This window comes from Azospirillum cavernae (genome assembly GCF_003590795.1).
In the GTDB taxonomy this organism is placed as follows: Bacteria; Pseudomonadota; Alphaproteobacteria; order Azospirillales; family Azospirillaceae; genus Azospirillum; species Azospirillum cavernae.
Map to the genome: position 1 here is coordinate 2,369,256 of NZ_QYUL01000001.1, position 55,284 is coordinate 2,424,539.

Annotated in this window: 59 protein-coding genes (2 of these 59 running past the window's edge); 30 read left to right on the forward strand and 29 right to left on the reverse strand. The window is 65.6% G+C overall.

Going from position 1 to position 55,284, the window contains the following annotated elements:
- Together D3877_RS10990 and D3877_RS10995 are read left to right on the forward strand one after the other, a co-directional pair.
- A protein-coding gene (locus D3877_RS10990; protein WP_119830609.1) for a nucleotidyltransferase domain-containing protein crosses the window boundary here: on the forward strand, positions 1-127 show its 3' end. The gene continues 203 nt to the left of window position 1, outside the view; only the last 127 of its 330 coding nucleotides appear in the window; its start codon lies beyond the left edge, outside the window; it ends in the stop codon at positions 125-127.
- Positions 124-510: a HEPN domain-containing protein gene (locus D3877_RS10995; RefSeq protein ID WP_119830610.1), complete on the forward strand. Its 387-nt coding sequence runs from the start codon at positions 124-126 to the stop codon at positions 508-510. The genes D3877_RS10990 and D3877_RS10995 overlap by 4 nt, the downstream gene beginning before the upstream one ends.
- Here D3877_RS10995 and D3877_RS11000 read toward each other — a convergent pair.
- A complete protein-coding gene (locus D3877_RS11000; RefSeq protein ID WP_119830926.1) occupies positions 494-928 on the reverse strand; it encodes a nucleoside deaminase in 435 nt (144 codons plus the stop codon). The two genes, D3877_RS10995 and D3877_RS11000, sit on opposite strands and share 17 nt — an antisense overlap.
- A gap of 154 nt (positions 929-1,082) precedes the next feature.
- Here D3877_RS11000 and D3877_RS30940 point away from each other — a divergent pair, with 154 nt between their 5' ends.
- The 4 genes from D3877_RS30940 to D3877_RS11020 are packed head-to-tail and all read left to right on the forward strand — an operon-like array spanning position 1,083 to position 5,276.
- Positions 1,083-3,050, forward strand: a complete 1,968-nt coding sequence (locus D3877_RS30940; protein ID WP_338014590.1) for a pseudouridine synthase — start codon at positions 1,083-1,085, stop codon at positions 3,048-3,050.
- A complete protein-coding gene (gene rsmD, locus D3877_RS11010) occupies positions 3,031-3,588 on the forward strand; it encodes a 16S rRNA (guanine(966)-N(2))-methyltransferase RsmD (RefSeq protein WP_238474827.1) in 558 nt (185 codons plus the stop codon). The genes D3877_RS30940 and rsmD overlap by 20 nt, the downstream gene beginning before the upstream one ends.
- A gap of 46 nt (positions 3,589-3,634) precedes the next feature.
- Complete coding sequence (locus D3877_RS11015) at positions 3,635-4,801, forward strand: DNA cytosine methyltransferase (RefSeq protein ID WP_119830613.1); 1,167 nt, start codon at positions 3,635-3,637, stop codon at positions 4,799-4,801.
- A 46-nt stretch (positions 4,802-4,847) separates the two neighbouring features.
- On the forward strand, positions 4,848-5,276 hold the full coding sequence (locus D3877_RS11020; RefSeq protein ID WP_238474828.1) for a very short patch repair endonuclease: 429 nt from the start codon (positions 4,848-4,850) through the stop codon (positions 5,274-5,276).
- 19 nt (positions 5,277-5,295) lie between these two features.
- Here D3877_RS11020 and pyrC read toward each other — a convergent pair whose 3' ends face one another.
- The 3 genes from pyrC to D3877_RS11035 form a co-directional block, all read right to left on the reverse strand.
- Positions 5,296-6,351: a dihydroorotase gene (gene pyrC, locus D3877_RS11025; protein WP_119830614.1), complete on the reverse strand. Its 1,056-nt coding sequence runs from the start codon at positions 6,349-6,351 to the stop codon at positions 5,296-5,298.
- A gap of 210 nt (positions 6,352-6,561) precedes the next feature.
- The gene (locus D3877_RS11030) at positions 6,562-7,008 is read right to left on the reverse strand and encodes a hypothetical protein (protein ID WP_119830615.1); all 447 of its coding nucleotides are present in this window, start codon (positions 7,006-7,008) and stop codon (positions 6,562-6,564) included.
- A gap of 69 nt (positions 7,009-7,077) precedes the next feature.
- A complete protein-coding gene (locus tag D3877_RS11035) occupies positions 7,078-7,596 on the reverse strand; it encodes a hypothetical protein (RefSeq protein ID WP_119830616.1) in 519 nt (172 codons plus the stop codon).
- Between the two features lie 203 nt (positions 7,597-7,799).
- On the opposite strand from D3877_RS11035, the gene hisS reads away from it, so the two are divergent.
- The 4 genes from hisS (at position 7,800) to D3877_RS11055 (ending at position 14,986) form a co-directional block, all read left to right on the forward strand.
- On the forward strand, positions 7,800-9,149 hold the full coding sequence (gene hisS / locus D3877_RS11040; protein ID WP_119830928.1) for a histidine--tRNA ligase: 1,350 nt from the start codon (positions 7,800-7,802) through the stop codon (positions 9,147-9,149).
- A 45-nt stretch (positions 9,150-9,194) separates the two neighbouring features.
- A complete protein-coding gene (locus tag D3877_RS11045) occupies positions 9,195-10,907 on the forward strand; it encodes a DUF262 domain-containing protein (RefSeq protein WP_119830617.1) in 1,713 nt (570 codons plus the stop codon).
- 89 nt (positions 10,908-10,996) lie between these two features.
- Positions 10,997-14,074 carry a transglycosylase domain-containing protein gene (locus tag D3877_RS11050; protein WP_119830618.1) on the forward strand — a complete coding sequence of 1,026 codons (3,078 nt, stop codon included), beginning with the start codon at positions 10,997-10,999 and terminating at the stop codon, positions 14,072-14,074.
- Positions 14,075-14,119: 45 nt separating this feature from the next.
- A complete protein-coding gene (locus D3877_RS11055; RefSeq protein WP_119830619.1) occupies positions 14,120-14,986 on the forward strand; it encodes a dienelactone hydrolase family protein in 867 nt (288 codons plus the stop codon).
- A 40-nt stretch (positions 14,987-15,026) separates the two neighbouring features.
- Here the strand turns inward: D3877_RS11055 and D3877_RS11060 are convergent, their stop codons facing one another.
- A complete protein-coding gene (locus D3877_RS11060; RefSeq protein WP_119830620.1) occupies positions 15,027-15,941 on the reverse strand; it encodes a GGDEF domain-containing response regulator in 915 nt (304 codons plus the stop codon).
- A gap of 159 nt (positions 15,942-16,100) precedes the next feature.
- Positions 16,101-16,982, reverse strand: coding sequence for a branched-chain amino acid aminotransferase (locus D3877_RS11065; protein WP_119830621.1), 882 nt, complete (start codon positions 16,980-16,982; stop codon positions 16,101-16,103).
- Positions 16,983-17,145: 163 nt separating this feature from the next.
- Here D3877_RS11065 and D3877_RS11070 point away from each other — a divergent pair, with 163 nt between their 5' ends.
- Entirely contained in the window at positions 17,146-17,655 is a 510-nt protein-coding gene (locus D3877_RS11070; RefSeq protein ID WP_119830622.1) for a MarR family winged helix-turn-helix transcriptional regulator, read from the forward strand.
- Between the two features lie 42 nt (positions 17,656-17,697).
- Here the strand turns inward: D3877_RS11070 and D3877_RS11075 are convergent, their stop codons facing one another.
- Entirely contained in the window at positions 17,698-17,913 is a 216-nt protein-coding gene (locus D3877_RS11075; protein ID WP_199720743.1) for a hypothetical protein, read from the reverse strand.
- A 165-nt stretch (positions 17,914-18,078) separates the two neighbouring features.
- Between D3877_RS11075 and D3877_RS11080 the strand changes: the two genes are divergently transcribed.
- A complete protein-coding gene (locus D3877_RS11080) occupies positions 18,079-18,780 on the forward strand; it encodes a response regulator (protein ID WP_119830624.1) in 702 nt (233 codons plus the stop codon).
- Positions 18,777-20,168 (forward strand): ATP-binding protein, encoded by a 1,392-nt coding sequence (locus D3877_RS11085; RefSeq protein WP_119830625.1) that lies wholly within the window; start codon positions 18,777-18,779, stop codon positions 20,166-20,168. Before D3877_RS11080 ends, D3877_RS11085 begins: the two co-directional genes overlap by 4 nt.
- A gap of 12 nt (positions 20,169-20,180) precedes the next feature.
- On the opposite strand, the gene D3877_RS11090 is transcribed toward D3877_RS11085, so the two are convergent.
- The 7 genes from D3877_RS11090 to D3877_RS11120 form a co-directional block, all read right to left on the reverse strand.
- Positions 20,181-20,516, reverse strand: coding sequence for a tRNA-binding protein (locus D3877_RS11090; RefSeq protein ID WP_119830626.1), 336 nt, complete (start codon positions 20,514-20,516; stop codon positions 20,181-20,183).
- 125 nt (positions 20,517-20,641) lie between these two features.
- Positions 20,642-21,076, reverse strand: coding sequence for a phasin family protein (locus tag D3877_RS11095; protein WP_119830627.1), 435 nt, complete (start codon positions 21,074-21,076; stop codon positions 20,642-20,644).
- 233 nt (positions 21,077-21,309) lie between these two features.
- On the reverse strand, positions 21,310-21,795 hold the full coding sequence (locus tag D3877_RS11100; protein WP_119830929.1) for a YbaK/EbsC family protein: 486 nt from the start codon (positions 21,793-21,795) through the stop codon (positions 21,310-21,312).
- 41 nt (positions 21,796-21,836) lie between these two features.
- Entirely contained in the window at positions 21,837-22,661 is an 825-nt protein-coding gene (gene proC, locus D3877_RS11105; protein WP_119830930.1) for a pyrroline-5-carboxylate reductase, read from the reverse strand.
- A gap of 5 nt (positions 22,662-22,666) precedes the next feature.
- Positions 22,667-23,170, reverse strand: coding sequence for a type III secretion system chaperone family protein (locus D3877_RS11110; RefSeq protein WP_119830628.1), 504 nt, complete (start codon positions 23,168-23,170; stop codon positions 22,667-22,669).
- Positions 23,171-23,365: 195 nt separating this feature from the next.
- Positions 23,366-23,677 carry an accessory factor UbiK family protein gene (locus D3877_RS11115; protein WP_119830629.1) on the reverse strand — a complete coding sequence of 104 codons (312 nt, stop codon included), beginning with the start codon at positions 23,675-23,677 and terminating at the stop codon, positions 23,366-23,368.
- A gap of 119 nt (positions 23,678-23,796) precedes the next feature.
- On the reverse strand, positions 23,797-27,057 hold the full coding sequence (locus D3877_RS11120) for an AsmA family protein (protein ID WP_119830630.1): 3,261 nt from the start codon (positions 27,055-27,057) through the stop codon (positions 23,797-23,799).
- Between the two features lie 239 nt (positions 27,058-27,296).
- On the opposite strand from D3877_RS11120, the gene D3877_RS11125 reads away from it, so the two are divergent.
- Positions 27,297-27,479 carry a DUF4169 family protein gene (locus tag D3877_RS11125; protein WP_119830631.1) on the forward strand — a complete coding sequence of 61 codons (183 nt, stop codon included), beginning with the start codon at positions 27,297-27,299 and terminating at the stop codon, positions 27,477-27,479.
- Positions 27,480-27,811: 332 nt separating this feature from the next.
- Positions 27,812-28,495, forward strand: a complete 684-nt coding sequence (locus D3877_RS11130) for a DUF2189 domain-containing protein (protein WP_238474829.1) — start codon at positions 27,812-27,814, stop codon at positions 28,493-28,495.
- Positions 28,496-28,575: 80 nt separating this feature from the next.
- On the opposite strand, the gene D3877_RS11135 is transcribed toward D3877_RS11130, so the two are convergent.
- The gene (locus D3877_RS11135) at positions 28,576-28,773 is read right to left on the reverse strand and encodes a DUF1192 domain-containing protein (RefSeq protein WP_119830632.1); all 198 of its coding nucleotides are present in this window, start codon (positions 28,771-28,773) and stop codon (positions 28,576-28,578) included.
- Positions 28,774-28,867: 94 nt separating this feature from the next.
- On the opposite strand from D3877_RS11135, the gene D3877_RS11140 reads away from it, so the two are divergent.
- The 5 genes from D3877_RS11140 to D3877_RS11160 all read left to right on the forward strand — a co-directional run bounded on the left by D3877_RS11140 (position 28,868) and on the right by D3877_RS11160 (position 32,867).
- On the forward strand, positions 28,868-29,875 hold the full coding sequence (locus D3877_RS11140; RefSeq protein WP_119830633.1) for an NAD(P)H-quinone oxidoreductase: 1,008 nt from the start codon (positions 28,868-28,870) through the stop codon (positions 29,873-29,875).
- A 244-nt stretch (positions 29,876-30,119) separates the two neighbouring features.
- Positions 30,120-30,728, forward strand: a complete 609-nt coding sequence (locus tag D3877_RS11145) for a DUF1013 domain-containing protein (protein WP_119830932.1) — start codon at positions 30,120-30,122, stop codon at positions 30,726-30,728.
- A gap of 80 nt (positions 30,729-30,808) precedes the next feature.
- A complete protein-coding gene (locus D3877_RS11150; protein ID WP_119830634.1) occupies positions 30,809-31,399 on the forward strand; it encodes a UbiX family flavin prenyltransferase in 591 nt (196 codons plus the stop codon).
- 166 nt (positions 31,400-31,565) lie between these two features.
- On the forward strand, positions 31,566-32,198 hold the full coding sequence (locus tag D3877_RS11155) for a carbonic anhydrase (protein ID WP_338014592.1): 633 nt from the start codon (positions 31,566-31,568) through the stop codon (positions 32,196-32,198).
- Between the two features lie 126 nt (positions 32,199-32,324).
- Positions 32,325-32,867 (forward strand): hypothetical protein, encoded by a 543-nt coding sequence (locus D3877_RS11160; RefSeq protein ID WP_238474830.1) that lies wholly within the window; start codon positions 32,325-32,327, stop codon positions 32,865-32,867.
- 2 nt (positions 32,868-32,869) lie between these two features.
- On the opposite strand, the gene D3877_RS11165 is transcribed toward D3877_RS11160, so the two are convergent.
- Together D3877_RS11165 and D3877_RS11170 are read right to left on the reverse strand one after the other, a co-directional pair.
- On the reverse strand, positions 32,870-33,316 hold the full coding sequence (locus D3877_RS11165; protein ID WP_119830637.1) for a TIGR02444 family protein: 447 nt from the start codon (positions 33,314-33,316) through the stop codon (positions 32,870-32,872).
- The gene (locus D3877_RS11170; protein ID WP_119830638.1) at positions 33,316-34,410 is read right to left on the reverse strand and encodes an ATP-dependent 6-phosphofructokinase; all 1,095 of its coding nucleotides are present in this window, start codon (positions 34,408-34,410) and stop codon (positions 33,316-33,318) included. Before D3877_RS11170 ends, D3877_RS11165 begins: the two co-directional genes overlap by 1 nt.
- A 248-nt stretch (positions 34,411-34,658) precedes the next feature.
- Here D3877_RS11170 and D3877_RS11175 point away from each other — a divergent pair, with 248 nt between their 5' ends.
- Positions 34,659-34,859: a YdcH family protein gene (locus D3877_RS11175; RefSeq protein WP_119830639.1), complete on the forward strand. Its 201-nt coding sequence runs from the start codon at positions 34,659-34,661 to the stop codon at positions 34,857-34,859.
- 37 nt (positions 34,860-34,896) lie between these two features.
- Here the strand turns inward: D3877_RS11175 and D3877_RS11180 are convergent, their stop codons facing one another.
- Positions 34,897-35,382 (reverse strand): group III truncated hemoglobin, encoded by a 486-nt coding sequence (locus D3877_RS11180; RefSeq protein WP_238474831.1) that lies wholly within the window; start codon positions 35,380-35,382, stop codon positions 34,897-34,899.
- A gap of 274 nt (positions 35,383-35,656) precedes the next feature.
- Here D3877_RS11180 and purE point away from each other — a divergent pair, with 274 nt between their 5' ends.
- From purE to D3877_RS11200, 4 genes are all read left to right on the forward strand, one after another.
- Positions 35,657-36,124 carry a 5-(carboxyamino)imidazole ribonucleotide mutase gene (purE, locus tag D3877_RS11185; RefSeq protein WP_119830934.1) on the forward strand — a complete coding sequence of 156 codons (468 nt, stop codon included), beginning with the start codon at positions 35,657-35,659 and terminating at the stop codon, positions 36,122-36,124.
- Positions 36,125-36,166: 42 nt separating this feature from the next.
- On the forward strand, positions 36,167-37,255 hold the full coding sequence (locus tag D3877_RS11190; protein WP_119830640.1) for a 5-(carboxyamino)imidazole ribonucleotide synthase: 1,089 nt from the start codon (positions 36,167-36,169) through the stop codon (positions 37,253-37,255).
- Positions 37,252-37,893: a VOC family protein gene (locus D3877_RS11195; protein WP_199720744.1), complete on the forward strand. Its 642-nt coding sequence runs from the start codon at positions 37,252-37,254 to the stop codon at positions 37,891-37,893. Before D3877_RS11190 ends, D3877_RS11195 begins: the two co-directional genes overlap by 4 nt.
- Before the next feature lie 168 nt (positions 37,894-38,061).
- Complete coding sequence (locus tag D3877_RS11200; RefSeq protein ID WP_119830641.1) at positions 38,062-39,774, forward strand: EAL domain-containing protein; 1,713 nt, start codon at positions 38,062-38,064, stop codon at positions 39,772-39,774.
- A 10-nt stretch (positions 39,775-39,784) separates the two neighbouring features.
- Here the strand turns inward: D3877_RS11200 and D3877_RS29815 are convergent, their stop codons facing one another.
- The 4 genes from D3877_RS29815 to fumC all read right to left on the reverse strand — a co-directional run bounded on the left by D3877_RS29815 (position 39,785) and on the right by fumC (position 42,559).
- Positions 39,785-39,961, reverse strand: a complete 177-nt coding sequence (locus D3877_RS29815; protein WP_158599869.1) for a hypothetical protein — start codon at positions 39,959-39,961, stop codon at positions 39,785-39,787.
- A gap of 136 nt (positions 39,962-40,097) precedes the next feature.
- Complete coding sequence (locus tag D3877_RS11205; RefSeq protein WP_119830642.1) at positions 40,098-40,817, reverse strand: DUF599 domain-containing protein; 720 nt, start codon at positions 40,815-40,817, stop codon at positions 40,098-40,100.
- A 90-nt stretch (positions 40,818-40,907) separates the two neighbouring features.
- Entirely contained in the window at positions 40,908-41,111 is a 204-nt protein-coding gene (locus D3877_RS11210; protein WP_119830936.1) for a ribbon-helix-helix domain-containing protein, read from the reverse strand.
- Between the two features lie 56 nt (positions 41,112-41,167).
- Positions 41,168-42,559 carry a class II fumarate hydratase gene (gene fumC, locus D3877_RS11215; RefSeq protein ID WP_119830643.1) on the reverse strand — a complete coding sequence of 464 codons (1,392 nt, stop codon included), beginning with the start codon at positions 42,557-42,559 and terminating at the stop codon, positions 41,168-41,170.
- Positions 42,560-42,779: 220 nt separating this feature from the next.
- Between fumC and D3877_RS11220 the strand changes: the two genes are divergently transcribed.
- The gene (locus D3877_RS11220; protein WP_119830644.1) at positions 42,780-43,094 is read left to right on the forward strand and encodes a hypothetical protein; all 315 of its coding nucleotides are present in this window, start codon (positions 42,780-42,782) and stop codon (positions 43,092-43,094) included.
- Positions 43,095-43,137: 43 nt separating this feature from the next.
- Here the strand turns inward: D3877_RS11220 and D3877_RS11225 are convergent, their stop codons facing one another.
- From D3877_RS11225 to D3877_RS11240, 3 genes are all read right to left on the reverse strand, one after another.
- Positions 43,138-43,623: a GNAT family N-acetyltransferase gene (locus D3877_RS11225; RefSeq protein WP_119830645.1), complete on the reverse strand. Its 486-nt coding sequence runs from the start codon at positions 43,621-43,623 to the stop codon at positions 43,138-43,140.
- A 273-nt stretch (positions 43,624-43,896) separates the two neighbouring features.
- Positions 43,897-46,707 carry a TrlF family AAA-like ATPase gene (locus D3877_RS11230; RefSeq protein ID WP_119830646.1) on the reverse strand — a complete coding sequence of 937 codons (2,811 nt, stop codon included), beginning with the start codon at positions 46,705-46,707 and terminating at the stop codon, positions 43,897-43,899.
- Positions 46,708-47,003: 296 nt separating this feature from the next.
- Entirely contained in the window at positions 47,004-48,077 is a 1,074-nt protein-coding gene (locus D3877_RS11240; RefSeq protein ID WP_119830647.1) for a glycosyltransferase family protein, read from the reverse strand.
- 208 nt (positions 48,078-48,285) lie between these two features.
- Here D3877_RS11240 and D3877_RS11245 point away from each other — a divergent pair, with 208 nt between their 5' ends.
- The gene (locus D3877_RS11245) at positions 48,286-49,554 is read left to right on the forward strand and encodes a lytic murein transglycosylase (RefSeq protein WP_119830937.1); all 1,269 of its coding nucleotides are present in this window, start codon (positions 48,286-48,288) and stop codon (positions 49,552-49,554) included.
- Positions 49,555-49,580: 26 nt separating this feature from the next.
- On the opposite strand, the gene D3877_RS11250 is transcribed toward D3877_RS11245, so the two are convergent.
- Positions 49,581-50,231, reverse strand: a complete 651-nt coding sequence (locus D3877_RS11250; protein ID WP_119830648.1) for a CatB-related O-acetyltransferase — start codon at positions 50,229-50,231, stop codon at positions 49,581-49,583.
- 28 nt (positions 50,232-50,259) lie between these two features.
- A complete protein-coding gene (phoU, locus tag D3877_RS11255; RefSeq protein ID WP_119830649.1) occupies positions 50,260-50,982 on the reverse strand; it encodes a phosphate signaling complex protein PhoU in 723 nt (240 codons plus the stop codon).
- A 240-nt stretch (positions 50,983-51,222) separates the two neighbouring features.
- On the opposite strand from phoU, the gene D3877_RS11260 reads away from it, so the two are divergent.
- Positions 51,223-52,530, forward strand: coding sequence for a pentapeptide repeat-containing protein (locus D3877_RS11260; RefSeq protein WP_119830650.1), 1,308 nt, complete (start codon positions 51,223-51,225; stop codon positions 52,528-52,530).
- Between the two features lie 5 nt (positions 52,531-52,535).
- Positions 52,536-52,799 carry a TfoX/Sxy family DNA transformation protein gene (locus tag D3877_RS11265; protein WP_147395156.1) on the forward strand — a complete coding sequence of 88 codons (264 nt, stop codon included), beginning with the start codon at positions 52,536-52,538 and terminating at the stop codon, positions 52,797-52,799.
- Positions 52,800-52,833: 34 nt separating this feature from the next.
- Here D3877_RS11265 and D3877_RS11270 read toward each other — a convergent pair whose 3' ends face one another.
- Entirely contained in the window at positions 52,834-53,349 is a 516-nt protein-coding gene (locus tag D3877_RS11270; RefSeq protein WP_119830652.1) for a MarR family winged helix-turn-helix transcriptional regulator, read from the reverse strand.
- 473 nt (positions 53,350-53,822) lie between these two features.
- On the opposite strand from D3877_RS11270, the gene aguB reads away from it, so the two are divergent.
- Positions 53,823-54,725, forward strand: coding sequence for an N-carbamoylputrescine amidase (gene aguB, locus D3877_RS11275; RefSeq protein ID WP_119830653.1), 903 nt, complete (start codon positions 53,823-53,825; stop codon positions 54,723-54,725).
- 26 nt (positions 54,726-54,751) lie between these two features.
- Here aguB and D3877_RS11280 read toward each other — a convergent pair whose 3' ends face one another.
- Positions 54,752-55,284 carry the 3' portion of a putative metalloprotease CJM1_0395 family protein gene (locus D3877_RS11280; RefSeq protein WP_238474832.1) on the reverse strand. Its footprint extends 142 nt past the window's final position, so 533 of the gene's 675 nt are visible here — the last part of the coding sequence; its start codon lies off the right edge, out of view; its stop codon occupies positions 54,752-54,754.

Genomic DNA, 55,284 nt, shown 5'->3' on the forward strand with positions numbered 1-55,284 from the left:
CGCCGTGTTCGTGCCGACCATGGAGGCCGGACGGGTCGTCCAACCGCTGGTCCTGTCGGTCGAGGATCTGCGCCATTCGCAGCACCCCCTGATCCGCGACCTGCGCGCCCACGGGATCCCGGTGTGACGACGACGCCCGTGCAGCGCCTGGAGCGGGCGGAGGAAGCCTTGCGGGCGGCCCGCCATCTGCTGGACGGCGGCTTTGAGCGGGATTGCGTGAACCGTGCGCATCTGGCGATGGAGTTGGGCGCGCTCGCCATGCTCGCCACCAAGGGGCTGATGTCGAAATCGCACACCGGCGTGCAAACGCTGTTTTACGACCACATCGCCAAACCCGGCCTGCTGCCGATGGAGCACGCCCAAGCTCTGGCGGCGGCGTTGCGCGACCGGCTGGTGACGGATTACGAGCAACCGGCGGCGGACATCACGAGGCAGCGCGCCGAAAGGCATCTGGCCAGCGCCGCGCGTTTTTTGGACGCGGCGCGCGTGGCCCTCACCGCCGCTCTTTGAAAAAATCCCGCAGCAGCGCGCCCGCGCGCGTCTCGTCAATGCCGCCATACACGTCCGGCGCGTGGTGGCAGGTGGGTTGCCCGAAGAAGCGGGGGCCGTGGTCCACCGCGCCCCCCTTGGGGTCGTAGGCGCCGAAATACACCCGGCGGATGCGGGCGAAGCTGATGGCGGCGGCGCAGAGCGCGCAGGGTTCCAGCGTCACATACAGGTCGCAGCCGGGCAGGCGCGGCTGACCAACGGCGGCGCAGGCGGCGCGGATCGCCAGGACTTCGGCGTGGGCGGTGGGGTCGAAGAGTTCTTCGGTTCGGTTGCCCGCGCGGGCCAGCACGGCGTTGGTCGCCGGATCGACGATCACCGCGCCGACCGGCACCTCGCCCCGGCGGGCGGCGGCCTCGGCGTCGGCGAAGGCAAGCTCCATGAAGGACGGGCGGTTGGGGATCAGCGGCATGGCGCGGGCAGCCTGCCCAGCGGATTCCCCGCCCGTCAACCCGATTCCGGCGCAAAAGCGGGGGAAAGGGCCGGGACTCGTGTTGCGGGCCGGACAATCTGGCCCTATGGTCCGGCTTATGGATATGTCCGATACTGACCTGAACGCCGCCTCCTCCGCTGAGGGCGGCGAACGAATCGCCAAACGTCTGGCGCGCGCCGGCCTGTGCTCGCGCCGCGACGCCGAACGCTGGATCGCCGAAGGGCGCGTGGCCGTCAACAACCAGACGCTGGCCACCCCCGCTTGCGTGGTCCGCCCCGGCGACATCGTGCAGGTCGACGGCAAGGTGATCCCCGAACCGGAACCCGCCCGGCTCTGGCGCTATTACAAGCCCTCGGGCCTTGTGACCTCGGCCCGCGACGAGAAGGGCCGGGAAACCGTCTTCGACCGTCTGCCGCCGGAATTGCCGCGCGTGGTCTCCATCGGTCGGCTCGACCTGACCACCGAAGGGCTGCTGCTGCTGACCAACGATGGCGAGCTGGCCCGCTTTCTGGAGCTGCCCGCCACCGGCTGGACCCGCCGTTACCGCGTGCGCGTGTTCGGCGAGGTGGACGAGATCAAGCTGGCCGCTCTGGCCAAGGGTCCGACCATCGACGGCGTCAAATACGGCCCGATTGAGGCCGTGCTCGACCGCATCCAGGGCCGCAACGCCTGGCTGACCGTCGCCCTGAAGGAAGGCAAGAACCGCGAGATCCGCAAGGTGATGGAGGCAATGGGGCTGGTCGTCAACCGGCTGATTCGCGTCGCCTACGGCCCCTTCCAACTCGGCAAGCTGGAGGAAAGCGGCGTCGAGGAGGTGCCGAAGCGCATCGTCCGCGAACAGATCGCCAATTACTTCACCGGCGATTCGGTGGTGGGCGAAGGCGAGTCGAACACCAAGCTGCGCGCCAAGGCCCGCGCTGAGGCCAGCGCCACCGTCAAGGCCGCCCCGCCGCCAATCACCGAAACCCGCAGCCGCAGCGGCGCCCGCGTCGAGGTCGCCCGCAAGTCGGACACTCCGCAGGCCGCCCCGCTGCGCGCGCCCCGTTCGGCGACCAAGCGGTTGGAAGCGCAAGCCGCCTGGACCGGCGACGACGCCAAGCCCGCCGCCCGCCGCGCCGATGGCAAGCCGAGCCTGGGCAAGCCGAGCTTCAAACCGACCTTCAAGCGCGGCGAGGACGCGGGCGACCGCCCCGAACGCCCGGCGCGGGGCCGCACCCTGTCGTTGGACGACGCCAATTCGGGGGCCAATCCTGGGGCGAAGCCGACCCGCAGCGGCGGCAAGCCCGAACACCGCGCCGATCATCACCATGGCGCCGAAACCCGCGACTCAGCGGACGCCCGTCCGCGCAAGCCCTATGGCCCGAAGGCCGAAAGCGGCAAGCCGGAGGGTGGCAAACCGGCCCGCCCGCGTTTTGACGGCGCGAAGCCCGACGCCCGCGCCGATCATCGGGGCAGCGAATCCCGCGACACGACAGACGCCCGTCCGCGCAAGCCCTATGGCCCGAAGACCGACGGCGGCAAGCCGGAGGGTGGCAAACCGGCCCGTACGCGTTTTGACGGCGCGAAGCCTGACGCCCGCGCCGATCATCGGGGCAGCGAATCGCGCGACGCGACGGGCGCCCGCCCGCGCAAGCCCTATGGCCCGAAAGCCGACGGCGGCAAGCCGGAGGGCGGCAAACCAGCCCGTCCGCGTTTTGACGGCGCGAAGCCCGACGCCCGCGCTGATCGCCCGAAATCGGATCGTCCAAAATCGGCTGGCCCGAAAGCGGAACGTTCGCAGTCGGAGCGCCCCAAATCAGACCGTTCCCAATCGGACCGTCCTAAGTCCGGCGGCCCGAGGCCGGAGCGCAAGGAGGGCGGCAAGCCCTTCGCCGCCAAATCCGCCGCGCCCCATTCGGGGGCCAAGCCGTCTCCGAAGCCGACGGCCAAGCCCGCCGAGGCTGGCGCGCCCGCCGGTGTGAAGAAGCGCGATGGCCGCACTGACCGCCAGCGCGTGGAACGCCCGCGCAAGGACGCCGCCAACAAGGCTGGCCCACGCAAGGAAGGCCCCGGTGCGGATCGTCGGCGGTAAGCATCGCGGTCGCCGACTGGCCGCGCCCGAAGGCCGGGACACCCGCCCCACCACCGACCGCACGCGCGAGGCGATCTTCAACATCCTCGCCCACTCCGATTGGGCGCCGGAGATTGAGGGCGTGGTCGCCGCCGACGTGTTTTGCGGCACCGGCGCGCTGGGGCTGGAAGCCCTGTCGCGCGGCGCCGCACGGTGCAGCTTCCTCGACAGCGGCAAAGCGGCGCTGACCACCCTGCGGTCCAACATCGCCACGCTGGGCGAGGAGGACGCCGCCACCGTCCTGCGCGCCGACGCCACCCGCCCGCCCCCGGCCAGCGCCCCTTGCGGCCTGCTGTTCCTCGACCCGCCCTACGCCCAGGGCTTGGCCCCGCTGGCGCTGGCGGGACTGACCCGCAACGGCTGGCTGGCCGACGGCGCCGTGGCCGTCGTCGAGGTCGGCGACCGCGACCCCCTGCCCCCGCCCCCCGGCTTCACCGCGCTGGACGAACGCCGCTACGGCGACACGCGGGTCGCGTTCCTGCGCTTCGCGGCGGGGTGAGGAGCGGTTTCGCCAAAGGCCGTTGAAGAACCAATGAGGATGCGGAATGCCGACCTTTTATGAGTTCTTTGCGGGCGGCGGCATGGCGCGCGCGGGGCTGAGCGACGGGTGGCGTTGCGCCTTCGCCAACGACTTTGATGAGACGAAGGCCGCCGCCTATCGGCGGAACTGGGGCGACGGCGACCTTCTGGTGAGGGACGTCAATCGGTTGAGCGCCGCCGACCTGCCCGGCTGCGCCGATTTGTCCTGGGCCTCCTTCCCCTGCCAGGATCTGTCTTTGGCGGGGAATTACGAAGGAATCGGTCATTGGGCGTCGAAGGAACAGACCCGCTCGGGAACCTTCTGGCCGTTCTGGCGGCTGATGCGGCGGTTGGGCGATGAGGGCCGGGCGCCGCGTTTGATCGCGCTTGAAAATGTGTATGGCGCGCTGACGTCCAATGGCGGGCGCGATTTCGCCGCGATTGCGGCGGCTTTTTCAGGCGCGGGCTATCAGTTTGGCGCGATGGTGATTGACGCCAGCCTTTTCCTGCCACATTCCCGCCCACGTCTGTTCGTGTTGGGAGTGCGCAGTGATCTGACCGTGCCAGCCGCTTTGCAATCGGATGGCGCTCTGCCCGCATGGCATCCCAAGGCGTTGTTGTCCGCGATTGAACCACTGTCCTCCGAGGCCAAGCGAAAATGGATTTGGTGGAAACTGCGGGAACCGCCCCAACGCACAAGCCAACTTGCCGACCTCATCGAGGATCATCCGACTGGCGTCGCGTGGCATTCCCCAGCGGAGACGGCGACCCTTTTGACCCTGATGAACGAACGGCACCGCGCCAAACTTGACGAGGCGCGAACGGTCGGACGGCGGGTCGTGGGAAGCGTCTACAAGAGAACGCGCGTCGAAAATGGGGTGAAAGCGCAGCGGGCGGAGGTGCGGTTTGACGGCGTCGCCGGGTGCTTGCGGACCCCGGCCGGGGGATCGTCGCGCCAGACCATCATCGTCGTCGATGGCCCGCTGGTGCGCTCCCGCTTGCTGTCGCCGCGCGAGGCCGCCCGGTTGATGGGCCTGCCGGACGGCTATCAACTGCCCTCCGGCTACAACGACGCCTATCATCTGGCGGGGGACGGCGTCGCGGTTCCGGTGGTTCGTTATCTTGCCGAGACCCTGTTCGAGCCGATCCTCGCCGCCAACGCGCCGTCCGCCTCCCGTCAGGCGGCGGAATGACCCAATCGCCCGCGATGGCGCGGCAACGCTGACGGCAGGGGCGCCGATGATGGAGACGACGCCGAACATTGACCCGGAGCGATCCCGCGTCATGCGGGCGGTGAAGAGCGCCAACACCACGCCGGAAAAAATCATCCGGCGCGCCTTGTGGGCCGCCGGTTTGCGGTATCGCCTGCATGACAAGCGGCTTCCCGGCACGCCCGACGTCCTGTTCCCCAGCCGGAAGATCGCCCTGTTCGTTCATGGTTGCTTCTGGCACGGCCATGACGGATGCCCGCGCTACCGCGTTCCCAAAACCCGGCGGGAGTATTGGGAGGCCAAAATCGCCCGCAACCGCCAGCGCGACGCGAACGCCCGCGCCGCGTTGGAGGCGATGGGCTGGACGGTTCTGGTGGTGTGGGAATGCGAAACAAAGAACGCCGACCAGCGGGCTGCGCTGGTGGCGACGGTCCAAAACACGGCGCGGCGGCGCTGAGACGCCGCCGCGCCTGCCCTCACGCCGCCCCGGCAAAGCTCCAGCGCAGGGTTTCGCCGCTGCGGAAGGGCAGCACGGCGTCGCCCTCGCTGACCAGGATCACGTCGGGAACCACGGTCGGGCGGCGTTCCAGAACCACGCGCTCCTCGTTCGGCGGCAGGCCGTAGAAACGCGGGCCGTTCAGGCTGGCGAAGGCTTCCAACCTGTCGAGCGCACCCGCGTCCTCGAACGCTTCGGCGTAGAGTTCCAGCGCGTTGGCGGCTGTGAAGCAACCGGCGCAGCCGCAAGCGGCTTCCTTGGCCGTCACCGTGTGGGGGGCGGTGTCGGTGCCCAGGAAGAAGGGCGCTTCGCCGGAGGTCGCGGCCCCGACCAGCGCGAGGCGGTGGGATTCGCGCTTGGCGATGGGCAGGCAATAGAGGTGTGGGCGGATGCCGCCCTGGAAGATATGGCTGCGGTTGATGAGCAAATGATGCGCCGTGATGGTCGCGCCGATCCGCCCGCTGGCGGCGTGGGCGCGGACGAAGGCCACGGCGTCGGCGGTGGTCACATGCTCCAGCACCACGCGCAGGCTGGGGTGACGGTCGAGCAGCGGGGCCAGGGTGGAGTCGATGAACACCGCCTCGCGGTCGAAGATGTCCACGCTCTGGTCGGTGACTTCGCCATGGATCAACAGCGGCATGCCGATGTCGGCCATCCGCTCCAGCACCGGGGTGATGCGGTCGATGCTGGTGACGCCATGGGCGCTGTTGGTGGTGGCGTTGGCCGGGTAGAGCTTGGCGGCGGCGAACACTCCCTCCTCAAACCCGCGCGCCAGATCCTCGGCGTCGGTTCCGTCGGTCAGATAGGCGGTCATCAGCGGCGTGAAGGCCACGCCGTCGGGCAGCGCCGCGCGGATGCGGTCGCGGTAGGCGGCGGCGTCCGCCGCGTGGGTGGCGGGCGGCTTCAGGTTCGGCATGACGATGGCGCGACCGAACTGGCGGGCGGTGAAGGGCAGAACCGCCTTCAGCATCGCCCCGTCACGCAGATGGACATGCCAGTCGTCGGGACGGCGGATCACAAGTCGGTCGAGGGTCATGGCGGTTCCCGGCGCTGGCGTTGGGGCGAAAACAGGGCGTTGGATGACGTTCTATCGCCATCGCGGCCCCGGCTCAACGCTTGCGGGGAAAAAGGATCGGGTCTCTGGGTTCCCCTCTGGGGATCGGCGCGGTCCTGGCCCTCCTGCCGGCGTGGGAGGGTCGGAACGGGGGCCGCCCGTCAGGCAGGCCGCTTTACGGCTGGCGAGCGGTCACTTGACGCCGAGGATGGCGTCGATCTTGGCGGCCTGTTCGGGCGTCACCGGCTTGCCGCCGATGGCGGCGAGTTGCTGGCGGGCCTCGGTCACGGCCTTGGTCTTGGCGGCGGGGTCGGTCAGGGCGGTCGCCGCTTGGATGTCGCTGTGATATTTGGTCAATTGGCTGGTCAGCGCGTCCGACGGCTTGGCCCCCAACTCCTTGGCGACAGCCTCGATTTGGGTCTTGCTGATCTCGACGGCTTTGGCGGTCGAAGCGATCTGGACGGCGGTTGATTTGGCCGGGGCGGACGCCGAGGTCTGGGCCGCACCCTGGGGCGCCGGGGCCGGATCGACCGTGGCCGCCGAGGCAGACCCAACCGCCAAACCCGCCGTCAACAAACCGGCGACGGCCAGGGTCGAGATCGAGGAACGAACACGCGCGCCAAAAACGGTAACGGACATTTGGTTGTCTCCGTGTGAAACGCTGAACGGCGTTGAATGGTCAGGATTGCGGTGTTGCAAGCGGAGCGGTCACTTGACGCCGAGGATGGCGTCGATCTTGGCGGCCTGTTCGGGCGTCACCGGCTTGCCGCCGATGGCGGCGAGTTGCTGGCGGGCCTCGGTCACGGCCTTGGTCTTGGCGGCGGGGTCGGTCAGGGCGGTCGCCGCCTGAATGTCGCTGTGATATTTGGTCAACTGGCCGGTCAGCGCGTCCGACGGCTTGGCGCCCAACTCCTTGGCGACGGCCTCGATTTGGGTCTTGCTGATCTCGACAGCCTTGGCGGTCGAGGCGATCTGGACGGCGGCGGGCTTGGCCGGGGCCTGGATTGAGGTCTGGGTCGCGCCCGGCGCGGCCTGGATCGGGGTCGATTTCAGAACCGGCGCGGCGGTCGGGTTGATGGCGGTCGGCGCGGCGCTGGGGGCGGTCGCCGTCGGCTCAACCAGAGCCGCCGAGGCCGACCCGGCGGCCAGACCCGCCGCCAACACACCAGCGAACGCCAAGGTGGAAACAGACGAACGAACAAACGCGCCAAAGACGGTGCCAGACATGTGTGTTCTCCTGTTGGAAGAGCGATCCGCGCTGTTGGGATCGTGCTTAGGTGAACGTCGGCGCCACGATTTTCCTTCCACGCTTTTTCCAAAAAAATCGGGCCGCTCGAAAAATTTCCCCGCGCAGGTGACGGCGCGGGCGAAAGGGTCTAGAAAATGCCCAGTTTTCGCCTGTGACCTTTCAGCCAGCCCGGATGCCGTCGATGAGCCTGATTACGCCCCGCACCCCGCCCGGAACGATGGAACTGTTGCCGCGCCATCAGGTGGCGTTCCAGCGCCTGCTGGACACCATCCGCCGTGGTTACGAGCGGTTCGGCTTCCTCCCCGTCGAAACCCCGGTGTTCGAAACGGTGGAGACCCTGCTGACCAAATCGGGCGGCGAAACGGAAAAGCAGGTCTATTTCGTCCAGTCCACCGGCGCGATCCAGCAGGGCAACAAGCCGGAAATGGCGCTGCGCTTCGACCTGACGGTGCCGCTGGCCCGTTACGTGGCGGAGCATGAGCGCGATCTGGCCTTTCCCTTCCGCCGCTATCAGATCCAGCGGGTCTATCGCGGCGAGCGGGCGCAGCGCGGGCGTTTCCGCGAATTCTACCAATGCGACATTGACGTGATCGGCAAGGACAGCCTGTCGCCGCAATATGACGCGGAGATCCCGGCGGTCATCCACCATGTCTTCACCGAGCTGAATTTCGGCGGCTTCACCATCAACGTGAACAACCGCAAGGTTCTGCTGGGCCTGCTCGACGGGTTGGGCGTGAGCGAGGCCGACGCCCGCGTGCTGGTGCTGCGCGAAATCGACAAGCTCGACAAGATCGGTCGCGACAAGGTGCGCGACAGCCTGATCGGGCTGGGCATGGCCGACACGGCGGCGGACACCATCCTGTCGCTGATCGACGCCAAGGGGAGCAACGCCGACACGCTGGCCGCGCTGAACGCGCTGGGCATCGACAACGACACCTTCCGCCAGGGCGTGGCCGAACTGACCACCGTCATCGACGGCTTGCGCGCCTTCCAGGTGCCGGACGACGCGGTGCGCATCAACCTCGCCATCGCGCGGGGCCTGGATTACTACACCGGCACGGTCTACGAGACCTTTCTGAACGACCATCCCGGCATCGGTTCGGTCTGTTCCGGCGGGCGTTACGACAATCTGGCCAGCCACTACACCAAGTCGAAGCTGCCCGGCGTCGGCATCTCCATCGGCGCCACCCGCCTCTTCTATCAGTTGATGGAAGCTGGCCTCATCAAGGACGGCGCGCCGACGGCGCAAGTTCTGGTGACGCAGATGGATCCCAGCCTGTCGGCGGATTATTTCCGCATCGCGTCCGATCTGCGGGCGGCGGGGATCAACACGGAAATCCAACTGGACGGCGGCAAGCTGGCCAAACAGATGAAATACGCCGACCGCACCGGCATCCCGGTCGCCGTCCTGATGGGATCGGACGAAAAAGCGCGGGGCACGGCGACGCTGAAGCATCTGATCCGGGGCGAACAGATCGAAGTGCCGCTGGAAGAACTGGCGACGCGGGCCAAGGCGTTGCTGGAGGGGTAAAACGCCCCTCCACCTCTCAACCGTTTGATTCTTGCGGGGTCGGTCATGTCGGCAACCAATTTCAACACGAAGAACGACACGTTCCGCAAGTTGATGGGCAACGGCCTGACCTACCGCGTTCCCCGTTTCCAACGCGACTACAGTTGGAGCGAGGAGGAGTGGGACGATCTTTGGCAGGACATTGTTGGAACCGTCAAAGACGGCGGCGAACCAGCGCATTACATGGGCTACCTCGTCCTTCAGTCCACGGACGACAAGCTGTTCGACGTGATCGACGGCCAGCAACGGTTGACGACGCTGAACGTCATCGTTCTGGCCGCGCTGCGGCAACTCAAGCGGTTGATCGAACAGGGACGCGACGTTGACGCGACCAAACAGCGTCTTGAAGGATTGCGGCAGACCTACATCGGCTATCTGGATCCGGTGACGCTGGTCGCGCGCTCCAAGCTGTCCCTGAACCGCAACAACGACACCTATTTTCAAACCTATCTGGTTCCGCTGGTCGAAAACCCTCCGCAGCGCGGGATCAAGGCGTCGGAAAGCGCGCTGCGCAAAGCCTATGAATGGTTCAGCAAGGCGCTCCAGGACCATGTGCGCGGCGCGGCGGATCCCGGCATGGAAATCGCCCGCCTGATCGACACCATGAGCGACCGCCTGTTCTTCACCGTCATCACCGTGACCGATGAACTGAACGCCTACAAAGTGTTCGAGACGTTGAACGCGCGCGGAGTGCGTCTGTCGGCGACCGATCTGCTGAAAAATTATCTGTTTTCCGTCCTGCACCGCGAAGGCCAGCACGAGCATGAACTGCGCGCCCTCGACGACCGATGGGAGCGCATCGTCGGACAACTGCAAACGGAAAGCTTTCCCGATTTTCTCCGCTTTCACTGGATCAGCCGACGCAACTTTGTCCGACAAACCGACCTGTTCAAGACCATCCGCAGCCACATCCGGGGACGCGCCGAAGTGTTCGCCCTGCTCGCCGCCATGGACGAGGACATGGACACCTATTTGGCCCTAACCAGCCCGGATCACTCCAACTGGCCGCAAGGGTCGAAGGAGCAGGCCAAAATCCTCAAAATGTTCAGCGTCCGGCAACCCTATCCACTGCTGATGGCGGCAAAGCGTCAGTTGGGTGATGGGGATTTTGAGAGGTTGTTGAAGAGCATCGTCGTCATCTCCTTCCGCTACAACATCATCGGCGGTCTTCAAGCGGCAGAGCAGGAACGGACCTACCACGCCGAAGCGCAGCGCGTCACCAGCGGCGAACACACGTCGCTTCAGCACATATTGGAGGGGATACGCGGCGTTTACCCCACCGACGCGGCCTTCATCGCCACATTCGCTGAAAAATCCATCGGCGTGAGTCAATCGCGCAACCGCAAAATCGTCTGCTACATCCTGTGCGAGTTGGAACGGCAAAAGTCCGGAATTGATCCCGATCTGGAAAGCCCCACCCTCAGTCTTGAGCATATTTGCCCAACCCATCCAAACGGCGGATGGACGGCCTTCACCGACGAAGAGGTCGAAACCCTCACGTCGCGCCTGGGAAACATGGCTTTGCTGCAAACCAGCGCGAACAAGCAGCTTGGCAACGCCGATTTCGACGTGAAACGGCCAATTTACGCCAACAGCATCTACGCGCTCACCCGCGACGTCGCCGCAATCGACGATTGGACACCGAACGCCGTCGTTCGTCGCCAGAAAGATTTGGCGCGCATGGCCTCGGCGGTCTGGCGCATCCAACAACTGTCGTAACCCATCATTAAAGCTTTTATTAACCAAAACATCCCTACCCTCCGGCGCTATAGTCGGGCGGTCAACCATGCACAGGGTGTGAAGCCGGAATGGCGCAGAGGGGCGCTTTGGCGTGGACGCGGCGGGTCGCGTTGGGGGTGGCCCTGCTGGGGGCCGCCGCCGCCGCCGGATTCGCCGCGCGGGAGGAAATGCGGACCTCCCGGCTTCAGGCCCGGCTGTTGACCCCGCTGGCGCAATCCATGGGCTTTTCCCTGCGCGAGGGGCCGAATCCCGCCGCGCGCTATCCCACGCAAGGGCCGTACAACGAGCGGTTTGGCTACAGCGCCCTGCCCGGCCAGTTGCGGGCGCTGACCGGCGACCCGTCCGGCCCGCTTTACACCATCGAGGCGCAGGCAGCGCTCTCCCCGGCGCTGGACCGTTTCATGGCGGGCGGCGGCTTTCCGATCTACCACGAGAAAACCCAGGCCGGGCTGACCCTGCTGGACCGCAACGGCCATGTCATGCACAGCGCCCGCTACCCCGAACGGGTCTTCGCCGGGTTTGACGAGGTGCCGCCGCTGGTCGCCGACACCCTGCTGTTCATCGAAAACCGCGAGCTTCTGCGCGCCGACGAGCCGCGCCGCAACCCGGCGGTGGAGTGGGACCGTTTCGCCGGGGCGGTCGCCATGCTGCCGGTCCAGGCATTCCGGCCCGGCCAGCGCTCCCCCGGCGGCTCCACCCTGGCGACGCAGATCGAGAAATACCGCCATTCGCCCGACGGCCAGACCAGCGGCGGGGTGGAAAAGCTGCGGCAAATGGCGTCGGCCAGCGTCCGCGCCTATCAGGACGGTGAGGACACGAGCGAGGCGCGGCGGCGCATTCTGGTGGATTACCTGAACTCCACCCCGCTGACCGCGCGGGCCGGATTCGGCGAGGTGAACGGGCTGGGCGACGGGCTGTGGGCGTGGTTCGGCACCGATCTGGCCATCGCCCAGCGGGTGCTGAGCGAGCCGACGCCCGCCAACGCCGCCACCAACGACCCAATGGATCCCCGTCCGCTGCAACTGAAGGCGCTGGCCTACAAACAGGTGCTGGCCCTGCTGCTGGCCCAGCGCCGCCCGTCCTATTATCTGATCCAGGACCGCGCCGCGCTCGACCGGCTGGCCGACAGCCATTTGCGCGTGCTGGCCCAGGCCGGGGTGATCGACGAGGCGCTGCGCGACGCCGCGCTCGCCCTGCCGCTGGCCTTCCGCGAGGAGCCGCCCGCCCCGCCCTATTCCTCCTTCGTCGAGCAGAAGGCGACCAACGCCATCCGCGCCAAGCTGTTGAGCATGCTGGGGGTTCCGGGCCTCTATCAGCTCGACCGGCTCGACCTGACCGCGCGATCGACGCTGGACGCCCCCACCCAACAGCGGGTGGTGGAGGTGCTGGGCAAGCTGAACGATCCCGCCTACGCCCAAACGCTGGGGTTGACCGGCGAGCGGCTGCTCGACGCCAAAAACAACGACCTGTCGAAGATCATCTATTCGGTCACGCTGTACGAACGCGGACCGGAGGCCAATTACCTGCGGGTGCAGGCCGACAATTTCGACCAGCCGCTGGACATCAACGAGGGGGCGAAGCTCGATCTCGGCTCCACCGCCAAGCTGCGCACGCTGCTCACCTATCTGGAGATCATCGCCGAACTGCACGACCGCTACGCCCATCTGCCCAAAGACGCGCTGGACGACGTGGCGGAGGAGGCGTCCGACCCGCTGACCCAATGGGCGGTGGAATGGCTGGCGGCGGCGTCCGACCGGGGGTTGCCCGGCCTGCTGGCGGCGGCGATGGAGCGGCGCTATTCCGCCAACCCCGGCGAGGTGTTTTTCACCGGCGGCGGCCAGCACGCCTTCGTGAATTTCAACAAGGACGACAACCACCGGATCATGACGATCCAGGAGGCCTTGCGGAACAGCGTGAACCTGCCCTTCATCCGGCTGATGCGCGACGTCGTGCAGTTTTACATGGCGGAGGGCGGCGACGACAGCGACGACATCCTGCACGACCCCAACCATCCGGCCCGGCAAGCCTATCTGGCCCGCTTCGCCGACAAGGAAGGGACGGATTTCCTCAACCGCTTCTACAACGAATACCGCAAGCGCAGCCCGGACGAGGCGTTGAGCCTGCTGGCCAGCCGCGTCCGCCCGGCCCCGCACCGGCTGGCGGTGATCTTCCGAACCTCGCGGCCCTCGGCGGGGTTGGGCGAGTTCGCCGCCTTCCTGCGCGCCCGCCTGCCCGGCGCGGCGTTGAGCGACCGCGATCTCGGCCTGCTTTACGCGAAATATGGGCCGGACAAATTCCCACTGAACGATCTGGGATACCTCGCCCGCGTCCATCCGTTGGAATTGTGGATGGTCGCCTATCTGCAACAGAACCCGACGGCCAAACGCGCCGACGCGTTGGAGGCCAGCGCCGCCGTGCGCCAGGACAGTTACCGCTGGCTGTTCAAAAAGGGGCAGGCGGCGCAAAACAGCCGCATCCGCATCCGGTTGGAATCCGACGCCTTCCAACGCGTCACCGAGCAATGGCGCAGCGTCGGCTACCCGTTCGAGACGCTGATTCCGTCGCTCGCCACCGCCATCGGCAGCTCCGCAGACCGCCCGGCGGCGTTGGCCGAACTGGTCGGGCTGCTGCTGAACGACGGAATGCGCCAGCCGACAGTGCGCGTCACCTCCCTGCGTTTCGCCGCCGACACGCCTTACGAGGCCAAGGTCGGCTTGGGGCCGCTGACCGGCAAGCGGGTTCTGCGCCCCGAAGTCTGCGCCACCGCGCGCCGCGCCCTGATGGACGTGGTGCAGAGCGGCACGGCCCGGCGGGTCTGGGGGGCCTTCAAGGATTCAACCGGCGCCCCGATTCCGATGGGCGGCAAGACCGGCACCGGCGACCATCGCCTCGACCGCTGGGGGCCGGGCGGCGTTCTGCTGGACTCCAAGGCGGTGAACCGGACGGCGACCTTCGTCTTTTACATCGGCGACCGTTTCTTTGGCACGATGACCGCCTTCGTCCACGGCCCGGACTCCGATCAATACCGCTTCACCAGCGCCCTGCCCGCCCAATTGCTGAAAAGCATCGCCCCCGCCTTGCAGCCGTTGATCGAACAGAACGCCACCCGCACGGCGGACAAGGATCGGACGCCGACGGGGTTGTGAATCTGAAAGGCTGCTTCCACCATTTTTTGCGAAAGCGCGCGCGCAATGCCCAAGCGGTTCCTATGGCTTCTGACCCTTGTTCTGACGATGTCCCACCCCTTCGCCAGCGCCAGCGCCCGCGCCAGAGCCGAACCCGCCGTGGAGCGAGTCGCCATCGCCAGCGTGAACAGCCTTGGCTCCAAAACGCCGCTGACCTTGAACGGCGAATTCAGTCGACCGGACGGCCCCGGTCCGTTCCCGGCTGTGGTTCTCCTCCATGGCTGCGGCGGCCCACGCCCGAACGCCGCCCTCTGGCGACGGTTCTTCCATGACCGGGGCTACGCCGTTTTGGCGGTGAACAGCTTCGCCCCGCGCGGCGTTGACGAAATTTGCACCAAAACCGGCGTGGTGACGTGGAAGATGCGCGCCGCCGACGCCTTCGGCGCGCTGGAGCATCTGGCCCGCCAACCCGTCATCCAGCCCGACGCCATCCTGGTCATGGGATTCTCGCACGGCGGCGGCATCAGCTTGGACGTCACGTCCTCGTTTCGGCTGGACGCCCGCCCGGCGTCCTTGCCGCGCTTTCGCGCCGCCATCGCCCTTTATCCGCCCTGCGGACAGCCGCAGCGGAAGGACAGCCGCCGCATGGCGCCAACCTTCATCGGCATCGGCGCGGACGATGATTGGACCCCAGCGGAAGAGTGCAAGGCGCTGGCCGCCAAACACCAAGGGCCGGACGCCCTGGATCTGCGCGTCTACCCAAACGCCGCCCATTCCTTCGACAATCTTGATCGTCCCGTCACCCGTCTGACAAAGGCCCTGAACCGCCACAGCCCAACCGGCATGGGGGCCACGGTCGGCGGCAGCCCCAGCGCCACGGCGACAGTTCAAGAGGACGTCGCGCGTTTTCTGTCCACAGCGTTGGCGCGCTGAATCGCTCCGACCGGAAACGGAACGCCGCCTATCCGACCGCCTACCCCGCCAGCGAGCGCGGCAGGGTGATCGATGGTTCCATCTCCACCCGGTTTCGTCCGCCATTCTTGGCGCGGTAGAGCGCGGCGTCGGCGCGGGCCAGGAGCTGTTCGACGCCGCGATCCGTCGGCGTCATCCAGGCCAGACCAATGCTGACCGTCAAGCGCAGCTCGCCGCCCGTTTCCAGGGGAAGGGACGAGTCGGCGATCCGTTCGCGCACCCGCTGGGCGGCGGTGAAGGCGTTGACCGGCGGGGTTTCCGGCATGACGACGGCGAACTCCTCGCCGCCCAAACGTCCGACGATGTCGCAGGCCCGCAAGGACGCCTTGCAACAACGCACGGTCATCTTGATGGCCTCGTCGCCGGTGGCGTGGCCGTGGGTGTCGTTCACCTTCTTGAAATGGTCGATGTCGAGCATCACCACCGACAAGGGCCGCTCGTAACGGCGTGAACGGGTGAACTCCTCCGCGCCGCGCTCCAGGCAACGGCGGCGGTTCAGCGCGCCGGTCAGCGCGTCGGTGGTCGCCAGCCGTTCCAGGTCACGCTGCATCGCCACGACGCGCGAGGCCGCCAGCAACCGCGCCGTCGTCCATTTCCAATCCAACGGCTTGCGCAGAAACTCGTCGGCCCCGGCCTCGACCAACTCGTGGAACTGGTCGGTCATGCTGCCGGGGATCATCAAAATCAGATAGAGGTGCCGCAGCCCCTGGGCGGTGCGCAGATGCCAGCACAGCTCAATGCCGGTCATGTCCTTCAGCTTGATGTCCGCCATGACCACGTCGAACCGCTCTTGCGCCACGGCGTCGATCGCCTGGGCGCCGTTGGTCGCGATGCTGGTGCTGTAGCCGAGCTTGTTCAGCTCGTACACCATCATGTTCTGGTGATGCGGCGAATCGTCAACAATCAGAATGCGCAAAGCCGATGCTCCCGGCGGCAACGCCACTGTTTATGGAGCATGATGCAAGGGTGTGCAAATGCCGTTAACGACAAATGCGCGTTCCCCCTGATTCTCACGCCCTCAAAACGGGGGAGGAGCGCGTCGACGCCCCTCCATCCGACGTCTCCCGCCGCTCGATCAGGCGCCCGCCGTCCGCACCAGCGCGTCGTAATCGGCGATCATCGCCGCGCAGACCGGGCCGGGGGTGAAGCGGTGCTCGCCAATCTCGCCCACCGGGGTGACTTCCGCCGCTGTGCCGACCAGAAACACCTCCTGCGCCTTGGCCAGATCCTCGGGCGGGATGCGGCGTTCGATCACGTCAAGCCCGCGCGCGCGGGCCAAATCCATGATGGTCCGCCGGGTGATGCCGTCGAGGAAGCCGTCGGGAATCGGCGTGTGCAGCGCGCCGTCGATCACCAGAAACAGATTGGCCCCGGTCGCTTCGGCCAGAAAACCGCGATGGTCGAGCATCAGCGCGTCCTGGAATCCCTCGGCTTCGGCCTGATGCTTGGACAGGGTGCCGATCATGTACAGCCCGGCGGCCTTGGACGCGGTCGGCGCGCTGTCCGGCGAGGGGCGGCGCCAGGGCGCCCAAGCCAGCCGGATCCCCTTCATCTTCGCTTCCGCGCTGAAATAGCTGGGCCATTGCCAGACGGCGATGGCGAGATGAATGCGGCTGGCCTGCGCCGACACGCCCATCACCTCGCTGCCGCGCCACGCGACCGGACGGACATAGGCGTCGGCGAAGCCCATCGCCGCGACGGTTTGCCGAGTCGCCTCGTCGATCTCCGCCACCGAATAGGGGATGGTGAAGCCCAGCAGCCGAGCGGAGTTGACCAGCCGCTCGCTGTGTTCGGTCAGCTTGAAGACCCGCCCGTTGTAAGCGCGCTCGCCCTCGAACACGCTGCTGGCGTAATGAAGCCCATGGGTCAGGACATGGATCTTGGCCTCCCGCCACGGCGTCAGCGCGCCGTCGAACCAGATGAAGCCGTCGCGGTCGTCAAAGGGCAGAATGGACATGGCGATTCCCCAAAGCTCCAGGCACGCCCGTCCCTTGGCAAAAGCCGACCCATGGGCGCGACAAAGGGTTGCCGCGCATGAGCTTGCTCTTGTGTCCGGGCGCTGGATTGTTTATGTCTGAGTTACTGACCTATTTATAACGAATCGAACAAACCGCGTCAACATGGCTGACCTAAAAGCAGGCGTGAATCAACTTTTCCTCCGCGAGGAGGAATTGCGCACCGGGATGGAACTGCTGTTCTACGCCTACCGGGAATTCACCGCCGAACCGGACGAGATCCTCGCCGCCATTGATTTTGGCCGCGCCCATCACCGGGTGATCTATTTCGTTGGCCGCTATCCCAAGATCACGGTGTCGGAGCTGCTGGCGATCCTGAAGATCACCAAGCAAAGCCTGTCGCGCGTGCTGGGGGAGTTGGTCCGGCAGGGCTTCATCGACCAGCAAACCGGGGCGCGCGACCGTCGCCAACGCCTGTTGGAGCTGACCGAAAAGGGCGTCGAGCTGGAACGCCAATTGTCGGAAACCCAGCGTCAGCGCATCGCGCGCGCCTACAAAATGGCGGGCGCGGAAGCGGTCGAGGGGTTCCGCAAGGTCATGATGGGCATGTTGGATGACGAGGACCGGGCCAAATTCACGCCCCCGGCGCCGACCCGGCCCGTCACCAAACGCTGACTCACAACCAAGCGCTGAAAAGAAAATCCTCTGTCGCGAGGGTCAGTCGGCGGCGCTGTCGCTTCCGGCGGCCATCGCCTGCGGCGGCGCTGTCGTCGGCATCGCGGCCGGGGGCATCGCTCCGGCGACAGCCCCATCGGTTTTTCCATAATTCGCCGGACGACGGCGGAAGGTGCCTTTCCGGTACACCACATTGTCGGAGGAACCGGGCGCGCATTGCAAAATCTTGCCGCCCTTTTCCAGAAATTCACGGGTCATAGCGTCCAGGTCGTTACGGTCGGCAGACCTGTTGTCATCGGTCATCGTGATCGCTCCAGTGAACCCCACCGCGCACAGCCTAACACAAAATTTGGAAGAATCCGCCAACAGCCTTGCCTTTCGCGTCGCTATACGCCGGACGGTCGGGCGCGCTATAATCCCACTATGATGGAAGACCAGCCCCACATCCTGGTCGTCGATGACGACACCCGCTTGCGCGAACTTTTGCGCAAATATTTGGCAACCAACGGCTTCTTGGTGAGCACGGCGCGCGACGCCGCCGACGCGCGCGCGCAGCTCGGCGGATTGGCCTTCGATCTTCTGGTGCTCGACATCATGATGCCTGGCGAATCGGGGTTGGAGCTGACCGAATCGCTGCGCCGCGACCGCGACGTGCCGATCCTGCTGCTGACCGCGAGGGACGAGCCGGACGACCGCATCGCCGGGTTGGAGGCCGGGGCCGACGATTACCTCGCCAAACCCTTCAGCCCGCGCGAGCTGTTGCTGCGCATCAACTCCATCCTGCGCCGTCAGGCGGTGCGCCCGCCGGAGCCGACCGCCGCGCCTGCCCCTCCGGTGCGCCTCGGCCCCCTGCTCTATCTGCCCGACCGCGACGAGCTGCGCGCCGGGGACGAGGTGGTCCGGCTGACCACGGCGGAGGCCAGTTTGCTGCGGATTCTCGCCGCCTCCCCCGGCGTCACCTTCAGCCGCGAGGAGTTGACGGAGCGCAGCAAGGTTGCGGGCAACGCCCGCACCATCGACGTGCAAGTCACCCGCCTGCGCCGCAAGATCGAGGCGGACCCGCGCGAACCACGCTACCTCCACACCGTGCGCGGCGAAGGCTATGTGTTGAGGCCCGATCCGTGACGGTCACACCGGAATCGAGACCGGCGGCGCGCGCCGACACGACTCGTCGGGACCGGCGGTCGCGCGGTCTCTGGCTGAAGCGCTTTCTGCCGCGCACCCTGTTCGGGCGTTCCCTGCTCATCATCGTCACCCCGGTGATTCTCGCCCAAGGGGTGGCGACCTGGATTTTCTACGACCGCCATTGGGACACCGTGACGAATCGGCTGGCCTTCGCCGTGGCGGGCGACATCGCCACCGTGATCGCCCAGTTGGAGCATGACCCGTCCGAGGAAGGGCGCAACTGGATTCTGGCGACCGCCGCGCGCACCACCGACCTGATCGTCAGCCTGGAACCCAACCAACGCCTGCCCGAACAGGGCCAGCCCCTGCGCGGCCTGCTGGAGCGCACCCTGGGCAAGGCGCTGGACGAACGGATCGCCCGCCCCTTTTCCATCAACACCCGCGTCGCCCATGAATGGTATGAGATCCGGGTGGAGATGCCGAACGGCGTGCTGTCGGTGATGTCGCCGGAACGCCGCCTGTTCACGCCGACCAGCTATATTTTCATCCTGTGGATGATCGGTTCGGCCATCGTCCTGTTCGCCGTCGCCATCCTGTTCATGCGCAACCAGATCCGCCCGATCAAGCGGCTGGCCGCCGCCGCCGATTCGCTTGGCAAGGGGCGCGACGTGCTGAACTTCAAGATGGAGGGCGCGACCGAGGTCCGGCAAGCCGCGTCGGCCTTTCTGCTGATGCGCGAGCGCATCCAGCGCCAGATCACCCAGCGCACCGAAATGCTGGCGGGTGTCAGCCATGATTTGCGCACGCCGCTGACCCGGATGAAGCTGGCGCTGGACATGGTGGCCGAAATGTCCGGCTGCGACCCGGAAATCGAAGAGCTGATGGCCGACGTCGCCGAGATGGAGGCGATGATCGAAGGCTATCTCGCCTTCGCGCGCGGCGAGGGGGCGGAGTTGGTTCAGCCCACCGACCTGTCCCGCCTGTTGAACGAAACCGCCGCCAGCGCGCGGCGCGAGGGGACCGAGGTGACGCTGTCGGTCGAACCCCTGATGACGCTGCCGTTGCGCCCCAACGCGATGCGCCGCTGCGTCGCCAATCTGCTGAGCAACGCCGGGCGCCACGCGGGGACCGCCTGGGTGCGGGCCGAACGGCGCGGCGGCTCCATCGAGATCGTCATCGACGACGACGGCCCCGGCATCCCCGCCGCCGCGCGCGAGGATGTGTTCAAGCCCTTCTTCCGCATGGACCGCTCGCGCAACATCGCCACCGGCGGATCGGGATTGGGGCTGACCATCGCGCGCGACGTGGTCCGCAGCCACGGCGGCGACATCACGTTGGATGACAGCCCTTATGGCGGATTGCGGGCGATCATCCGCCTGCCGTTGTGAGCCAACCGCCGATCAGTAAAGCTGGCCGCCGTTCGGCACGGCGCGATCCGGGCCGACCAGAACCACCGCGCCCTCGGCGTCGGGAACGCCCAGGCACAGAACCTCGCTGGTGAAGGGGCCGATTCGCTTGGACGGGAAATTCACCACCGCCAGGATTTGCCGACCGATCAGCGACTCCGCCGGGTACAGCGTGGTGATCTGCGCCGAACTGCGCCGGGTTCCGATGTCGCCGCCAAAATCGACGGTCAGCTTGTAAGCGGGCTTGCGGGCTTCCGGGAAGGGATCGACCGCGATGATCGTTCCGACCCGAATGTCGATCTTGGCGAAATCATCGTAACTGATGGTCATCCGGCGCAATCCCACGTCATGGCTCCAACGCGCGAGCCTACCCCGGACCCGCGCCCGCCGGGAACGCAAAAAGGGCCGCCCCGATGGGACGGCCCTTTCGGCATCGTCGCTGAAACGATGAAGGCTTACTTGGCGACCTTGGCGACGGCGCTCTTCAGCTCTTCCAGGCTTTCCGACACGCGCTTGGACAGGACGTCGGCGGCTTCGGTGTTGGACTTCGTGACCAGCTCGGCCAGTTCACGGGCGTTGGCCAGAGCCTTTTCAAAGGCGGCCTTCACCAGTTCGGCCTGCTTGGCGGCCTTGGCTTCCGGGGTGCTGGCCGACAGCACGTCGTTGACGAAGCTGCTGGCTTCTTCGACCGAGGAGCGGACGATTTCAGCCTGACGGCGCAGGACGGCCTGGAAACCCTCGGCGGCCAACTGGTTGGCGGCGGTCAGGGCTTCGATGTTCTTGCGCTGGCTGGAGAGGATGGCTTCGACATCGACGCCCGGCAGCTTGAAATCGCCCATGAACTTGGACGGGTCGAACTCAAGGAAGGGGTTGTTCGTCTTCGTGGCCATGTTTCTCATCCCCAATCAGGAAGCGTTTCGCATGTTGCGACGCAACATTTCTGAAGCCGACTATGCAGAGTGCCGAAAAGTTAGTCAACGCGCTTTTGCGCCGCAGCATAATCGTCATCCAGCACCGCCCATCGCCCCGCATCCAGTCAACTGTTTGAGCCAACAGAAGGTTCCAGCGTCCGCGACGAATGGCGGAAGGTGCGACAAAACGCCGCATTAGAAAGTCTCGGCGCTCAGCCCTTGCGCACAACGTCCACGCGACCGCCGGTGATGCGCACCAACTCATCGGGCGTCAGGCGAAACACGGCGTTCGGGGTTCCCGCCGCCGCCCACAGGACGTCCAACGCCATCAGATCGGCGTCGATCAAAACCAGCGGCGGCACGGCGTGGCCGATGGGCGGGACGCCGCCGATGGCGAAGCCGGTGGATTCGCGGACAAACTCAGGGTCGGCGCGCTCAATCTTTTCGCCGATCAGGCGACCGACCGCCTTCTCATCCACCCGGTTGGCCCCGCTGGCGATCACCAGCACCGGGCGAGCGGTCTCTTTGGCGCGGAAAATCAGGGATTTGGCGATCTGCGCGACGTCGCAGCCGACCGCAGCCGCCGCGTCCTCCGACGTCCGGGTGCTGCCCTCATGCTCGACGACGCGAGGACCAAAGCCAAGGCTGTTCAACAGATCCTGGATTCGCCGCGCCGATGGGCTGAGTGCGTTGCTCATCACCATGCCCCCATGACGGCGGTGATTGTGGACATCAGGCGTTACTGGGCGAGTTCCCGCGAACGCCGCGTCGCGGCGGCGATGGCGGCGGTCATCACCGGCAGCACGCCATCCTCGGCCATCAGCACGTCCAGCGCCGCCTGAGTGGTGCCGTTCGGGCTGGTCACGGCCTTGCGCAGATCGGCGGCGGGTTGCGGCGACTGGTTCAGCAACTCCCCCGCCCCCGACACGGTGGCGCGGGCCAGACGCATCGCCAGATCGGCGGGCAAGCCGCTGGCCTCCCCCGCCTTGGCCATCGCCTCGACCAGCAGGAAAACGTAAGCCGGGCCGCTGCCCGACAGCGCCGTGACCGGGTCCAGCAGCGCCTCGTCGTCGATCCAAGCAACGTCGCCGACGGCGCGCAGCAGCGCGTCGCACAGCGCGGTCTGCGCGGCGGTGACGCGGGCGTTGGGCACGGCGACCGTCATGCCGCGACCGATGGCGGCGGGCGTGTTGGGCATGGAGCGGACGACGACCGCCCCCTCCCCCAAGGTCTTTTCAAAATAGGCGATGGTCTTGCCCGCCGCGATGGACAGGAACACCGTGCCGGGCCGCGCCAGGGCGCGATATTCCGGCAGCGCCGAGTCCATCACCTGCGGCTTGACCGCCAGAACGACGACGTCGGGAACGAACCCCTCGGGCAGATCCTCCGGCCCGGTCGCCGCGCTGACCAGCGGGTTGCCGACCAGCGCGTCGGGCAGTTCCGCCCGCTCGACGATCACGACGCGTGAGACAATGCCCGACGACAGCCAGCCGTCCAGCATGGCGCCGCCCATCTTGCCGCAGCCGACCAGAAGAAGCTTCGCCCCGCCCGTCACGTCGCTCATGCCGATCACGCCTCGCCCATGGTGTCGAGAATGGCGGCGGACACCGCCTCTTGCGCCGACTTGCCGCCCCAGATGACGAATTGGAAGGCCGGGTAGAAGCGTTCGCACTCCGACAGCGCGATCTCCACCAGATCCTCCAACTGCTCCACCGCCGCGCCGCGCGCGCCGCGCAGCAGCATGGTTTGACGGAACATCGGCGTGTGCTCTTCCGAACAGACGTCGAAATGGCCCAGCCACATGCGCCCGTTGACCTCGGCCAACAGTTCGGCGACGGCGACGCGGCGCGGGGCCTGCACCTTCATGTCGAACTGGCAGGAGAACTGCAACGCGCTGACGTCGGGTTGCCAGACGAAATACAGACGGTAATCGCACCAGCGCCCGCCGATCTCGACGACGAGTTCGTCGTCGGTCGCGCGCTCAAACGGCCATTCGTTGGCGGTGACGATCTCTTCAACCACGTCGAGCGGGTTGTGTGAGGAAGCGGTGGTTTCGACGGCGACAGCCGACATGTCAGCGTCCTCCTATGAAGGCGCGGCGGGTGACGCCCTGAACCCGGACTGGCCTGCGGGAACCGGACCGACACCCCAAGATGATGTGGCGAAAAAACGTGACAGCTACCACGGACAGAACGGTGCCAAAGCCGCTTCGCCGCCGCAACCGAATTCAGGCGCGGACGCCGTGAAGGGTTTGTGACAGGGCGCCGTTCAAGACGCGTCGTCGGCCCCATCCGCAGGTTCGTCCGCCGAAACCGCCGCCGGGGCGGACGTCAGCGACGCGACCAACGCTTCCAGGACGGCGAGCCGTTCGGCCATCACCTCCTGCTCCTCGCGGGCCTTGGCGGCCATGGCGCGAACGGCGTCGAACTCCTCACGGCTGACAACGTCCATCCGCGACAGGATGCGTTCAAGCTGGGAGCGCAGATGCCCCTCGGCTTCCTCGCGCAGGGACGAAAAGGCGCCGAGCGCGCCACCCGCCACACGGGCGATATCGTCCAAAATTTTGTTGTCGGCCTGCATCGCTTCAAACTTCCGGTTACTGTTCGACCATTATGGCGGTCAGACCGCCGGACTTCAACGCCCTTGCGCCACGTCGCTGCGACGCAGCATGCAAGCGTGCCATGCGGCCCCGCCCCGCGTCACGGCTTCGGCGGAGCTGGTTCCGCAGCGGCGGACGCCGCGAAATGCTCCTGCACCGCCTTCATGTCAAAGCTCTGGGTCGGCGCCGCCAACGGCCCGGCGACGCGCAGGGTCAGCGGCGGCAAGGGCGGTTCCGCCTTCACCCGCAAACGCAGCCCCAGATCGACCTGGGCCTCGGGCAGCGACCAGGAGCCGCTCAACAGCCCCTCCCCCGCCGCAGCGGTCAGCCGGGTGTCGTCGGTGCGCAGCGTGCCATGATCGATCGTGAAGCGGCCATCCACCCGGTCAATGCGGGTTTCGCCGCCCGGCCCGCCGCCGATCACCGCGCCCAACACCTCTTGCGGACGCGTCACCCGGCTCAGCCGGTCACGGACCGCCGTCAAATCCAGACCGCGCAACACCCCGCCGACCACCGCCACCCGCCCCCGACCGCTGAGCGAGCGCAGCACCGACTCCTGGTCGCCGCCCGATCCCGTCACCACCATGTCCAGGTCCACCGCGCCGCCGGACAGCGTCACGCCGCCCGCAGCGCCACCCGCCATGGCCGCCGTCAACCGGGCCAGTTCCGCCTTGACGACGGTGACGTCGGCCTCAATCGAGGGAGCGCGACCCGGCTGGGCGATCAATCGGCCACTCAGACCGATCTGCCCGCCCAGCCATTCGCCGTCCAACTGCTCCAGCGTCAGCGTGCCGCCGTTCAACGCCGCGCGCAGAGCCGGTTGATCGACCCGCGCCCCGCCCGCCGTCAGCGACGTGGCCGCCAGCGCCAGCTTGCCATCAGCCAGCCGCAGCCAGGACGGATCGGCGCTCTCCTCACGCTCGGTCAACGCCGTGGCCGCGACGGATTCGCGCGGTTGGCTTTCCCCAACCAACGGCGCGCCGATCAGCCGATCAAGGTCCAGATCGCCGGTTTGCAGGTCGGCGTCGATCTGGGGGCGCGGGCCGGTGAAATCACCGCTGATCCGCCCGCGCAACGGCACCCCGGCGACGATCCCCTGAAGATTCGCCAAGCTCGGCGCCGCCAGCGACCCGCTGAACTCCGTGTAAAGATCGAGCGGCCCATAGGCCCGCGCCTGCCCCCGGTCGGTGAACAGCGCGGCCAACCTTCCCAATTCAGGATGCGTCACCCGCAGCTTCACGTCGGCGGCGGGTCGGGTGTCGAGCGTCAGCAGCGATCCGCCCGCATCCAGCGCTCCACCGGCCACCCCGGCGGTCAGCTCCAAGGCCAAACGGCTGGCGTCGCCCGCCAGCCGCGCCTTGGCCGACACCGCGCCCAGCCGTTCGGGCGTCGGAACGCCGGCAGGCCAGGCCACGGCGCGCGGCAAGCCGCCCAGATTGGCCGCCTCCGCCGACACAGCGAGGTTGACGCCGCGCAGAGGCGACAGCCCGGCGATCTGCCCATCGACCCGGCCCTTCAGACCGACCAAATCATCGACTTTGGCCTCGCGGATCGTCACCGCGCCGCCAGCGACGGTGGCGTCGAGATGAATCCCCTGCGCAGGCAAACCGCGCAACGTCACCTGACCGATGGACAGATCCAGATTGGCGTCGGCCAACATCAGCCAGGACAGCGGCGACAGCGCCACCCGGCCCGTCGTCGCAGGCGCGGCGGCGGCCAACGGCGGCAGCGCCCGCGCCGACCCGACCGTGGGAAGGCCCGGCGACGGAATGGGCGGCAGATAGGCGTCGATGTTCAGCCGGTCCAGCTCCAGCCGCGCGCCAAAGGCCGGGCGGCCCCGGTCCACATAGGCGATGGCGCCGGACAGGCGGCTGCCGTCCACCCGCAGATCCAGCCCCGACAGCTCAAAACGGTTGGCGTGCCCCTGCACCCGCATCGCCAGCGAGGCCCGGCGCAGCCGATCCGCCGGAACGCTGCGGGCGTCCAACTTCATCCAGTCCAGCAAAGCGCGCAGATTGTCGGCGTTGGCCTCCATCCTCAGGTCGATCGTCGGCAACCCGCCCGGCGTCGTCACCTCGCCCGCCGCCACAATGTCCGACCCGCCGGGCAGTTGCGCGCTCACCCGGTCGATGGTCAGGCGCCCGGCCGCCAGGCTGGCCTCCAACCGGCCCTGGCGGACGACGGCGCCATTGTAGGTCAGCCCATCAACCGACAAATCAAGCTTGCCCTCCACCCCCACCGGCAACGCCCACGGCGCCGAGGCCGGGGCGACGGGAACAGCCGCCCCCCGCCCGGAGACGGACGGCGCGGATGGCGGCGCCGGTGGCGACGTCAGCCCCGCGCCAACCCGATTCAGCCACCCATCCAGATCCAGCCGGTTGATCGCCAGCGTCAGTTCCGTGCGGGCGGGTTCCCCCGGACGCAAGGTCGCCGATCCGGTCGCCCGCGTGTCGCCGATCTGCGCCTCAAGATTGCTGAGAACCGCCAGACTGGTTCCCGCCTCCACCGTCGCCCGCAGGCTGAACGCCTGACCAAGCGCCGCGCCGGAAGGGCTGTCCATCAGCTTGCCGAGATCGCTGCCTTCGGCCCGCAAGTCGCCTTGCGCGCGCAAGGCGCCGCCGCCGCTGACATTGCCGCTGCCGCCCGACAAAATCCCGGCAAAACGCAGGGTCGCGTCGGTTCCCGGCATCGACAGGGCGGCGCGCACCGGCACCGCCGCGCCATCGGCGAAGCGCCCGGCGGTCAATTCCCCATGCAGGGCCATCCCGCGCAGACGGAAATCGCCCTGGACCTGAAACGGCCCGGTCAAGCTTCCGGCGACGACGCGGGCGCTGACCCCTTCCAGCGTTTCCGAACGGCCCGACCGGCTGTCGCGGTACAGAATCGCGCCGTTGTCGACCGTCACCTGATCGAAGCTGATGGCCTCGGCCAGCCCATCGGTCGCGCTCGAACGGTTCGCCGTGGTCGCCACGCCCCCCGACAGGTCCCAGTTCAGCCGCCCATCCTTGAGCACCTCGACCACAAAGGTCGGCTCCACCAGCGTGATGCTTTCAACCTGGATTCGCCCGCTCAGCAGCGGCATCAGCGCCACACGGACGTCCAGCTTCTTCAGCCGGGCCATGTCCGGTTCGGTCGCGCCCGCCGGGTTGGCGAGCCGGGCGTCGCGCACGGTCAAGGCCGGGGATGGCAGCAGCGTCAACCCGACGTCGCCGCGCAGATCAACCGCGCGTCCGGTCGCCGCCGACACCCGTTCGGCGATCATCCCCTTATAGGCGTTCCAATCGATCAGGCTGGGCGCCGCAAGCACGCCACCGGCCAGCGCCGTCAATCCAGCCAATGCCGCGATCAGGATCTTGTTCACCGGGTCTCCGCCTTCCCTGCGCGTGGCCCTGCCCGTGGTCCACGCCCTCATCCGCTCATCAGACGGTCCCAAGCGGCCCCGTCCTTCTCGCTCGCCCTGTCTTTCGGTAAGCTATAGCCCGCAGAAGAAACAAGCAATTTGGGCGATCTCAGGGCCATCCCGCCGCCAGTCGCAAAAATCGTTCCGGTCGGCCGCCCCGGATCGCCGCTTTTCATCCCACCACAGCCGGAGAAGCCGCCATGGGCGACGTGGTCAACCTCAACCGCTTCCGCAAGACCCGCGATCGGGCCGAGCGCGCAAAAGACGCCGAGGCGAATCGGATCCGATTCGGCCGCACCAAGGCCGAGAAGGAGCGCGATCGCCAAGAGGCCGAGCGACGAACTCAGGCTTTGGATGGCAAGAAACTCGACGATCCGGATTAACCCGAATCGGCTTGGCCCTACCTTGCTTTGGCCAATCCGCCTAGCCGAACGGCATAAAAACCAACCATGGAAGTCGGATTAACCCCTCTTTTCGTGGTACAATTGACTCTCCTAACAATTGGTCCTTGCCACATTTGGCGAACTCGTGTGACAGTTCGGCTATGGGCGCCATCGGGCGCGCCGTCTGGCATTCGGGGGAGGCCCGGCTCATGGTTGACATGACGTCGTTTCGTGGTTCGGTACAGAAGCCTCAATCCACCGCCTTTCTTCCGCCGATCCATGCGGTCGAAAATGATCGCCCTTGGGTTTGGCTCGCCGCCGGATGGCGCGACATGATGGCGGCGCCGCTCATCAGCTTCGGCTTTGGCGCGCTGGCGGTGATCTCCAGCTTCATTCTGGTCGCTGGTCTGGCGATGCAGGGGATGGAGTATCTGATCCTGCCGCTCGCCGCCGGCTTCATGCTGCTGGGGCCGCTGTTCGCCGTTGGCCTGTATGAAACCAGCCGCTTGCTGGAACAGGGCGAACGCCCGACCCTGATGAAGGTCGCCTTGGCCTATCGGCGCAACGGCGTGCAGATCAGCGGCATCGGGCTGGTCTTGATGATGGCCGTGCTGGCCTGGATCCGGGTCGCCTTCCTGATTTTCGCCCTGTTCTTCTCGTCCGAGCCGCCCGCCTTCGACCAGTTGGTGGATCGCATCTTCTTCTCGGTGGAAACCATCCCCTTCCTGCTGACCGGCACCATGTTCGGCGCGGTCATCGCGGCGGGCGTGTTCTCCATCGCCGTCGTCTCGATCCCGATGCTGCTGGACCGCGACACCGACGTCTTCACCGCGATGGCGACCAGCATCGCCGTGGTTCGCGAGAACATTCGTCCGATGATCGTCTGGGCGTTCCTGGTGGCGCTGTTCACCTCGGCGGGCATGGTCACGGGCTTTGTCGGGCTTGGTTTGGCCTTGCCCTTGATCGGTCACGCCTCCTGGCATTGCTACCGCGATCTGGTTGGTCGCGCCCGTTAAACAAGAAACGTCCCCCTCAAAACGCCAAAAGCCCTTTTCCCGGTCGGGAGAAGGGCTTTTTTCTTGGGCAAACCCCAGGGTCACGGTTTTTTGAAGAAGGCCTCGGCGGCGGATTTTTGCGCTTCTTTGGCGGAAATCGCGGCGCGAGCGCGGGCGATTTCCGCCTCCAGCCCGGCGATGTAGTCCTGAAGCTCCGCCACGCCCAGCGCCGTCAAATCCTTGGGCGTCGGCTTGGCCGCGCGTGGTTCCAGATCGGCAAATTCGTCCTTGAAGGTCATGGCCGTTTCCCCTCCCCTTTTGGTCGTGCCGCCTTGTCAGGCGGGTCCGGCAAATCTACCTATCGCCTCCAACGAATCCTATCGGGGAAACAGCATGAGCCTCGCTCTGCCGGACAGCATGCGCTGCGTCGCCATCACCGAACCCGGCGGGCCGGAGGTTCTGCGCCCCGCCCAACGCGCCCTGCCCGTCCCGGGTCCGGGCGAGTTGCTGGTCGCGGTCGCCGCCGCCGGGGTCAACCGGCCCGACACCTTGCAACGCCAGGGCCTCTACAACCCGCCGCCCGGCGCCAGCGACCTGCCGGGGCTGGAGCTGTCCGGCACGGTGGTCGCGTTGGGCGCGGACGTCTCCGGCTGGGCCATCGGCGACCGGCTGTGCGCCCTGGTGGCGGGCGGCGGTTACGCTGAATATTGCACGGTTCCAGCGGTGCAGGCCCTGCCCATCCCGACGGGCCTGTCGTTGATCGAGGCGGCGGCGGTGCCGGAAACCTTCTTCACCGTCTGGACCAACGTGTTTGAGCGCGGCGGGTTGAAGCCCGGCGAAAGCCTGCTGATCCATGGCGGGTCGAGCGGCATCGGCACCACGGCGATCCAACTGGCCAAGGCGTTCGGCGCGACGGTTTTCACCACAGCGGGCAACGCCGAGAAATGCGCCGCCTGCCTCGCGTTGGGGGCCGACCGCGCCATCAATTACAAGACCGAGGATTTCGCCGCCGTGATCCGCGAGACCACCGGCGGGCGCGGGGTGGACGTGGTGTTGGACATGGTCGGCGGCGATTACATCGCCCGCGACATCGACATCATGGCCATGGACGGGCGGCACGTCTCCATCGCCTTCCTGCAAGGGTCCAAGGTCACGCTGAACATGGCCCCGGTGATGATGAAGAGGCTGACTTTGACCGGCTCGACCCTGCGCGCCCGCCCGGTGGCGGAAAAGGGCCGGATCGCCCGTGCCCTGCGCGAAACGGTCTGGCCGCTGTTCGGCGCCAGCCCGCTGAAGCCGCTGGTCCACGCGACGTTCCCGTTGGAGCAGGCCGACGAAGCCCACCGCCTGATGGAAAGCAGCGCCCACATCGGCAAAATCGTGCTGACCGTCGCGCCCTGATGCGATTTTTGCCCTTTTGTGGCCGTTCAACCCGTGGATGGGCTTGCCTTGACCGGGCAAGACGGGGTAGCAGAGGGACGTGGGCGACCGGGATTTCCCGGTGAGCCTGCGCAAGCATGCTTGCACGAACCGATGGCCGCCCCTTCACCGGAGCGACGTCGGTCGCGATTCCGCCCAGAGAGAAAAAGACTGATCGCGCCGCACGCCAGCGGGCGCGATCGGATGAGAGTTGTCAGGAGGGATGATGGCGCTGCCCTTGATGCCGAAAGCGACAGCCGTTTGGCTGGTCGAGAACACGTCCTTGTCCTTCGAGCAGATCGCCGCGTTCTGCGGTCTGCATTCGCTGGAAGTCCAGGCCATCGCCGATGGCGAGGTGGCCGTCGGCATGGTCGGCCTTGATCCCGTCGTCAACGGTCAGTTGACCAAGACCGAGATCGAGCGCTGCGAGAAGAACGAGGCCCTGCGCCTCAAGCTTCTGATCGTCGATCTGCCGCAGGTGACGGCGCGCTCCAAGGGGCCGCGCTACACGCCGATCACCAAGCGCGGCGACAAGCCCGACGCCATCGCCTGGCTGCTGAAGCAGCACCCGGAATTGTCGGACGCGCAGACCTGCCGCCTGATCGGCACGACCAAGCCGACCATCGCCTCGGTGCGCGAGCGCACCCACTGGAACGCCGCCAACATCAAGACGCGCAACCCGGTCCTGCTGGGCCTGTGCACGCAGCGCGAGTTGGAAGAGGCCCTGGCCCTGGCCATCCGTCGTGGCGGCACCCCCCTGCCCCCGCAGGAGCAGGAAGAGGGCTATGGCGACGACGAGCAGGGCGGTTCCTACAACGAGCGCAACGACGACTGACCCGTCAAAGCGCCTGTTGCGATGACGCACACCGCATCCCCCTTTCTCGACAAGGGGGATGCTTTGGGACATCCGCCGTCATGACCACTCCCCCCCGTCTCGTCGTCGGCATCAGCGGCGCCTCGGGCGTGGCGCTCGGCATCCGCACGCTGACCACCCTGCGGCGCATCGGCGTCGAATCGCACCTTGTCATCAGCCGATCCGCCGAGGTGACGTTGGCGCATGAGACGTCGATGAAGGTCGCCGAGTTGCGGGCGCTGGCCGACGTTCATTACGCCGCCGCCGACATTGGCGCGGCCATTTCCAGCGGCAGTTTCCGCACCTTGGGCATGGTGGTCGTCCCCTGCTCCGTCCGCACGATGAGCGAGATCGCCAGCGGCGTCACCTCCACCCTGTTGACCCGCGCCGCCGACGTGACGCTGAAAGAGCGGCGGCGGCTGGTGCTGATGGTGCGGGAAACCCCGCTGCATCTGGGGCATCTGCGCACCATGACCGCGTTGGCCGAAATGGGCGCGATCATCGCCCCGCCAGTTCCGGCTTTTTACGCCAAACCCAAGACCATTGACGATTTGATCGACCATTCGGTTGGCCGGGTTCTTGATCTTTTCGGCTTGGACGCAGGCAATCTGCGCCGATGGGGCGAGCCGACCGCGACACGCGCAACCGACTGACCAGCAACCCTTCTCCTGGTCATACCGCACAGCAACAGGCGGCTTGGACTGCGCCGGGAATGCCGCTATACCAAGGCAAGCTGGGTCGGCGTCGCGCCGGTCCACTGGACGAGAGGCAGAGCGACCCATGCCGTCACGCGAAAGAAGCCAACCAATTCGTCAACTTTTGGCTGGCGTCAAAGGCTTTCGCGCGCGCTATTACGAACGCCGCCCGGACAGCATGAAGCAATTGGTCGCCGAAGGGCAGCACCCGGAAATTCTGATGATCGGCTGTTCCGACAGCCGCGTCGATCCGGCGCTGCTGACCCAATCGGAACCGGGCGAACTGTTCATGGTTCGCAACGTCGCCAATCTGGTGCCGCCCTATCAGCCCGACGGCAGCTATCACGGCACGTCGGCCGCCATCGAATACGCCGTTCGCGTGCTGGGCGTTTCGGAAATCATCGTCATGGGCCATTCCCAATGCGGCGGCATCCAAGGCCTCATTCGCCTGCGCAGCGGCGAAGCGGTCCAGGATGATTTCGTGTCGCCCTGGGTGTCCATCGCCGGATCGGCGTTGGATCCTTACATCGACCAAGCGACCAGCCATGTGAAGGACAGCGAAGGGTCCGACCATTGGCCAAACGTGGTTGAGCGCGCCGTCGTCCGCACCTCGGTCGACAATCTGATGACCTTCCCGTTCGTGCGCGAGCGGGTGGAGCAGCGCACGCTCAATCTCCACGGTTGGTGGTTCGATCTGGGCAGCGGCGAGCTGTGGGGATTGGACACGACCACCAAGATGTTCGCGTTGATGGAATAGGGCGCGCGCCCGACCGATCATCAAACGGATCGGGGACTTTTTACCCCAACGCTGCGCAACCAAACCCTGCGACAAAATGTCAGAGGTTGTCTTGCGGGATTGTCGAGGCAGTCCCGGCAAACCATCATGCCTTGCTTTTGCCCGAACCGTTTAAGTTACGACTTCGGAGCGGCCCTGAGTGGTCAGGATTACGGCGTATTGCTAACATCCGGCATCATGATTGGTCAGAGTAACATGTTCAAACGCAAGACGCGGACTGTGCCGAGTATGACCGTACGCTTTATCCGACATTTTGTGTCGGCTTTGCCTCTTTTTGTGTCTTTGATTTCGCTTCTTGTCTCTGCCCCGGCATTGGCCAACGAAGGCGCGAAATCCAACGGCTGCCCATGGGCGCAAGACGTGTCGCTGGAAGTGAACGGCAAAACAATGACGCTCAACCAAGCGATGTTCGTCGGGCCGGCCAGCGAAGCCATCGTCATGGATCCCTACAAGATTTACCCGCTGGTCGATCAGTTGAAGCTGCGCATCGTCGGCCCCAAGGGACGTGAATGGGAAGCCTCGCTGACGCGGTTGGTCAGTGGCAAACGGTGCAGCGCCTTCTATGTCGGCAAGGCCTTTCTGGTGTCCGACCTCGAACAAAGCCCCGACAGCTTGATCCTGAACCGCTGATTTCAGCCCGCCAGCGCCGCCGCCAGAACCTCCAGCAGCGGATCGCCGCTTGGCGCAAGCAAGGCCATGTTCGCCAACGCCATGCGCGCGTCGCCGCCGGGCTGCGGCGTCAGCCCGCCCAGGGCGAACAGGCGGTCTTGCTGGATGCGTTCGGCCTCCAACTCCACCGCCTTCAGTCGCTGGTAAAACGCGTCATCCTCGGTCTTGACCCGGCGGCGCGCCGCGCGCAGCGGCCGCACCACCTCTTGCCGCCACCCGGCGATGGTCGAATCGATCGCCGCCAGCCGATCCGCCGACAACAGCGTCCCGCACGCCATCCCCGCCCAGGCGGCGAACAGCAGGACGTTGACGTCAAGACCATGACGATCCTGCAAGGCCACGCAGGCGGCGGGAACCCCTGGCCGTCCATAGACGGCCAGGGAAAACTCCCAGAAGGGGTTGGCGCTCATCAATCGCCAAAGCTGATGCTGAGGCCGCGCGCGGTCTTGACCAGGGCGCTGTCCAGCTCAACGCAGGAATAATGCGCGATGGCGTCGGTGATCGGCACGTCGATGACGCCGCGATTGGACCAGGCGACCATGCGGTCGAACTTGCCCTCAGCGATCAAATCCACCGCGTGAACGCCAAAGGCCGAGGCGACCAAACGGTCGCGCGGACTGGGCATGCTGCCGCGCTGGACATGGCCCAGAACGGTGACGCGGGTTTCCGCCCCGGTGGCGTCGGCGATCTTCTCGCCGATGTAGTCGCCGATGCCGCCGTAGCGCTTCTCGCCACCCTGAAGCAGTTTCTTAACCCCGGTTCCCTCCAGCGTCTTGACCGCTTCCGACACCACGACCAGGGCGAAGTTGCGGCCCGTCGCCCGGACCTCTTGAATCTTCGAGGCAATGCGTTCGATGGAATAGGGGATCTCCGGGATCAGGATCACGTCGGCCCCACCGGCGATGCCGGCGGCCAGCGCGATGTGCCCGGCGTCGCGGCCCATCACCTCCAGCACCATGACGCGCTGGTGGCTGGCGGCGGTCGGCTGCAAACGGTCCAGCGCCTCGACCGCCACGGCGACGGCGGTGTCGTAACCGACCGACACCTCGGTCATGCCCAGGTCGTTGTCGATGGTCTTCGGCACGCCGACCATGGGAAAGCCACCCTTCTGGGCCAGCTTGTGGAGAATGGCGAAACTGCCGTCGCCGCCGATGCCGATCAGGGCGTCCAGGCCAAGCTCGTGATAGCCGCCGATGATCTCGTCGGAACGGTCCTTCAGCGTGCCGTCGGCCATCGGATAGGCGAAGGGATCGCCCCGGTTGGTGGTGCCAAGGATCGTGCCGCCCTGGCGCATCATGGCGCCATCGACGTTCGTCAGATCGAGCGGGATGTATTGGACAGGCCGATGCAGCAGCCCCTGCGTCCCCTCCTTGATGCCCAAAACCTGCCAGCCGTAACCGGCGGCCCGGTGGACCACCGCGCGAATGACCGCGTTCAACCCGGCGCAATCGCCGCCGCTGGTGAGAATGCCGATGCGCTTACCGGCTGTCGTGGTGGCGTTCATTGGGGGATTCCGTCCCATTTGGGTTGTTTGTCGCACGCGGCCCCATGTTACCGGAACCGGCGTTTCCCGCAAACGGCGAAGGGACAACGGCAAGCCGGGGGCCTGCATTGTTGTCGAGCGATAACCGTTGGACAAGACTGCCGGTTTCGCGCTGCCGCTTTGCCGGAAATCTGATATAGTCCCGCGCGCCGAGCCAGGCGGCGCCACGGTTCCACCGCGATCACCACCAAGCAGTCGTAACGGACGCAATGAGCGAGCAAGAGATCTTAAACGACAAGCTGGCATCCCTGCGCAGCGAACACCGCGATTTGGACGACGTCATCGCTCGCTTGGTCGAACGCGCGCCCTATGACCAGCTTCAATTGCAGCGGATGAAAAAGCGCAAGCTGATGCTGAAGGACCAAATCCTGGTTCTGGAAAGCCGCCTGCTGCCCGACATCATCGCCTGAACGCCGCGTCATCACGACGCGGCGGCTTCCCCGCCGTTCAGGCTTCCGGCTTTTTCGGCACGGTGAAAAACTGGATGCCCATCTGAAAGCTGCGGGCGATGTTCTCCGCCTTGCCGATCAGAAAGGCCGCGCCCTCGCCGGGAAACAGCTCGTTGGCGGTTTCACGGAACAGGGACAGCCAGCGCTCGAAATGCGGCGGCTCCAGCCGCAACTGGATGTGGACCGGCATCGGTCGCCCGTCATAACGCTGGGTCAGCAGGGCGATGGACGACCAGAAATCCATCATTTTGCGCAGATGCGGTTCCCAATCGGTGATGGCCCGGCCAAAGATCGGCCCCAGAACGTCATCATCCATGATCTTGCCGTAAAAGCGACGGACCAGCGTCTCAATGGACGCCTCGTCGATGCCCAATGCGGTCATCCGCTCTTCCGCCATGGCGGTTCGGATGTCGCGGCGCTCCTCAGCGGTTTGATCGGTGGACATGGGGTGAGGGGCCGGGATGGGGGAAGCCGCGTCGGTCATGGTCGGGAATCCGGTGCAGAAAAGGCGTCAATTGGTGAAGGTCGGCAGCATAGGCCCGCCCGCCCCCGTGCGAAAGGATCGGATTGTCGCAGCGCAAGACTCGGTCTTTTGCCGCCTTCTTGCGGTGGAGCGTGGGGAAAGGCCGCGACCCACTGGACTCCGGCCTCACTCTTCCTATAATCCGCCGCTTTCCTGACCTTGTGGAAAGCGCCCCGCCGTGTCCGCCGAATCCCAGAACAGCACCCCGAACGGTTCGCCGCTGGTCGGCATCATCATGGGCAGTCAATCGGACTGGACCACCATGAAGCACGCCGCCGAAACCCTGACGACGCTTGGCGTTCCGCACGAGGTCCGCATCGTGTCGGCCCACCGCACCCCGGCCCGGATGGTGGAATACGCCACCACCGCGCAGGCGCGCGGGCTGAAGGTGGTGATCGCCGGGGCGGGCGGCGCCGCCCATCTGCCCGGCATGGTCGCCGCCATGACGCTGCTGCCGGTTCTGGGCGTTCCGGTCGAAAGCCACGCGATGAAGGGCATGGACAGCCTGATGTCCATCGTCCAGATGCCGGGCGGCATTCCCGTCGGCACGCTGGCCATCGGCAAGGCGGGGGCGATCAACGCCGCCCTGCTCGCCGGGTCGATCATCGCCCTGATGGATCCGGCGGTGGAAGACGCGCTGGACGCGTGGCGCGCCCGCCAGACCGCCGCCGTCGCCGAAGAGCCGGTGGACACCCCCGCCTGACACCCCCGCCTGAACCGGGCCGCACAAGGAGAGCCGAAGACGATGAGCCGCATTCCCACCCTGGCGCCCGGCGCGACCATCGGCATGCTGGGCGCCGGTCAGCTTGGCCGGATGACGGCCCTGGCGGCGGCCCAGCTTGGCTACAAGACGCATGTCTACGCGCCCGACGCCGCCGACAGCCCCGCCGCCCAGGTCAGCGCCGCCGCGACCATCGCCGGTTGGGACGATCTGGACGCGTTGGAGCGATTCGCCCGGTCGGTCGACGCGGTGACTCTGGAATGGGAAAATGTCCCAGTCGCCACGGTCGAGCATCTGCGCCGCTTCGCCACGGTCAATCCCGGGCCGAACGTGCTGGCGGTGGCGCAAGACCGGGTGGCGGAGAAATCCTTCGTCAACGGTTTGGGCATCGGCACCGCCCCCTGGCGCGCCGCCCACAGCGCCGCCGAGGTCGCGGCGGCGGTGGCGGAGATCGGCCCGCGCTGCGTCCTGAAATCCACCCGGCTTGGCTATGACGGCAAGGGGCAGGCGCGCATCGACGCCACGGTCGACCCGGCCCAGGCGTGGGAGTCGATCAAGACCAGCGCGGCCATCGTCGAGGGCTTCGTCACCTTCGCCTGCGAGGTCTCGGTGATCGTGGCGCGCGGCGGCGACGGCGCGATGGTGGCCTATCCGGCGGTGGAAAACCGCCACAAGGACGGCATCCTCGACGTCACCATCGCCCCGGCCAAAATCGCCCCCGCGACTCTGGCCGAGGCCGAACGGGTCGCCCGCCGCATCGCCGAGGCGCTGGATTTGATCGGCGTGCTGGCGGTGGAGCTGTTCGTCACCCCTGACGGCGGCGTTCTGGTCAATGAAATGGCCCCGCGCCCGCACAATTCCGGCCATTGGACGATGGACGCCTGCGCCTCCTCCCAGTTTGAACAGTTGGTCCGCGCCGTCTGCGGCCTGCCGCTGGGGTCGGTCGAGCGGGTGGCCGACGCCGAAATGACCAACCTGATCGGCGACGATGTTCTGCAATGGCCCGCGCTGTTGGCCGAACCCGGCGCGCGGCTGCATTTGTATGGCAAGGCCGAGGCGCGTCCCGGCCGCAAGATGGGCCACGTCACCCGGCTGTTCCCCAAAACCTCATGACCGGAAAACCCGCCCTGCTCGCTCTGGATCACATCACAGTGTCGGCGCGGTCGCTGGCGGACGGCGTCGCGGCGGTCGAGTCGGCGTTGGGGGTGCGGGCGCCGGTCGGTGGGGCGCATCCCAGCATGGGAACCCACAACCATCTTCTTCGCCTTGGCCCAAGCCTGTTCCTGGAGATCATCGCCATCGACCCAGACGCCCCAGCCCCGGCGCGGGCGCGCTGGTTCGGTCTGGACGATCCGGCAAGCGCGACGCCGCCGCGCCTGTCGACCTGGGTGGCCCGCGCCGAACGGCTTGACGAGGCCCTATCCACCATTCCCGGCGCCGCCGGGCCTGCGGTGTCGGTCAGCCGTGGTTCTCTGACATGGCGCATCTCGGTCCCGGATGATGGCTCCATGCCTTTCGACGGCGCCTTCCCCACCCTCATCGAATGGCCGACCGGCCCGCATCCGGCGGCGGCCATGGCCGATCTTGGCTGCGCCCTGCTGCGTTTCGAGGTGGAGCACCCCGCCGCCGAGGTCATCGCCGAATCCCTTGCGCCGCACCTGACCGACGAACGCCTGATCTTCCGCGCCGGACCGCAAAAGCGCCTGACCGCCCGCATCGCCACGCCGCACGGACCGCGCGTCCTGGTTTGACGCACGGCGCCGCCCCGAACCCCGGCGGGCCGCGCGGATATCTCCCTGCCCGACGACGGAAGGCGAGACCGAATCATGCGGCTTTCAACCCTTGCCGAACTCCGCTACTCTTCGACAGAAAATGGTGAAAGTCGTTAAACTTTGTTTCAAATTTTAAGTTAGGCTCCGATGACTGTTGCGCAGGACACGGCGATTCGGAAAACCTCGGCCAGCAACGCCGGGGAACGCCGCCCGCAGTCCAGCCGCGACCGGGACCGCTTTGTCGGCTTCGCCTTCGCCGCCGCCGATCTGCTGATCGAAACCGACAGCATGGGAACCATCCTGTTTTCCGCCGGCGCCCGCTGCCGCCTGACCAAGGGCGACGTTGGCGGGTTGGTCGGCACCAACATCCTCGACGTGGTCGCCCCCAGCGACCGCAAATACGTGCATGTGCTGTTCGACCGCATCCAGGAAAAGGCGCGGATCAAACCGGCCCGCGTCATCTTCCAGGCCATCGACGGCCAGAAATTCCCCGCCCTGCTGGGCGGCTGCCGCCTTGATTCCTGCCCTGGCTCGCTGTTTCTGACCGTGCTTCTGGCGTCCGGCCCGCGCAGCAGCGCCGGAACGACCCCGGCGGGCGAGTTGCTGGACGAACACAGCTTCAGCAACATCCTGGAAGAACGCATCCTCAACGCGCGGGAAAAGGGCCTGGACCATGGCCTGACCCTTCTGCTGGTCGAAGGCTTGCAGTCGATGGTCGAAGCCCTGCCGGAAGGCGCGGCGGAAGAGGTCAAGGAGGGCATCGACGCCTATCTGCGCGGCATCTCCGCCGACGGCGACAGCGCCGGGCAGTTGGGCGGCGACCGTTACGGCATCGTCCACGCCGCCGACATCGACGGGCGCGAGGTGCAGGGCCACATCGCCCAGATCATCCAGGCGGCGGGCGGGGCGTTGCCCGGCGGCATCCGATCCTGGACCCTGGACATGGCCGACGACACGCTGGGCGCCGCCGACGCCGCCCGCGCGCTGGTCTACACCGTGCAGGCCTTCGCCTCGGCCCAGGGCGGCGAGTTCACCATCTCCAGTCTGGAAGACGGCGCCAACCGCATGATGTCCGACGCGGTGGAGCGCATCGGCCGCCTGCGCGCCACCATCGAAAAGAAAGACTTCTTCGTCGTCTATCAGCCCATCGTCGATCTGGAGACCCAGGCGGTCCATCATCTGGAGGCGCTGACGCGGGTGGAGGGGATGAGTTCCCCCGCCGACTTCATCACCTTCGCCGAGGATGTCGGGCTGATCTACGACTTCGACCTGTTGCTGACGCAGACGGTGCTGGACACGCTGAAGGCCTTCCGCAAGGAACCGAAGCTGCCGGACGTCGCCATCAATTTGTCGGCCAAGACCTTGATGAGTCCGATCTTCCTCAACCAATTCCAATCCGTCGTCGAACCCTATGGCGACCTGTACAAAAAACTGCTGATCGAGGTGACGGAGACCGTCGTCGTCAACGACATCGCCAAGCTGAACGAGGTTCTGCAAAAGCTGCGCGCGGTCGGCTACCGGATTTGCCTGGACGATGTCGGGGCCGGATCGACGTCCTTTCAGTCGCTCTACGGCATTCAGGCCGATTACGCCAAGATCGACGGGAAATTCGTGCGCGGCGCGGTGGAGAATCCGCGCGACATGGCCATGCTGCGCTCGATGACCGACGTTTGCCGCCAGCTTGGCCTGACCTTGATCGGCGAGCAGGTGGAAGAGGCCGTTCACGCCCAGTTGCTGGCCGATTTGAACGTGCCGCTGGCCCAAGGCTTCCTGTTCAGCCGCCCATCCCGCGATTTCGCCTATTTCGCCAAGGATTGGTCGAAGGTGCGCGGCGGCGGCAAGGTCGTCTGGAAAAGCTGACCCCCGCCGGTCACGCCAGGGCGCGCGCCAGTTCCAACCGTTCGCGAGCCTCGTTCAGCGCCGCGCGCTTTTCCGCGAACGCGTCGGTCGTCACCCGGCCATCATACAACCGAAGCCGATTCAGCATGTCCTCGGCCTCGTCCAGAATGGACATGACGTCCCACGCGGCGCTCGTTTTAACGCTCATAACGTTCCCCTGAAATCAACCCTTGACGCCACGTCTGGTGGCAATCGCGCCTCTGCAATACGGGATACCCCATATGACCTATGGGGCAGAGGATACGCGTTTGGCTGGTCTGAAATCGAGGGTATTTGACCTATTATTATTGTTTTTTTAAGGAAGTTTGTTCCAAACGGTCGGTTTGAATCCGAATGACTTTCTCGGTCGCGGAGAAAGCCTGACGCCGGGTCAGCACAACAATGATGCCCGTCGTCGCCAGCATGAAGGACAGCGGCCCGACCACCCAGGCCAGCACCGCCAGCGCGAAGTAATAAGACCGCATCCCCCCGTTCAACGAGGTGACGGCCAGCGTCAGCGCGTCGCCAATGGCTTCCGCCATGACCTTCATCGCGTCGTGGGGCACCGGCGCGGCGGGGGCGGAACCGATCAGCGCGCAGCAATAATTGTATTGGCGCAAAGCCCAGGTGAATTTGAAAAAGCCGAAGGTGAAGATCCCGACCATCAGCAGCAGCTTGTATTCAAAAATCTGCCGCGACGTCTTCGCCGTGAAGGACAGGCCGGAAACCAGATCATGCGCGTGTTCGATGGCGCCAAAGGATCCGACCAGCCCCGCCAGCACCAGCATGTTGGTGGAGGCGAAAAAGGTGCAACTGTGCATCGTGTGGCCGAAGAGCTGCGAATCCATGATGCGGTTTTCGCGTTGCAGCATCTGCTCCATCCAATGACGGCGCACGATCTTCAAATGCTGGTTCACCCCCTGCCGCCCGCGCAGCAGATGATCCTGGATGATCGTGAAGCCGACCCAGGACGCGATGAACCAGAGAAAGGCGACCACATCGAGCGGCGCGAGATCGGACGGCACAGGGCGGCACTCACAAACGGATGGTCAAGACACAGGATTCCGGACGGAAGAGCCGCCCATCTACCGATCAACGCCGCGCCTGTCCAGCCGTTACGCCCGGTTCAACAGCGCGTTCAGCACATGAACCCGGATGGCGCTGGACAGATTGCCCGCGCGGGTCCGGTCGATGTCCTCGATCAGCGCGTTCACCGACAGCCCGCGCGTCTGGGCGACGCCCTTCAGCGCCTCCCAAAACTCCTCTTCCAGCGAGACGCTGGTGGGATGACCGGCGATCATCACCGAACGTTTTTTCATCGCGTGGAGCATCCAAACGGAGGACGAGGATTCGACTCCACACTACCCCAGCGCCGTCACCCCGGTCCAACCATGCTTTCCGGGCGGACCCAGGCGTCGAACTGCTCCGCCGTCACCAGCCCCAGCGCCAGCCCGGCCTGTTTCAGGCTGGTTCCCTCCCTGTGCGCCTTCTTGGCGATCTTGGCGGCGTTGTCATAGCCGATGTGCGGATTCAGCGCCGTCACCAGCATCAGGCTGTCGCCCACCAGTTGGGCGATGCGCTCGCGGTTGGCCGTGATGCCGACGACGCAATTCTCGGTGAAGCTGGCCGCCGCGTCGCCCAGCAGGCGGATGGATTGCAGGACGCTGTTGGCGATCACCGGCTTGAAGACGTTCAACTCGAAATGGCCGGTGGCCCCGGCGATGGTCACGGTGGTCTGGTTGCCCATCACCTGGGCGCACACCATGGTCATCGCCTCCGACTGGGTCGGGTTGACCTTGCCGGGCATGATCGAGGATCCCGGCTCATTCTCCGGCAAGGACAGCTCGCCAAGGCCGGAGCGCGGGCCGGAACCCAACAGCCGCAGATCGTTCGCGATCTTCATCAAGGACACCGCCAGCGTGTTCAGGCGGCCATGCAGATCGACCAGCGAATCATGGGTCGCCAGCGCCTCGAACTTGTTGGCGGCGGTGACGAAGGGCAAGCCGGTCAGCCGCGCCGCCTCCTCGGCGAAGCGTTCGGCGAAGCCAACCCGCGCGTTCAGCCCGGTGCCGACCGCCGTGCCGCCTTGGGCCAGCCGGTAGAGCTGCGGCAGGCCCGCGCTCACCCGCTCGATCCCATAGGCGATCTGGGCGGCGTAGCCGGAAAACTCCTGCCCCAGAGTCAGCGGCGTGGCGTCTTGCAGATGGGTGCGGCCAATCTTGACGATGGCGGCGAACTCTTCGGCCTTGGCGTCCAGCGCCGCGCGCAGCCGCTCCAGCGCCGGAATCAGGTGGCGGGTGATCTCCACGGCGGCGGCGATGTGCATCGCGGTCGGAAAGCTGTCGTTGGAGGATTGGCCGAGATTGACGTGATCGTTGGGATGCACCGGCGTTTTGGAGCCGACCACCCCGCCCAGCAGCGCGATGGCGCGGTTGGCGATCACCTCATTCGCGTTCATGTTGGTCTGGGTTCCCGATCCGGTTTGCCAGACCACCAGCGGGAAATGATCGGCCAGCCGCCCGTCGATCACCTCGTCCGCCGCCGCCAGGATCGCCGCGCCCAAAACCGGATCGAGCGCGCCCAAGGCGATGTTCACCGCCGCCGCCGCCCGCTTTTGCAGGCCAAGCGCGCGGATCAGCGGCTCCGGCATCCGTTCCCCGCCGATGCGGAAATTCTGGAGCGACCGTTGGGTTTGCGCGCCCCACAGCCGGTCGGCGGGAACCTCGATGGGGCCGAAGCTGTCGGTTTCGATGCGAACGCCGGTCATGATGCTTCCTGTGCGTGACCGCGCCGCGCGCGGCGTCGGTGCGATGGTGGCGGCGTCGGGCGCCGCGTTCTGCTTGATCTTTCCCCTTGATCTTTCCCTGCCCCGCCCGTCCGGCAAGGGGCATAGGGCGAAAAGCGGCGATGTTCCATTTTTGTTCTTGTCGAGGCCACGGGAAGGGCGTAGCGTTTCCGTCATGTCCGCATGGCCATGGGAGAGTCGAATGGGAGAGTTCACTCTGGACCAGGATCGCGCGCTGATCGCCCGCGCCCGCGTCGCCGAATTGAAAAGCTGCGGCTGGCGCGTGATCGGCCCCGGCGAGGAAGGCTCCGTCTGGATGGAAGGCCCGCCGCTGGCCGGACGACTCAACCGCATGACAGGCCGACGGATCGCCAACCACGCGCAGGACGAAGACTCCGCCCAACAGCCGGTCGGCGCCCTGTTCGAGGATCTGATCGCCCGCGCCCTGGCCCGCGCCGACGCCGCCATCAACGCCGCCCACGCCGCCGCCGACCGCGCCAAGCGTCAAGCCGCCTGAAACGCGCCGCGTCGGAAGGGTTCGCCGCCGGTTTGGACGCGCTCTACGCCGTCTCCGCCGCAAGCGCGGCCAGACCGTCGCCGGTCAGGCGGTAGGGCAACCATTCCTGCAACTGGCGAAAGCCGATCCGGTCGTAAAAGCCGCGCGCCGGATTCCAATCCAACACATTCAGGTCAACCCGGCGATAGCCGCGCTCCACCGCCCGCCGGGCGATGGCCGCCAAAAGCTTGCGCCCCACGCCATAGCGGCGGGCGGCGGGGGTGACGTAAAGATCCTCGACAAACAGACCGGGCCGCCCCTCCCACGTCGAATAGGTGCGCGAGGTCAGGGCGAATCCCACCGCCTCCCCGTCCAGCTCCGCGATCAACGCCTCGAACATCGGCGTCTCGCCCCACCCGTCGCGGCGCAAATCCTCCTCCGACGACTTCACCGACTGCGGTTCCCGCTCAAACTCCGCCAATTCGCGGACAAAGCGCATGATGACGGAACTGTCGGCCTCGACAGCCGGACGAATGACAACAGTCGGCATCGCCGCGCCTCTCCTGAATGACCAAAGCCCCAGACGATACCCGCCCAACCCGCCGCCGATCAAGGCGAAGGGTCGGGATTGATGGGGGGAAGCCGTGCTTCTCTCATGCAGAGGTGGGGGGCGGGTTGCCTTGTTTCGTGGATACCTTAATCGTTATGGAGGCGCTGAAATTACCATTTCAAATGATCGCTATAGACCAGGAGCGGACTTTCAAGCGTACCAATGCATGCCGGAGCGAAACCTCTCTGCGGACAAGATTAGGTTTTATGATGGTCAATTACCAAAACGTCCCAAGGCAATCCGCTTGTATCGCTTTTCGAATGCCTCCGTTCCACCCTCCATCACACGGCAAACTGCATCCCGAACTGCTTGTGACTGAAGCGAACCACGTTGGGCGACCACGCACTGCCCGTTCTTGAATTCCATTTCGAGAACCTTCTCCGCGTCACCGTTGACTACGATATTAGGGTTGTGGGTAATGACGATCACCTGTCGCCGGGTCTTGATCTGCCGGATTTGCTGGACAATGAGGTCGTAAATCAGCCTGTTGTCCAGATCGTCTTCGGGCTGATCGAGCACCAGAGGCTCCGTACCATAGGCCAGGATGAAAGCCAGTATGGCTGCTGTCTTCTGTCCGGGAGATGCCTGTTCGATGGGACGAAAGTTGCGACGGCTTGTTCCGTCAGCATTGTAGCTGACCTGTAATCCGTCTTCCGGATACCAAGTGCGAATTCGGTCGCACTGTTCAGGTGTCAGCTTTTTCAAGTGGTTGATAAGCGGCCTCTTCATGCCGACAGGTGTCGCTTCCCCCAGGGCGGCGGCAATCAGATTGGTCTTCATCTCTTCCAAGCGTGCCTCAATATCGGCAGCGGCGGATTGGGCATCACCGGGGACGTCCTTCAACAACCGCCCCAACAGGCCGTCCAGAGGTTTTCCGTCATCCTCCACCAGAATATCTTGGGCAAAGCTGTCATCGTTAGCACGATTGATCAAGGCACGGAATGTCACCTCAACAACAGAAAGCTCGGGCTGGTAAGGCAAAACCTTGATGCTTACATACCGATTGCTGACGAGAACATTATCGATGAAAGTTTGCCGCTTTCTAGTGATTTCCTGACGGAGAGCCTTAAGGCGGCCTAAGCTTTCCTGAGACTGCCTGAGAATATCCGTGCGGATTTCCTCGATCTTCTCCAATTCAATTATTCGTTGTTCGAATTCCTGGCGTTGCTGCACCACGATACTGTGCTGTGCAGGGTTCTCGAATCCTTCGTCGCGGAGCCTTGTAACGAGGCTTGTGTATTCCTCTTCACATTGGATAACACCACGATGCCATGCCGATCCGTCCCGTCGCGTCTCCCAATCGGCACGCCGACCAGCAGTTGCCTCAACCATGGCCTTCAGGGCTTTCGCAAGTTCCTGAATCTCGGCGTGTGCACCATCCAAGAGTTCGATGGCCTCCTTCTCCGTTTCGCTGCTCGGATCAGGGAAGGCCGCATGGTCCACGTTTGATAGCAGGATCGCCTTATGCACGGCGAGGATCTGATCCTCGACACTCACCCACCGATTCCGCCATTCATCTAGTACTCGAACCTGACGCTGCTTCGCCTGATAGCTCTTCAGTATGTCTGCGTGATGGGAGCCCTCGAATACTGACAACTTCCGGATGACATCATCTAAATCGCCGCGAACCTTTTCCATCTGGGACGACTGGACGTCCAGTTCCCGACACTTGGCCTTAAGAGAAAGATAGCGTTTCTCTTCCTGGTCCCACCGGACCTGCCACTCGGCTTTATTAACGCTATCGGCCTCGTCAATCACCCGCAGCAAAGCATCCTGATTTTCTGCCATAGTGAAAACCTGCTTCTGGCTGAACAGGCGGACCGGAAAACGAGATCGTACATCGCCTGGCACCACGACCTCCTGCCCACTCGCCTGACACTGAGTGATGACATGCGCATCGTCTGCTTGGCTCCACTGTATGCAGAATTCTGCGCCGTCCTTCCGGTACCTTATCTTTATAGCCGTGCTGCTTGTCAGCATTCCACGATCAGAGCGGCTGCCAAGTCGTTTGAAATTCGTAAAGTCATTCGCGAGAGAGGGCGGCACTTCGTCACCCCGACGAAGTCCTATCCGCATCATCTCTAAGATCGTCGATTTTCCGGAGCCGCGCCCACCGACAATGGTGCTTAGCCAAGGACTGAACCGCGCCCGAAGTGGTTGAGAACGCCCACACCGGAAAGCGTTTGAAACCTCTATAGAGTCGATCATCAAAGGCGGCAGGCGATTCTGCTCGCTCGGGTCCATGTCGCTTCGCCGAACGGAAAGCGGTGCACCGTCCAGCAGCGCCAAACATAGCCCCTCCAGGCACGGGCTTTCCATCTTTACCCAAGTGAAGTGGGAGCCCGGATATTGAGGTCCATTCGCTCCATCTGGATGATGGGAGTCCGACCCGAGAACTTCAGCCAATCCAAGGTTCAAATCTTGGTAAATCTGGGGCTTCTCGGCAGCATAATGGGTCAATTCAATTGCAGCCAAAAGGCCGCATTCCAAAAGCGGCTTCAGGGTGTTTCCGGTTAATCCGAAGGCACCCCGATCTCGATCAGCGTGGGCGAGTATTGGAAGAGCCCCGACAGCGCGAATCTCCTGGATTACGTCAATAACTGATTTGTTAGCTGCAATTTCGCTGTCCCCGAAGCTTCCACGGTAGTCGACTTTCGTAAGCAGGCGAACAATATCCAATGAGCTGGCAGAAGGATCGAAAATTGCCAGCACATGGGTCCCGCCGTTGGCGGTGATCTCGACGCCAGGGAACAGGGTGAGTTGTCGGTAGCCGTTCGGCTGGGGGGAAGATGCCGCCATGGTGGTCAGCGCCGTCTTCAACTTGTCGATCCACTCTCCGCTATTGTGGTCGCTCACCACCACGCAGTCGATTCGCTTGCGCATAAAGGCGAGCAACCACTCCTCGGGGGTGATCTGCTTCAGCGTACTCTGGGTTGGCCCCTTGCCATAGTCCGACGAGGCCGGCGTATGAGTGTGAAAGTCGAAAGCCCACCAAGAGGCACCGGCAAATCCAGAGGTAGGCATTTCTTAATCTCGCGTCATAGCTGAAATAATTTCATCGTGATCGCATTTTTAACACAAATTTGAATGTCCGCAATGGGTCAGAAGTGCTCACACACCAGCGTTCAACGAAAGAACGTATACGCAAGTCCTCACCCCCAACGCCCCTACAAGCCGCACACACCTAAATGGCGGCAGAAAGCGCCGAGGCGGAGCCGAGTCAGGCCATGGGGGTCTTGCTGTTCTTGCTGGACCAGCATCCCGATTTGCTCAAGGACATTCCGCCCCCTCCGGCGCCCTGAAACGCCTGCCCCACCCCATCAATCGTCGCCGCCGCCCTTCAGGTCCAGAAGGCCGCGCAGTTCCTGGGCGCGGCGTTCGGCGCTGTGTTCGGACAGCGCTCGTTGCCGGGCGCGTTGGCCCAGATCGGCCAGATGGTTGCGCGGCAGCATCAGCGCCGTGGTCACGTCGTCGGTTTGCGACGCCGCCAGAATCTCGCGCCCCGGCTCGAAAAAGCGGTCCAGGCCGTCCCAGCGATCCGACACGATGGGAACGCCGCTGGCCGCCGCCTCCAGCAGACGGTCGGACGGGCACCAGCCGACCTGACGTTCGTCGTCGCGCGCCAGCGCCAGCGTGACGGTGGCGGAGGCCAGAAGGGCGGCGCGCTCCGCCGCGTCCAGCTCGGGAAGGGGGCGCAGGTTGGGCGGCAGGGTCAGCGGGTCGGGCAGATCGCGCCCGGACAGGATGAAGCGGCGGCGGGTCAAGCGCTGCGCCGCGTCCAGGAAAAAGCGCTCCAGCCCCAGCCGCGCCGCGCCGTCCGGCGGAACCACACAGCAGAGATCGGCCAGATAGGCGTGCTTGGCGGCGGCGGGCTTGTGGGCGTCCGGCGCGATCCAGGGGTAGAGGGGGGCCACGGCGACCGCGCCCGCCCGCTGACGATACAGCTCCAGGGCCGGGCCGCCGCCCGACGCCAGCACCAGATCGAAACCACCCAGACCGTCGGCGGGCAGATGGTCCGGCGTTTCGCCGCGCGCCAGCGCGCTGAGCGACGCCGCCGCGTCGGGATCGTACAGCGCCCGGCGGGCCGCCCGCGACTCGCGCGCCAGCTCCGCCGCCGCCAACCCGTCCGGCCCCTGCGCCACGGCCAGCACCACCCCGGCGTCGTCGGCGTGGCGGGCCGCCGCGACGGCCACCGCGTCCCACGCGGCGTAGGTCAACCGCTCGCCGCCCGAAATGGTCCAGGCAGGGGTTAAGGCGGGCGTCGGGCCGACCCGCTCCACCGCCACCACCCGATGGCCGCGCGACGCCAGCGCCTGGATCAGCGCGCGCCAGCGCAGGCTGTGGCCGACATCATGGCCATGACCGCTGCTCAGGCCCAGGATCACAATCTTCATGGCGGCGTCACCCTCCCGACATCAATGACCCGGCGACACGGCGTCGCAAACGCCATCCGTCTGATATGGCCCGTTGCGACCACGCCGCAAGCGGCGGGTTTTCCCCGATTCCCCGCCCGCAAGCCGGTTCCGCTTTCCAGTTGAGCCGGACAGCCGCGCGCCCTAGGGTCAGATCATCGTCCCTGCGACCATGATCGAGCGCACGCCCATGCTGCCCCGCCCCCTGCTCCGCCCCTCCGCCCGCCTGCTGCTGGGCACGCTGCTGCTGGCCGGGTGCCAGACCAGCGGCGCGACCGCCCCGGCGACCGCCAGCGTCACCGCTCCGGCGTCCGCCGCCGGGCAGGCCATGGCGCGACAGAGCTTCGCTGACTGGTTGAGCGCCCTGCGCGCTGAGGCCATCAGTCAAGGCATCCGGGGACAGATTTTTGACCGGGCCTTCCAGTCGGTCAAGCTGTCCGACCGCGTGGTGGAGCTGGACACGAGCCAGCCCGAGTTTGCCCGGCAAGTGTGGCAGTATCTCGACAGCGCGGTGAATGAAAAACGCGTTCAGGCCGGGCGGCAGAAGATGCGCGACAACGCGGCGCTGCTGACCCGCGTCAGCCAGCGGTCGGGCGTGCCGCCGGAAATCCTGGTCGCCTTCTGGGGGATCGAAACCGATTTCGGCGCGTCCACCGGCGGTTTCTCGGTGATCGACGCCTTGACCACGCTGGCCTATGAGGGCCGCCGCGCCGCCTATTTCCGCACCGAGCTGTTGGCCGCCCTGCGCATTCTCGATTCCGGCGACATTCCGCCGGAAAAAATGTCCGGCTCCTGGGCCGGGGCGATGGGCCAGACCCAATTCATGCCCACCATCTTCCTGAAGCACGCGGTGGACGAGGACGGCGACGGCCACCGCGACATCTGGGGCAGCATGCCCGACGTCCTGGCCTCCACCGCGAAATTCGTGCTGGCCAACGGCTGGCGCACCGGCGAGTCCTGGGGGCAGGAGGTCCGCTTGCCCGAGGGCTTCGCCTATGAACAGGCCGAACTGACCGTGACCAAACCGCTGTCGGAATGGGCGCGGCTGGGGGTGGTTCCGGTCGATGGTGGCGTGTTGAGCGGCGAGGCCCCGGCGGCGATCATCGTGCTGGCCGGGCATCAGGGACCGGCCTTCCTGGTGCGCGAGAATTTCCGCGCCATCATGCGCTACAACCCGTCAACCAGCTACGCGCTGGCCGTGGCGCTGCTGGCCGACCGCATGGCCGGACGGGCGGGCGTGGTTGGAAGCTGGCCGCGCCAGGAAGCGGCGCTGAGCAAGGACGAGCGGTTGGAACTGCAACAGCGCCTCGCCACGCTGGGGCTGGAACCCGGCGCCGCCGACGGCATCGTCGGGGCCAACACCCGCAACGCGGTGCGGCGTTTCCAAAGCTCCATCGGCGCGATCCCCGACGGCTTCGCCACCAAGGCGCTGCTGGAGCGACTGCGCCAAACCTCCTGACGGAAGCAGGAACGCGGCGCGCGTGGTCAGCGCGCCGCCGCTTCCAACCGCGCGATGTCGCCGCTGGCGATGGCCGGGATGTTCCGGGTGATGGCGGCGGCGTCCCAATTCCACCAGGCGATCTCTTGCAGGCGCTTGATTGTTTCGTCATCGAAACGCATACGGACGACGCGGCCCGGATTGCCGACCACCACGGCGTAAGGCGGCACATCCTGGCTGACCACCGCCCGCGCGCCGATGATCGCGCCGTCGCCGATGGTGACGCCGGGCAGGATCAGACTGTCCCAGCCGGTCCAGACATCGTTGCCGAGAACGGTGTCTCCCCGGCTTGGGAAATTCGTTTCGTCCTCGTACCGACCGGCCCAGGCCCCGCCATGCATCAGAAACGGGTAAGTCGAAAACCCGGTCAGCCGGTGGTTCCCGCCATTCATCAGAAAGCGGGTGCCAGTGGCCATGGCGCAGAAACGGCCAATGCGCAGCCGGTCGCCGGTGAAGGCATAATGATAGAGCACGTTGCGCTGAAACGCCTCCGGCCCGTCGGGATCGTCGTAATAGCTGTAGGCGCCGATCTCGACGTTGGGCGGCAGCGGCAGATTGCGCGCGAACATGACGCGCGGATGGGCCGGAATCGGGTGCAGGGCGTCGGGATCCGGCCCCAACAACGGATCATGCGTCATCGAAACAATCGTTCTTTCGAAAGCGTCGTTACGATTCAAGAACGGGTGGCAGCGCCACGGCGAAGCTGCTGAGATCCTCCTTGTGGCGCTCTTCCAACGGCAGATGGCCTTTGACGAGGTAGAGGATGTTCTCGGCCACGTTGGTCGCGTGGTCGCCGATCCGTTCGATGGATTTCGCCGCGAACAGCAGATGGGTGCAGCCGGTGATCTGCGCCGGGGTTTCCATCATGTAGGTGAGGAATTCGCGGAACAGGCTGGTGTAAGCCGCGTCCACCTCGCCATCCCGGTCGCGAATGACGGTGGCCAAGGCGGCGTCCTGCTCGGCATAAGCGCGGCGCATGTCGCCGACCATGCTCAGCACCGTCCGCCCCATCCAACTGAGCGAGCCGACCGGCGGCAACGTCGGCAAACCGGCCAACGTCACCGCCCGCTTGGCGACCGATCCGGCGAAATCGCCCATCCGTTCCAGGTTCGACGCGATTTTCAACGCCGCCACGATGTCGCGCAGATCCTTGGCCATCGGCTGGCGCAGCGCCAGCAGACGGATGGACATCGCCTCGATCTCCATCTCCAACTGGTCGATGGCGGCGTCGCCGCTGATGACCTGGGTCGCCTTGTCGACGTTGGCCGTGGTCAGAGCGTCCAACGCCTCCGCCAACTGCCGTTCCACCAGCTCCGCCATGCGGTCGATCGCCGCGTGCAGAGCCGTCAATTCGGCGTCGAACGCCGCAACCGTATGCCCAACGACCATCCTTGACGTCCTTCTTCAAACAGATCCTTGACACCCATGCGCGCCGAACAACCATTCCGATGGTCTGACGAGAGCGTGTCAAGCGGGTTTCCCGCAATCACAGGGGCTATACCCAATGGCTCTTAACCTTTGGCATAGATTATTTTAAGACACTGGTCTATCGCTTGGACAACAACGCTTTGGTCCGAACCGCGCCCGGCGGCGCGACGGACATAGGCCCATGACAGTGGACGTGAGTCGATGACGCCACACGAGTTGGTCGCCATTCTGGAAAAACACGAACGCTGGTTGAAGAAACGAACCGGCGGTTCGCGAGCCAATCTGACCATGGCGAACATGGAAGGCTCCAACCTGTCGGGCGTCGATCTGACCCAGGGCAAATTGTCTGGCGCGAACCTGTCCCACTGCGACCTGAGCAACGCCAATCTCAGCAACGCCGATTTGTTCGCCGCCCATCTGACCAAGGCCGACCTGTCGGGCTGCAACCTCTACCGCGCCGATTTGCGCGGCGCCCACATGCGCGGGGCCAAGCTGAAACGCGCCATCCTGAAAGAGGCGGATTTGCGCGGCGGCGCCCTGCTTTATGGCGGTGGCGGAAAAGGCGGCAAGGGCGTGGATTTCATTCGCTCCGACCTGTCGGGGAGCGATTTCGACGACGCGTCGCTGAACAACGCCAACATGTCGGGCGCCGATCTGACCGACGCGACGATGAACGGCGCCGATTGCGAAGGGGCGTTGCTGACCGGGGCCACCCTGATGCGCGCCGTGATGAAAAGCTGCAACCTGACCAACGCCGACCTGCGCGGCAGCAACCTGTCCGGCGTCAATCTGCAAGGCGCGGTTCTGCGCAACGCCAATCTGTCGGGCGCCATGCTGGCCGGGGCCAATCTGCGCAACGCCGACCTGCAAGGCGCCAAGCTGGAGGGCGCCGATCTGGCCGGGGCCGACACCACCGGGGCCAACCTCGCCCGCTCAGCGGAAAATTTCTCGGTGCAGATTCAACAGGCGCTGCACAATCACTACACCTGGATCAACACCGGAGGCGCCATGGGATCGCGCGCCGATCTCGCGGGCGCCGACATGACCCACATTGATCTGTCGGGCGTCAATCTGTCCGGGGCCAACCTGAAACAGGCCAACCTGACCGGCGCGAAGATGCGCGAATGTCTGCTCATCATGTGCGACATTTCCGAGGCCGTCCTCAGCGGCGCGGATTTCACCGGCGCCATCCTGGATGGGGCCAATTTGCGCGGGGCCAATCTGCAAGGCGCCCGCCTCGACGGGGCCGGGATCGGCTGGGTGGACATCAAAGGGCAAGACGGCAAGCCAACCGGGCGTTTGTGGGCCGCCAACCTGACCAGTTGCAACCTGAACGGCGCGTCCTGCGTGCGCACCAATCTGCGCGGGGCCAATCTGTCGGATTGCGATTTCTCCGACGCCGACCTGACCGGGGCCATTCTCAGCGACGCCAACATCCGCGACACCCGCTTCACCGGAGCCAACCTCACCGGAGCCAGCCTGCCGCCGCCGCCCGACATTGACGATTGAACAGCGTGGCGAACCGCCCTTCCCCGCTCTCCCTGCCCGGCATCGGTCCCAAAACCACCATGTGGTTGGCGGACATCGGTGTTCATGACGTCGATTCGTTGCGCGCCGTCGGGGCGGTCGAAGCCTATCGCCGTTTGCGCATGGCCTCTCCGCAGCGTGTGAGTTTGAACGCGCTGTGGGCGCTGCACGCGGCTCTTCTCGGCGTGCCATGGACATCCATCGACGACGCGACAAAGCAACAGCTTCTCGACCGCCTCAACGCCCCATGAAGGGGGTGGTCGCGAGCCGTGCCGTTTGATCGGCCTAAAAATCAACCTCGTCATCCCGCCCTTGAGCGGCGGCGTTTAAATTGGCGCCGACCTGCCGAAGCACGGCGATGGCGCGCGCCACCTCATCCGGCGGAATCCCGACAACGGCAAGTTCGGCGATGTCCGATGCGCTGGGCATCATGGTGTCGCGCAAAGCCCGCCCCTTGTCGGTCAGATGGATGTTCATCTTGCGGCGGTCATGCACGTTGCGCACCCGCTGAACCAGCCCCTGACTCTCCATGACGTTGACCGCCGTCACCGTCGTCGGCTCCATCATGCCGACGCGGTGGCTGAGTTCGCGCTGGGTCAGCCCATCCTCATCCCACAGGGCGCGCAAGAAAAACCACTGCCCCATGCTGACGCCGGAACGGGCGATTCGGGTCTGCAACGCGCGGGCAAAGGCGCGGTTCACATCGCGGACGACGAAAGACAGGGCCGTGTCGGCGGCGGGGACATCCTCCTCCACCGCGTCGCCCGTCGTCGGCTCCCACCCTTTGAAACACGCCACCATCCCAACACTCTTCCTGCCCGTCATTCCCGCATCCGCTCTGGCGCGCGGCGGCGCCCCACGACCCAACCGCCACCTAGGCACGAGCGACATCCCCAATCTTTTCCAATCATAGCGTGTCGCGTCCGAAGCGCAAATCAAATGCGCAAACCTCATGCACAGACATGCAATGATATGTCAGTCTCCATTCAATGCTGATCGCAGGCATCAGACAAAATCAAACAAGCGGCCTCACCCGCCGTTTCTTTCCACAGTTTTCCCCTGCGCCAACGCTTTTCCATCCCATATCCCGATATGGGACGCCGAGATCGATTGCTGGAACCACGCTCTATTACTTCAGTTGGACAAAAACCCCTGACCAGAGAATATGAAGATTTCGCTAAAACCCTCCCTTTGGTTTTCGCGAAACTTGCCTGCGCTCCGTCATGCCGCCAGACTGAAATCTGCAAACTTCCTGTCCGACGTGAGGATCCGTCATGACCCCCACCGCCGCCGCGTCCCGCCTTGTCACCGTCGCCGCGACGCAAATGGCCTGTGGCTGGGATCGGGCCGCCAATGTGGCTGGCGTCGAATCCCTGATTCGGCAAGCCGCCGCCCAAGGCGCCCAAATCATCCTGCCGCAAGAGCTGTTCGAGACGCCTTATTTTTGCAAGGACCAAAAACAGGCGCTGTTCGACCTCGCCGCCCCGGTGGCCGATCACCCGGTGATCGCCCGGATGAGCGCGCTGGCGCGTGAGCTGTCGGTGGTGATTCCCGTCAGCTTTTTTGAAAAGGCCAACACCGCCTTTTTCAACTCGTTGGCCATGATCGACGCCGATGGTACGGTTCTGGGCGTCTACCGCAAATCGCACATCCCCGACGGTCCCGGCTATCAGGAGAAATTCTATTTCAGCCCGGGCGACAGCGGCATCGGGGTGTTCAAAACCCGTTACGCCACCGTCGGCTGCGCCATCTGCTGGGACCAGTGGTTTCCCGAAACCGCCCGGATCATGGCGCTGAAGGGCGCGGAAATCCTGCTCTACCCGACCGCCATCGGGTCGGAACCGCAGGATTCCAGCATCGACAGCCAAGGCCATTGGACCCGCGTCATGCAGGGCCATGCGGGCGCCAATCTGATGCCGCTGGTCGCCTCCAACCGCATTGGCCGCGAGGAGGGGGAAAGCTGCGGCATCACCTTCTACGGCTCCTCTTTCATCGCCGGACCGCAGGGTGACATCGTCGCTCAGGCCGACCGCGACAGCGAAACGATGCTGACCGCGCATTTCGATCTGGACCGCATCGCCGCGCAACGCGCGTCTTGGGGCCTGTTCCGCGACCGTCGTCCTGAGCTGTACGGCGCGCTGCTGACGCTGGACGGGGAAACCACGCCGCGCCGGTGACGAAAGGTCCGGCGTCAGCTTTGGGTTTACACCACGAAGCTGGCGCCACGGGCGGCCCCAAACGCCGCCGTCGCCCCAACCAGACCCAGCGCGCTGCCATAGGCCGCCGCCCCACGCGCCGACAAGGCGGGGGACGCCGACGCGTTTTTGCTGTCGCCATTCGCCGAGTCGCCACGGCTGGATGCCGAGTCGCCGGACTTTCCGTCCGCCTTGCCCGCCCCCGCCGTACCGCCCTGCTGACGCAGTTCCGATTGCGCCTTGAGCTTCAGCGCGTCGGCCTGGGCGGCGACGCGCAGATCCTGCGGCGAGGGATCGTTGGGGGCCAGCGCCGCCGCCTTGACCTGCTCCATCTTGCTGATGGTGGATGACGGCTCGTTTTCCGGGCTGATGTCGACCTGGACCTCGCCAGCGGTCGCGTAACTCTTGCCGTCCGGTCCACGGGTGTAGGTGAAGGACGCCGCCCCGGCGTTGCCGCCGCCCGCCGACTGATGCGCCGCCTCGTGCTGGCGGACGTTGGCGTCGGCCTGCTTGAGCTTTTGAACCTGCTGCTGGGCCTGCG

Coding starts and splice junctions, on each gene's coding strand:
- D3877_RS11250 (WP_119830648.1), bottom strand. CDS start 50,231: ATGACGCATGATCCGTTGTTGGGGCCGGATCCCGACGCCCTGCACCCG.
- D3877_RS11150 (WP_119830634.1), top strand. CDS start 30,809: ATGACCACTCCCCCCCGTCTCGTCGTCGGCATCAGCGGCGCCTCGGGC.
- D3877_RS11090 (WP_119830626.1), bottom strand. CDS start 20,516: ATGACCATCAGTTACGATGATTTCGCCAAGATCGACATTCGGGTCGGA.
- D3877_RS29815 (WP_158599869.1), bottom strand. CDS start 39,961: ATGAGCGTTAAAACGAGCGCCGCGTGGGACGTCATGTCCATTCTGGAC.
- D3877_RS11110 (WP_119830628.1), bottom strand. CDS start 23,170: ATGTCGGCTGTCGCCGTCGAAACCACCGCTTCCTCACACAACCCGCTC.
- D3877_RS11095 (WP_119830627.1), bottom strand. CDS start 21,076: ATGGCCACGAAGACGAACAACCCCTTCCTTGAGTTCGACCCGTCCAAG.
- D3877_RS11190 (WP_119830640.1), top strand. CDS start 36,167: ATGAGCCGCATTCCCACCCTGGCGCCCGGCGCGACCATCGGCATGCTG.
- D3877_RS11180 (WP_238474831.1), bottom strand. CDS start 35,382: ATGACCGACGCGGCTTCCCCCATCCCGGCCCCTCACCCCATGTCCACC.
- D3877_RS11050 (WP_119830618.1), top strand. CDS start 10,997: ATGGCGCAGAGGGGCGCTTTGGCGTGGACGCGGCGGGTCGCGTTGGGG.
- D3877_RS11055 (WP_119830619.1), top strand. CDS start 14,120: ATGCCCAAGCGGTTCCTATGGCTTCTGACCCTTGTTCTGACGATGTCC.
- D3877_RS11200 (WP_119830641.1), top strand. CDS start 38,062: ATGACTGTTGCGCAGGACACGGCGATTCGGAAAACCTCGGCCAGCAAC.
- D3877_RS11020 (WP_238474828.1), top strand. CDS start 4,848: ATGATGGAGACGACGCCGAACATTGACCCGGAGCGATCCCGCGTCATG.
- phoU (WP_119830649.1), bottom strand. CDS start 50,982: ATGGTCGTTGGGCATACGGTTGCGGCGTTCGACGCCGAATTGACGGCT.
- D3877_RS11035 (WP_119830616.1), bottom strand. CDS start 7,596: ATGTCTGGCACCGTCTTTGGCGCGTTTGTTCGTTCGTCTGTTTCCACC.
- D3877_RS11175 (WP_119830639.1), top strand. CDS start 34,659: ATGAGCGAGCAAGAGATCTTAAACGACAAGCTGGCATCCCTGCGCAGC.
- fumC (WP_119830643.1), bottom strand. CDS start 42,559: ATGACCGGCGTTCGCATCGAAACCGACAGCTTCGGCCCCATCGAGGTT.
- D3877_RS11000 (WP_119830926.1), bottom strand. CDS start 928: ATGGAGCTTGCCTTCGCCGACGCCGAGGCCGCCGCCCGCCGGGGCGAG.
- D3877_RS11075 (WP_199720743.1), bottom strand. CDS start 17,913: ATGACCCGTGAATTTCTGGAAAAGGGCGGCAAGATTTTGCAATGCGCG.
- D3877_RS30940 (WP_338014590.1), top strand. CDS start 1,083: ATGTCCGATACTGACCTGAACGCCGCCTCCTCCGCTGAGGGCGGCGAA.
- D3877_RS11165 (WP_119830637.1), bottom strand. CDS start 33,316: ATGAGCGCCAACCCCTTCTGGGAGTTTTCCCTGGCCGTCTATGGACGG.
- D3877_RS11015 (WP_119830613.1), top strand. CDS start 3,635: ATGCCGACCTTTTATGAGTTCTTTGCGGGCGGCGGCATGGCGCGCGCG.
- D3877_RS11160 (WP_238474830.1), top strand. CDS start 32,325: ATGCCTTGCTTTTGCCCGAACCGTTTAAGTTACGACTTCGGAGCGGCC.
- purE (WP_119830934.1), top strand. CDS start 35,657: ATGGGCAGTCAATCGGACTGGACCACCATGAAGCACGCCGCCGAAACC.
- D3877_RS11195 (WP_199720744.1), top strand. CDS start 37,252: ATGACCGGAAAACCCGCCCTGCTCGCTCTGGATCACATCACAGTGTCG.
- D3877_RS11240 (WP_119830647.1), bottom strand. CDS start 48,077: ATGAAGATTGTGATCCTGGGCCTGAGCAGCGGTCATGGCCATGATGTC.
- D3877_RS11225 (WP_119830645.1), bottom strand. CDS start 43,623: ATGCCGACTGTTGTCATTCGTCCGGCTGTCGAGGCCGACAGTTCCGTC.
- D3877_RS11210 (WP_119830936.1), bottom strand. CDS start 41,111: ATGAAAAAACGTTCGGTGATGATCGCCGGTCATCCCACCAGCGTCTCG.
- D3877_RS11230 (WP_119830646.1), bottom strand. CDS start 46,707: ATGCCTACCTCTGGATTTGCCGGTGCCTCTTGGTGGGCTTTCGACTTT.
- D3877_RS11080 (WP_119830624.1), top strand. CDS start 18,079: ATGATGGAAGACCAGCCCCACATCCTGGTCGTCGATGACGACACCCGC.
- D3877_RS11115 (WP_119830629.1), bottom strand. CDS start 23,677: ATGCAGGCCGACAACAAAATTTTGGACGATATCGCCCGTGTGGCGGGT.
- D3877_RS11170 (WP_119830638.1), bottom strand. CDS start 34,410: ATGAACGCCACCACGACAGCCGGTAAGCGCATCGGCATTCTCACCAGC.
- D3877_RS11260 (WP_119830650.1), top strand. CDS start 51,223: ATGACGCCACACGAGTTGGTCGCCATTCTGGAAAAACACGAACGCTGG.
- D3877_RS11070 (WP_119830622.1), top strand. CDS start 17,146: ATGGCTGACCTAAAAGCAGGCGTGAATCAACTTTTCCTCCGCGAGGAG.
- aguB (WP_119830653.1), top strand. CDS start 53,823: ATGACCCCCACCGCCGCCGCGTCCCGCCTTGTCACCGTCGCCGCGACG.
- D3877_RS11245 (WP_119830937.1), top strand. CDS start 48,286: ATGCTGCCCCGCCCCCTGCTCCGCCCCTCCGCCCGCCTGCTGCTGGGC.
- D3877_RS11030 (WP_119830615.1), bottom strand. CDS start 7,008: ATGTCCGTTACCGTTTTTGGCGCGCGTGTTCGTTCCTCGATCTCGACC.
- D3877_RS11145 (WP_119830932.1), top strand. CDS start 30,120: ATGGCGCTGCCCTTGATGCCGAAAGCGACAGCCGTTTGGCTGGTCGAG.
- D3877_RS11270 (WP_119830652.1), bottom strand. CDS start 53,349: ATGGTGGCGTGTTTCAAAGGGTGGGAGCCGACGACGGGCGACGCGGTG.
- pyrC (WP_119830614.1), bottom strand. CDS start 6,351: ATGACCCTCGACCGACTTGTGATCCGCCGTCCCGACGACTGGCATGTC.
- D3877_RS11140 (WP_119830633.1), top strand. CDS start 28,868: ATGAGCCTCGCTCTGCCGGACAGCATGCGCTGCGTCGCCATCACCGAA.
- proC (WP_119830930.1), bottom strand. CDS start 22,661: ATGAGCGACGTGACGGGCGGGGCGAAGCTTCTTCTGGTCGGCTGCGGC.
- D3877_RS11045 (WP_119830617.1), top strand. CDS start 9,195: ATGTCGGCAACCAATTTCAACACGAAGAACGACACGTTCCGCAAGTTG.
- D3877_RS11065 (WP_119830621.1), bottom strand. CDS start 16,982: ATGTCCATTCTGCCCTTTGACGACCGCGACGGCTTCATCTGGTTCGAC.
- D3877_RS11220 (WP_119830644.1), top strand. CDS start 42,780: ATGGGAGAGTTCACTCTGGACCAGGATCGCGCGCTGATCGCCCGCGCC.
- D3877_RS11135 (WP_119830632.1), bottom strand. CDS start 28,773: ATGACCTTCAAGGACGAATTTGCCGATCTGGAACCACGCGCGGCCAAG.
- D3877_RS11130 (WP_238474829.1), top strand. CDS start 27,812: ATGATGGCGGCGCCGCTCATCAGCTTCGGCTTTGGCGCGCTGGCGGTG.
- hisS (WP_119830928.1), top strand. CDS start 7,800: ATGAGCCTGATTACGCCCCGCACCCCGCCCGGAACGATGGAACTGTTG.
- D3877_RS11100 (WP_119830929.1), bottom strand. CDS start 21,795: ATGAGCAACGCACTCAGCCCATCGGCGCGGCGAATCCAGGATCTGTTG.
- D3877_RS11125 (WP_119830631.1), top strand. CDS start 27,297: ATGGGCGACGTGGTCAACCTCAACCGCTTCCGCAAGACCCGCGATCGG.